The following is a 57671-nucleotide window of genomic DNA, read 5'->3' on the forward strand; positions in this document are numbered from 1 at the left end:
TGGCTACGATCGTAACCCGAGTCGATAATACAGATGGTGCGGTTGCCAGCCATGCTGTCGCTCAGGCTGGTGGCACCCACAAAGGTTTGACCCCAAGGCGTGGTTTCGCTCAGCAGACGGCGTGGCACATCTTCTTCGACGTAATCCACATCGGCGCGCAATTTCAGAGCCTTAACCCCATTATTGTCCAGCTGCGCCGAGTAAGCGTTTGAGCGACCGATACGCTTCATCTGCTTGGCCTTCACGCTGTTCAGTGCTCTGTGCTGAGAGAAGACTTCGTTGGCTCTTGGTTGATACTCATTCAGGTTGTTGGCATCGGCCTGTGCGGCAGCCTGGGCATTCTTAAACTTGACGATATAGCGCTTAGGCAGGGGAGATGCTTGATTGATACGGGCATTATCAGCCTGAAGGTGGAGTCCTTTCGTCGGCGCTGCATTGACGTTTGCTGCAATTGCCAGGGCAAGTGCAGACAAAGACATAGCGACCGCAGTTGTCTTTTTAACTGTCATATTGTCTTCCATTTTAAAAGTTAGAATTAATAATTATTATTGGAGTGCATAGCAGCATGACCGCCACCATATGCGTTACTCGACAGTGAATCTATCTGTTGGTGACACATTTGTAAATAAGGTGTTAACCCGTTGGGAGGGCAAAAAATAATTGTATGCAATCGAATTTTTATGCACAGGCTATTCATTGAATACGATTGTATTATCGTAAAGACAGTGTGTTTTTGAGTATTTATTCGAATTTTCAGACTGTTTATTTTCTTTGGGTGTCGCCTGTAAGCATGCGACGGGAAATTGACCTTAATTTATAAGTTTTTGTAATTATTAATTAATTGATATTCCATAATTGTAATAACATATAGCTAATAGTTATATGTTGTTGCAATTGTAACAATCGTGGTGCTCCATAGCAGTTGGCTTTATAGCCATTTTTAATGGTTAGGTATGCTGTAAGTTTCAGAAGTGTCTGGTGTACCGTCTAGTAGTGGATCGTCTGGTAGTGGATCGTCTGGTAGTGGATCGTCTGGTAGTGGATCGTCTGGTAGTGGATCGTCTGGTAGTGGATCGTCTGGTAGTAGATAGTCTGCTAGCGGATCGTCTGTTAGTGAATAGTCAGTGGACTTTGTCGCCGCGCTAGCATGAGCCGGCTGAGTATAGGTTGAGCCAATAAGGGCGCCTGAACCCTGTTGTCGCGGCAAGTAACGAATAGACGAAAAAGGTCGTTAAAGAAAAGGTACCTAATGAAAAAGGCAGCCAATGAAAAAGGCACCTTGGGGTGCCTTAGTCGGTTTAAGGTTTCTGAGCCTTTAGCTCATCTTCTCCTAGTGCTTAGCCAGGCTCTGGTAGCCGCCGCCATTATAGGTGTTGCTGTAGCCGAGTTTTACCAGGCTCTCCTGGGCGATACCGCTACGACGGCCGCTGCGACAATAGAGCACCACAGATTGATCTTTGGCGATGCCTTGCTTGGTAAACTCTTCGGCAATGATTTCGAAGGGAATATTAATCGCGTTCTCTAGATGCCCCTCGGCAAACTCCTCCGGGGTTCTGACATCAACGACCATGGCCCCTTGCTGTATATGCTCCCAGGCAACCTTAGGGTTTTTCTCTTCGCCATAGCTTGGCGCCGACAGGCCCATGATGGCGACAAATAGCAGCGCCATCAGGCTTATGATTGATTTGGGTAGCATCTTATTGGCTTGTCTCACGTTGGCTCCTTGTGATCTGTGAGTTATTTCATGCGGGCCAATTCCGCTTCAGTCTTGATCCCCATCTTCTTCATTAACATGGCGGCCGGACAGAAGCCGGTAAAGGCGCTTTGAAATAGATTAGCGCCTACAAAAGCCGTTAGCCAGATAAAATTAGGGTGGACAAAGGTCGTGAGCAGCAAAGACAAGATGACCATAAAGCCTGCAAAGGCGAAAATACTACGTTCGACAGACATACTGTATCTCCTTAAGATTGCGGATTAACCGCGGCAAAGTATTCGGGGCGGTGACGCATCACGGCGTAATAGAGCACGGGGATCACCACCAGGGTTAACAGGGTTGAAACCAAGATGCCGAAGATAAGACTGATGGCCAGGCCGTTGAAGATCGGATCATCTAAGATGAATAGGGCTCCTATCATGGCGGCCAGTCCGGTCAGCATGATGGGCTTGGCCCTGACGGCGCCAGAGTGGATCACCGCCTGCTCGAAGGGCACGCCCGCGGCGGTTTCCTGGTTAATAAAGTCCACCAAGAGGATGGAGTTACGCACGATAATCCCCGCCAGGGCGATCATGCCTATCATAGAGGTGGCGGTAAATTGCGCACCCAGCAGGGCATGACCCGGCATCACCCCTATGATGGTGAGCGGAATGGGCGCCATGATGATCAGTGGCACGCTGTAGGAGCGGAACTGACCCACCACAAGGAGGTAGATGGCGATCATACCCACGCCATAGGCGATACCCATGTCTCTGAAGGTCTCATAGGTGATCTTCCACTCCCCGTCCCAGAGCACGGCGATGCTGTCCAGTCCAGAAGGCTGGTTAACATAGTGCTGATCGAAACCCAGACCACCCTCTTGATTGATGCTGCCGGCGATCTCGAACATGCCATAGAGTGGGCTGTCCAGTGGGCCTGCCATGTCGGCCACCACCATGATCATAGGGATCATGTTCTTGCGTATGATAGGCGCGTCTATGGCCCGCTTGTGTATGGTGATCAGCTCGGAGACTGGCACAGAGTTACCCGATGCGTTGGTGAGCCTGAGGTTGAGCACCTGCTCGAGATCCACCTTGGCGCCTTCCTCCAGCTGAAGCTTGATAGGCACAGGCGATTTCTGATTAGGCTTGTGCAGGTAGCTCACCGCCTTGCCGCCCACCGAGGTGGCCACCAGATCGACGATATTGCTGTAGGGTACACCCATCAGGCTGGCCTTGGCGCGGTCGATATTGACCTGCCATTTCTGCTGTGCGGCCGGCAGGTAGATGTCTATATCCACCACATCCTGGGTGTCGTGAAATAGCTGCTGCAGTGCTCTGGCGGCGGTTTCACGCATCTCGGCGTTAGGGCCATAGACCTCGGCCAGAATTGGCGACCACACAGGTGGGCCTGGGGGGACTTCGACTACCTTGACGTTGGCATTGTATTGCTTGGCGGTGGCTTGCAGTGCTTCACGTACTGCTGATGCAATGCTATGGCTGTCTCTGTTGCGATTGCCTTTATCGACTAAATTGACCTGAATGTCGCCGAGCTCCTGACTCTGTCTGAGGAAGTAGTGACGCACCAGGCCGTTAAAGTTCATGGGCGCGGCGGTGCCGGCATAGAGTTGGTAGTTGTCCACCTCTTCGACCTTATCCAGCTCTAGGGCGAGTGCCTTGAGTACGCGCTGGGTCTGCTCAACCGGTGTGCCTTCTGGCATGTCAAGCATCACCTGAAACTCCGACTTATTATCGAAGGGCAGCATCTTGAGCACCACCAACTGACCTACGGGCAGGGAGACGGCGATCATGATCAGCAGGGCGATGGCGGCGCCCAGGCCAATCCTTGCCTTACCGGCCTGCTTGCCTCTGACGAAGGGGGAGATCAGCCTTGTAAACAGCCTCAGCATGCGATCGTCCACGTCATGTTCACTGTCAACGCCTTGGTGTTGATGACCCTTGAGCAGCTTAGTGGCCAACCAGGGGGTGACGATGAAGGCGATGGCCAGGGAGATCAGCATCCCCATGCTGGCGTTGATGGGAATAGGGCTCATGTAGGGGCCCATGAGGCCAGAGACGAAGGCCATCGGCATCAGCGCGGCGATCACGGTAAAGGTCGCCAATATGGTGGGGCCGCCCACCTCGTCGACGGCAACGGGGATCAGCTCGACGAAGGAGCGTTTGCCCAACGCCATGTGCCTGTGGATGTTCTCCACCACTACGATGGCGTCATCCACCAAAATACCGATAGAGAAGATTAAGGCGAACAGGGATATACGGTTGAGCGTAAAGCCCCAGGCCCAGGAGGCGAACAGGGTGATTGCCAGGGTGATGATGATGGCGATGCCCACCACCACAGACTCGCGTAGCCCCATGGTGAGGAAGACCAAGATCACCACGGCCGAGGTGGCAAACACCAGCTTGAGGATCAGGGTGTTGGCCTTGTCGCCCGCCGTCTTACCATAGTTTCGTGAGACGGTGATGTTCACATCGTCGGGTACCAGGATGTTGTCTATCTTGTCCAGACGCTCGAGGATCACATTGGCGATATCCACGGCGTTCTCGCCCGGCTGTTTACCGATGGCGATGGTGACCGCAGGATAGATGGCCGACTTATCGCCGTGCCAGGCGTGCTGAGTCGGGATGTCGCTGTTGAGGCTAATCTTGGCGATGTCGCCTAGGTACACGGGGGCGCTCTGGCCCGATTCGTCCTGATAGACGGCGACGACCAGCTGCTCAACCTCTTGTTTAGATTTTAAAAACTGCCCAGTTTGAACCTTGATCTCCTGATTGTCCTGTACCAGAGATACCGGCATAGAGACATGGTTATTGCTCGACAGGCTACGGTTGATATCGTCGTAGGTGAGGCCATAGAAGCTCATCTTAGCGGGATCGATCCGCACGTTGAGGCTGATCTCATGGCTGCCGACACTGTAGATCTCACGGGTGCCCGGAATGCGTTTCAGCTCACTCTCCAGCCCCTTGGCGATATGGGTCAGCTGCTCGGCGGATTGCGTGTTGTCTTTCGACCATAGGGTCAGGCTGACGATGGGCACGTCGTCTATGCCGCGGGGCTTGATCTGTGGCTCGCCCACGCCTGCCTGGCTGGCGACCTTGTCCTTGTTGGAATAGACCTGATTGTAGAGCTTGACGATCGCCTCGTTACGGGGAACCCCTACCTCGAAAATGGCGATGATCAGCGCGCCGTCCGGCTGGGAGAAGGAGTAGAGAGTGTCTATCCCCTTGATCTGTGAGATCACCTCCTCCATGGGCTGGGTCACCAGGTGCTCGACCTCGCTCGGCGTGGCGCCGGGAAAGGGGATGTAGATATCGGCAAAGGTGACGTCTATCTGTGGCTCTTCCTCCTTGGGGGTTACCATGACGGCGAACAGACCCAGCAGCAGGCCAAGCAGGGCCAGCAAGGGAGTGATGGCACTGAGCTGGAACATGGCCGCCAGGCGCCCGGAAAATCCCAGATGCTTTGGGCTGTACTGATTATCTTGGTGTCGATCTTGCTGATTCATATCTATAGGGCTCCTATTCGATCACCAGATCTATTGTTTCAGCTTCAGCAGCACTTGATAGGCGTCGACGGCGATAGTGTCGCCGTCACTCAGGCCTGACAGCACCTCGAAGCTATCGCCCTGCTTATTGCCTAGGCGCACCTGATTAAGCATGAACTGATTGTTCTGCATCAGGTAGACCGCGCTCAGTTCGTTGCTGTAGATCACCGCAGACTCAGGGACGGTCAGGGTTTCTCGATCGCCGGCGTTGAAGCTGGCCTTAACCCACATGCCGGGCATCAGGTTGGGTTCCTGAGGCGGCAGTTCGATACGCGTCTTATAGCTGTGGCTCTTGGCATCGGCGAAAGAGAAGATGGTCAGGGCGTCCGACTCTAGCTCCTTACCGTTGGTCAGCACTAGCTTCATCTTAGGGTTGGCGCGCAGTGCGTCTATGTAACGCAGGGGCACATGGGTGACGGCGCGCATATGTTCGGTGGCAAAGCCGCTCAGCAGGGGCTGTCCCGGTGATACGGTTTCACCCACTTCCACATGGCGTTTGGTGACCACGCCGGCAAAGGGCGCATTTACCGTGGTGTATTGCAGAGACTCGTTTGCCTGAATGATACGAGCCCTAGCGGCACTGACGGCCTGGGCCGAGGCGCGGGCGTTGGCGATGGCTTGATCCATATCCCCCTGGGAGATGGCGCCTTGGGGGAACAGCTTCTCGTAACGCTTACGCTGTTTTTGCGCCTCTTCGTTTTGGGCCTGGGCGCGGGCAAAGTCGGCCTCGGCGGCCGCTAACTCGGCGCCTTGGGCCTTACTGGTGATCTCCAGTAGTGAGGCGCCCTGGGGCACTATGTCGTTAACATCATAATTGATCTTGATGATGCGGCCCGAGGTTTGCGCCGACACAGTGGCCGACTTCACCGCCTCGAGCTGCGCATCTAAGGTGATCCACTGGGGCTGAGATTGTTTGGCCAGCGTCATGGTGGGGAGCTCGTTGGCACCTGATATCAGGCTGACGAGCGACAGCAGAATGCCGATGGAAAATGCGTGTTGTACTTGCATGGAAGATCACCTCTTAAAACTTCATAAGAAAATTCTAATGGACTTTTTAAGCTTGTGCAATCTTTTATTAGAAAAATGCGATTGAAGGGGCGAAAATCCTTTGCCCCCTTTAAAACTAATCGTTTAAATAGTAGGTCAGGGTCGAAACCACTCTGACTTTCTTGATGCTGGGCGTGTTGCTATCACGATTGCTGATGGTAAATTGCCCCTGAGACGCCTGTTTAATCTTGCCAAGTTGCGAGGCGGAATCCTTGGCAAACTTCTCGGCGGTTTGACGGGCATTTTCCGTCGCCGTCTGCACCATCTGTGGCTTGAGTGTATTCAAGCCGGTGAAGAGGAATTCGGTGCGGCCGTTGTAATCCTGATTGGAGATGGCGATTCCTTCCTTGGCCAGCTCAATAAGGTTACGCTGAGTGCCCAGTAGCAGATCCACCCGCTTAGTGTAGAGGGACACTGTGACCTGCGCCGCGTAGCGGTACTTGACGTTAGGATCGACATAGCCCTGGGCCTGCCTGTCTTCGATGGAGGGGAGGGAGCTGGAGATCTCATCTTGCGTAAAGCCTTGTTTGATGAGGAATGCGATCACCTTATCCGTCTTGCTCTGTACCTCCTGATAGAGGGTGTTGAGATCATTATCGACCTGGGTGAAGCGGATGGGCCAGATGGCTGTATCGGCCTTAACTTCGACTTCGGCGAGGCCCTTGACCGTTACGGTTCTTTCCATGGCGCGCATCTTGATGATGCTGTCGCCCAGACTAGTGCCTAATAGATAGAGACCGGCGCAGATGAAGCCGCCTAAGAGAATACTTGCCAGAGATTTTTGCATGGGTAAGCGTCCGGGTTGCTTTGAGGTAAGGCCAGCATATGCCTGTTTTATTAGGTTTTCCAGCGGAATAGCTTTTAGATTTTATTGCTGGGTTGCCAGAGTTCCACCTTGTTGCCGTCGGGGTCTATAAACCAGCCGAAACGGCCGAACTCTGAGTCCTCGGTTTCTGCGATAAGCTCGGCGCCGCCTTCGGCCACCTGAGAGAGAGCCTCGTTGAGATCATCGACGATCAGGTTAAACATAAATTCTTTGCTAGAGGGGTGCAGATAGTCGGTATCTTTTCCCATGGGGGTCCAGACGCTATAACCACCGGCGGCCATAGGTATCAGGTTATCGAGATAGAATGCTGCGCCGCCCCACGCCTCTACCGGTACCTGTAGGTAGGTCTTGTACCACTGTGCGAGTTGTTTGGGGTTATCACTCTTGAAAAATATGCCGCCTAAACCAATTACCTTTGCCATCGTCCATCTGTCGTCATGGGTGCTTTGTATTAACTGTAGAAAAGTTTTCCGATAACTACAAAAAAGCCGCAGTAGGCTGCGGCTTTTTTTGGGGCAGTGGTACAAGTTAGAACTTGTAGTTGTACTGCATAGAGTAGTAGGTGGCGTTCGAGCGGGTAGTCGCGTGAACCATACCCGTATCTGGACCGATTGGCAGGCCGCCCGTGATGGCGCTGTGCTCGATAAGATCCACATCTTCACCGCGGACGAAGGCGACACCGAAGTCCAGGCTAGCGTGCTTACCCAGATTATAGGTGGCACCGGCGGTGAACCACTGACGGTCAGAGTCAGGGATGGAGATAGAGCTGACTTCGCCAACGACCCCTTGGTCAAACATGTAGCCGGCGCGCAGCGTCCAGTCATGGTTGAGGGTGTAGGTACCGCCGACGCTGAATAGCCAAGAGTCGTCCCAGGCGTAGGTCTTCAGGCTGGCCTCTGGTGCCACGGGAACACCGCCGATGGTGCCGTCGATCACTGTGATCTCTTTAAAATCGCCCCAAGTGGTGAGCTGCGCCGTGTAGTGCAGGGCAAACTTCTCGGTCAGCTGATGGAAACCCGCCACCTGAAAGATGTCCGGCATAGGGATGTTAATTTCGTCGAAGGCTACGTTGGCACCGGCAACAGGGTTATACATGTCGATGTCGCCCGTCGCCTTAAAATCTGGGCTGAAACGGTAGCTCATACCGAATCTGTGATCGGCGTTGATCTCATAGACGGCGCCTATGATGCCGCCAAATGCTACGCCGTCGGCATCAACATCAACAAGATCCTGTTGAACCGGGCCTGTTTGTGTCGGGACCTGGCCGCCACGAGTCAGGGTACCTTTACCATAGATCATATCTACACCGGCGCCGATGCTGAAGTGATCATTGAAGCGGTAAGAGGCGCTCAGGTTAAAGTTGAGCGTGGTCACTTCTGTCTTACCCAGAAGATCAAGCGGGGCAGGCAGGCCGTTTACCAGCTGCTGTGACATAGGTGTTGTGTCTGTACCTGTACCGAAGTTGCTGAACATGGCAACACCATAGGCAAACTTGTCGTTTACCGGGCTGACATAGTAAAAGTTAGGAATGATCTTGGCCTCAGCCGCATCCTCTACGTGACCGTAGTGGATCTGACCAAGAGCTGAATCTATGTAGACATCTTTTACGCTGACTTCGACGTCGGCGTAGGTCAGGCCCATAGAAAGTTGCTTCTCATCAAACAGGGCCATAGCCGCTGGGTTGCGAGACAGCACCGAGGCGTTGTCTGCAATCACGGCATCACCGGCAAATGCGCGGCCGACACCAGTGGCTGATTGGCTGTTGAGTTGGAAACCGGCGGCCATCGCCTGGGAGCTGGCGAGTGTGACGGCTACTGCGAGTATAGTCTTGTTGAAACGCTTCATAGTTTGTTCTCGTTATTGTCGGGCAGGCTGTATGCATGCGCTCGTGCTTTAGTTGCGGCGGCCAGACCCATTTTATAATTCCCGTGCATAGTAGGGATGAGGTGTTACCTCAACAACTCCGACCAGATACAACTTTTTGTTGACTTTGTGTTAAATGAACTGTCGGTTTCATGTTGGCGACTTGGCTCTTGTTTGAAGAGCTGGTTGATGGCGCTATGTCACGTAGATTCTTGGTTTGGTTAAGGTTTTGCTAAAGGTTAACGGGATGTGAATTGGCAAATTGTAAGTAAAATTTTTGCAGTATAAAAAAAGCGTACACCTGTACGCTTTTTTGATCTTCCGCTCATTTTTGCGTCAGCGGAGTGAACGCCTAGCCTCAGAGTTTTTGGCTAAATTGCTCGAACTGTTCGCGGGTGCTGCTCGCGGGCTTAGATATCAGGCTTACCAGGGTACCGGCCAGGGTGGCGAAGAGGAAACCAGGTAAGATCTCGTACAGGTCAAAGATGCCGCCCGTGCTCTGTTTCCACAGTACAACAGTGATGGCACCAACGACGATAGTGGCAACCGCGCCGTTGCGGCTGTAGCCGCGCCAGAAGAGCGACAAAATCACCACAGGGCCAAATGCCGCGCCGAAGCCGGCCCAGGCATAGCTCACCAGGCTCAGTACGCTGCTCTCAGGATTTAGGGCGATGAGGCCTGAGATAACCGCTATGGTCAGTACCCCAATACGACCTATCATCATCAGCTCCTTGCTGCTGGCCTCGGGTCTGAGCCACTTCTTGTAGAAGTCTTCGGTGATCACGCTAGAGCACACCAGCAGCTGTGAGTCTATGGTACTCATGATGGCGGAAAGAATCGCCGCGATCAGCAGGCCACCAATCCAAGGGTTAAAGGCGGCGTGGGCCAGATGAATAAAGACAGTCTCTGGGTTGTCTAACGGTTGCTCGGCAAAGTAGAGGGTACCTGCGAGGCCGGTTGCCAGGGCGCCGAAGAGCGCCACTATCATCCAGCTCATGGCGATGCGGCGTGACACCTTAAGATCGTCGGCGCTGCCGATGGCCATGAAGCGTGACAAAATGTGGGGCTGACCAAAATAACCTAGGCCCCAGGCGAGCAGGGATGCCAAGCCTATCACAGTGGTGTTGTCGCTCAGCAGCGACAACATGGCAGGGTCCAGGCTATGGATGCCATTTTGGGTCTCTGGTTGACTGAAGATGGCCACCGGCACGATAAGCAGGGCGATAAGCATCAGGCAGCCCTGGAAGAAATCAGTCCAGCTCACCGCAAAGAAGCCGCCGACGAAGGTGTAGGTAACTATGATCCCCGAGCCGATAAGCAGAGCCAGGTTGTAGTCAAGGCCGAATACCTTCTCGAACAGTATGGCGCCGCCGACCATGCCCGATGAGGTATAGAAGGTGAAGAAGACGAGAATGGTGACTGCCGAGACCAGCTTGAGCACAGACTGCTTATCTTCGAAGCGCTTTTCGAAGAAGTCCGGCAGGGTGAGGGCGTTGTCGGTAAACTGGGTGTAGATCCGCAGGCGTTTAGCCACGAACAGCCAGTTGAGCCAGGCACCGAACACCAGGCCTATGCCGATCCAGGCTTCTCCCAGGCCGCCGAGGTAGACGGCGCCAGGTAGCCCAAGCAGCAGCCAGCCGGACATGTCCGAGGCACCTACGCTGAGCGCGGTGACGGCCGGTCCCATGGAGCGGCCACCTAAAATATAATCGTCGACAGAGTCGGTTGCTTTATAAGCCCAAAGGCCAATGCCCATCATCAAGATGAGGTAGCCGAAAAAAGTAATTAATATCGGTAATTCAATATTCATGCTTGCGCCATATTATTCTCACGCCAATGCCATATCGGCTGGGGTGCTAACCCAGACTAAAGCGGTTTTGGCATGTCTGTTTTAAGTGAACTTGCTATGCTAGCAGATGTTTGAGCTCTAGCTCAAACTTGCTCTGAAATGTGATCAAGATCTAGGCCGTATCGGTCGATTAATTGGCAAATAATACGGAAATGTTGAGGACTTGTTGGTCACTTAGAGGAGTTTATGCCCGTATCATGTTAGCGACGACCAAATTTTAGCTATCCAAATAAAAGGGAGCTAACCTAGGTTAGCTCCCGACTCGAGATTATCTGCCACTTCCCTTCATGGGGTGTTTGATAGACAGCCCTTAAATGAAAGACTCTTTTACTTCGTCTCTCACATAGTCCAGATCCGTGGCGTGCTCACCGACTAGGAGGACATAGGCGTTATCGGCCTTAAAGCCCATTCCCTGATAACGATTATCGGCGAAGGCCTCCTCTAGCACCATGCGCTCTTCAAGCGGCACGATAAACAGGGTGACCTTGCCCTGCCTGCCCTGCATCACCAGATGGATGCTCTTCACTCCCTGGAAGTCACAGTAGGTGCTATAAAGCACACGACCGGGCTGCTCGGTAAAGTGGGCATGGTTGAGACTGGTCAGCGAGGCCAGCTGAGTATTGACCTCATCGACGCTGATGTTCTGCTCACTCTTCATCGCCATCTCTTCATGATAGACATGGGCCAGGGCGTGTTGCCCTAAGTCGACCGGGGCGAGACGCAGCAGGGTGAAGCTTATGCTTGCGATGAAGGCGATAGAGGCCACCAGGGCCAAGGTAAAGCCCGTCTTGCGGCGCTCAACCTGATGCTGATGTAGCTGCTGATTAAGCAGTAGCTTGGCCTCGAGATCCTCTGGCACCTCAACCTTCAAGGCGGCCTCGAGTTTCTTGTCTAATAGCTTAAGGTCGTTTACGAAGGCTGTGCGCTCACTCGATTCGTGCATCGACCCAAGAAACTCTTCGTCCTGGCGATGTGGGTTTTCATAGGCCTCGCGGCGGAATTTTAGCTCATCCATTGGAGCGCCCCCTGGTTTGCGTGTCATCGAGAATCTCTTTTAGCTGATTTCTGGCGCGAAATAAGCGAGTCATTACGGTATTACGATTCAGATCTAAGATGCCGGCGATCTCTTCGCCGCTGAAGCCGCCGATCACCTGTAGGATCAAGGGTTCGCGATACTCGACTTCGAGTTTAGCTATCTGACGCCTGAGCATATGCTGCTCCATGTTCTCCTCGCTGGAAGAAGAGATATGGTCGGCGATATCGGCCTGCTCCACATCCGAGTAGTCGAACTGCTTACGCTCGAAGCGGCGGGCATTCTCACGCCGTAATATGGTGATCAGCCAAGCCTTGGCTGCCTTGTCGTCCTTTAAAGACTCCAAAGAGCGCCAGGCCCGTAAGAAGGTTTCCTGGGTGATATCTTCGGCGATATGCTTATCCCCGCACAGCCAATAAGCGTAGCGGAACAGATCGCCATGAAGTGCCCTGACAAGGCTATCGTATCGTCGTTGTTTATTCAGCATGTCTCTATTGACCGACTTTTTCGGTTTTTTATTTCGTATCACGCTAAACATTTTTTACTCGCAGCATAGAAAGGAGAGAAGGCGCGTCAATTGTTTCGACTAAGTTACCGCCATTGGCGCGCCTGAGGCAAGTTTGTTAGAGGGGATTTAAGGGGCTTAGGGCCGATTGTGTGCGTTGGGGCGCCGCTTTGGGGGCATTTTTCACCGCGCGAATCACTTTTTCGACGTCAAGCCCCTTTCCGTCTGGACTATATCCCTGACGCTGTATGGCTTGGATCGCCAGGTCGAGTTCCTTGCTAAGGGCGGCGATATCGGTCAGGGTGACTGATCTACCCGACCGTTGGCTCATGTGACGCTGCAGGGCAACCAGTGCCTCGCCCGTCTTGCCCTCACGGCAGGCGGTTTCAAATTGGCGCATGGCATCAGAAACCTTAGGCGTGTTGATTGGCTCTTGAGTCGTTTCGCTTCTCGCCGCCCCATGACGGTAGCCTTGGTAGTGGCGGTACCAGAGCAAGATTGTCGCCAGCCAGAGCAGGGCGAACAGGCCGCTGATGCTTGGCCAGTAGCCAGATTGCTGCCCTTGAACGCTGACGACGCTTGTCTGGGAGCGCTCCTGGCTTGCTGCTGGGGCAACGCTGATGCTGCGTGCTGGCAGTGTGGCAAATTCCTGTTTCTGAGTGCGGCTGTTCCACCAGGGGATGCGGATCTCGGGTAGGGTATACTCACCCGCTTGAGTGGGCACTATTGCCATGGTCTGGTTGAGCTGGGCGACCACCTGTTTATCGCGTACATAGGTCTTGCGCTGGGGATTTTCAGGATAGAGCTTAAAGGCATCGGGCAAAGTCAGCTTGATGGCTGGCAGGCTGGTATCATCTGCATTTGAGGCGATCAGGCGGATGTTGCGTGTAATAGGCACGCCCACCTGAAACTGGGCATCCTCACGCCAATCCTCTCTTAAGACTACAAGATCGCTCACCAGCCAGTCGCCCTGGTAAGACTTAGGGATAGGCAAGACCTCTATCTCACTCGGCGCGGCCTTGGCCTGCATGGGACGACTCTCGTTGAAGGAGAACATGCCTCCGCGACGGGTGGACTCCACCAGGACATCGCCGGAGAAGCTGGCGCCGGAGAGTGACAGCGTACCCGGCTTGTCGGCGATCAGGCTATAGGTGCGTTCGATCACCCGGTAGCGTCGACCGTCGATGATCTCTGTGCCATCGACATCGTCTCCCAATTGCTTGAGCTGCGCCCCCTCGACATTGGGTGCGCTGATCACGCCGCGCTGGAGCTCGACACCAAGATAGAGCTTGACCTTATAGGTGATCAACTGGCCCACATAGGCGGTCTCGGTCGAGACGCTGCTGCGGATAAACAGGTTTTTCATCTGTTGGGGCTGGCTGCCGGCGGCGGCTACCTTGAGCTCGATAGGTTCTGAACTTATGCCATCTATGGTCAAGGCGGGAATGAGCACTGTGCCTGTTTTTTTCGGCGCCAGCAGGATCTGCCAGCGGGTCTCCTTGCTGGCGTCGAAGTTCATGATCTGAGTGCTGCGACTGACACTAGTGCGCCCGACAATAAAGTCTTTCAACAGGGCGCTGGTGTCTAGGCTGGCGTTGTTTACGTCGTCATCGGCCTTGATGCTGAGCACCAGATATTCTCCCTGGATGGCGGGGTTTCTGTCTACCGAGGTTTCTACCTTGGTTAAGGCATAGGCTGGTGCTGACAGGATGAGTGTCAAACAGGCTAAGGTCAAAAAGCGTCGTATTACCACTGTTGATTGTCCTTTATGGTCGCCCCCTGACGGCGGCGTTTCTGATATTCCAGTTGCATCTTGTTTCGCAGCAAGACCTGGGGGTCGTCGACCACCCCGGTTAGGGCTCGTTGCATCTCGGGGGGAAGTTCTTCCGGCGCAATGGCGCTGCTCGCGGCCGCTACAGGCTCGCCTTGCTCATCTGCATCGCCGGGTTTGCCCTGGGTCATATTCGCGGCCTGGGCCTGGGCTTGAGTGCTCTCTTGTTCGGCTTGCGCTTGTCCCATCTGCTGGCTGGCGTCTGATAGACCCTTGTTAGCATCGGCCTGGCTGTTAGCCTCTTTGCCCGGATCGGCGCTCATCTGGGCGTCATTATCAGTGCCTGCCTGCTGGTCTTGCGACTGACTATCCTGGTTAGCGCCTTGTTGGTCTGAGCCTTGTCCATTGTCTCGTTGATCATTCTGGCCTTGAGCCTGCTCTTTAGATTGCTGGCTTTGAGACCTTTGGCTTTTAGAACCCTGGTCTTGAGACTGCTGGCCTTCAGAGCCCTGACCCGATTGTTGATCGCCCTGGCCTTGCTGCTGGCCTTGATTTTGCCCGGCGCCGTCTTGTTGGGACTGCTCTTGCTTATTTGAGTCCTGCTCCGACTGTTTCTGATCCGATTGGCCTTGACCTTGGCTAGCTGGCTCTTGCTGTTTTAACTGCTCAGCCAACTCGAGGTTGTGTTTGGCCTGAGTCAGCTCAGGGTCTTTCTTTAGCGCCTGCTGATAACGCTCGATGGCCTTGTCGAGTTCATTGAGCTGCATCAGGCTGTTGCCCTGATTAAACAGGCCATTAGCCGAATCATCCTGCTCGAAAAGCTCGAGCGCCTCTTGATAGTCGCCATTCTTGTACAGGGATGAGGCCTTCCACTGGGGCGAGGTAAACTGCTCGGCCGCGCCTTGATAGTCTTGTGCCTGGTAGGCCTGCATCGCCCTCTGATCGTTCGTGCTGAAGGGATGTTGCCAGCTGGCAGCCTGGGCCTCTGGGCTTGGGGAGAGGACCATCAGGCAGGCCAGCGCGGCGAAGGCGTGTCTGAAATTCAGCAACGCCGGCAGCAGCAAGAGTAGGGCCAGATAAGGGCCGATATCTTGCCAGGCTTCCCCCTGGAGATCCGATGCCTTGGCATCGCTCTCCCGGCTGAGGCTCTGGGTCAGGGCCTTTAGGTCTTGACCATCGGCGCGGTAGGCAACTACTTTGCCACCGCTGTTGCCAATCACACTGTTTAGCAGAGTAAGATCGGTCTGGCTAACCACCACCTGATTGCTTATGTCTCGCATCAACTGGCCGTCCGGCAGGCTAATGGCGGCGCCCTGGTTTGTCCCCATGGCGATGATAGAGAGGCGGTAATTTGTATCGTCTAATATCGCTTTAGCTTCGCTGATTTGGTCCGGATTCACGCCATCGGCCAACAAGATGATATCGCCCTTGAGGTGGCCGCCCTGAACGAGTAACTGCTTAGCCTGCTTTAGGGCTGCAGGTAGGTTGGAGCCAAGTGCTGGCATGATCTCCGGCGATAGGGTTGGCAGCAGGTTCAGCAGGGTGGCGCTATCTCGCGTTAACGGGCTGATGGTAAAGGCATCGCCGGCGTAGGCCACCAGGCCCGTCTCGCCTTCCTTGAGGGTCTTGATGAGATCCGTCGCCTTAAACTTGGCCTGAGTCAGCCTGTTGGGTGTCAGATCGGTTGCGTACATGGAGAGTGACATATCCATCACGATCACCCGGCCCAGGTTAGACTCGAACACCGGAAGCGTCTGTTTGGTGAGCGCAGGGCCGGAGAGGGCCAAGACGCTAACTAGCCAGATAAAGGCGATGAAGCCCAAGTGTTGTTTCTTGTTGGTCGCCTGACCGCTCACCAACACCTTTGCCAGGTGCGGCGCGATATAACGGTTCCAGCTAGAGGCCTGATGGTGCTGGCGTCTTTGCAGCCAAAGCAATAACGCCAGGGGAATGAGGGCCAGCAGCCATTCGGGACGGAGAAAATGGATCATGAGGCGCTCCGTGGTAGACGTTGAACTAAGGCCTGTACGGCAGAGAAGCCGCTTAACATCATGAGCACACTGACAAGCAGGGCGATGGCCAAGGGATAGTAAAAGAGCTCGGCCTGTGGTCGATAGCTGAGTTGGTCGCTGTCGGTTGGCTCTAGCTTGTCTATCTCCTGATAGATCTGCTCCAGTTCATCTGAATTACGTGCCCTGAAGTAACGCCCCTTGGTTTTTGGGGCCAGCAGGGTGAGCTGAGCCTCGTCGAGATCCATCGACGGATTGACGCGCTCCTTGCCAAACAGGGTGCGGCGCTCCATCACCTCGGCGCCCACCCCTATGGTGTAGATGGTCACGCCTCGCTTGGCGGCGATATCGGCGGCCTGCTCGGGCGTGATGCTCCCTGAGTTATTTGAGCCGTCGGTAAGCAGGATAAGCACGCGGTTGCTTTGCTCAGCCTTGTCGAAACGTTTGACCGCCAGCGCGATGGCTTCGCCGATGGCGGTCTGTTTGCCCACCAGGCCGATTTGCGCCTCGGTCAGAAACTGGGCCACCGAGCGTCTGTCCTGGGTGAGCGGCGCCTGCAGATAGGCGTGATCGGCAAACAGAATCAGCCCCAGCTTATCGCCCTTGCGGCGTTCGATAAACTCGCTCATCACCTGCTGGACCATGGTGAAACGGTCGACCGTCTTACCATTAAGCACCATATCTTCTATCTGCATACTGCCCGACAGATCTACCGCCAGCATGAGGTCACGCCCCTTGCTGGGCAGTTCTATGGCGTCGCCAACCCAGAGGGGACGGGCAACGGCGAATATCAGCAAAGTCCAGAAAAGCCAATGGGGCCAGCGGCTGCGGCGAGGGGAGTTATCCAGTCCTGTCGTTGGCGCCTCAGCGACGCCGGGCATTTGTAGATGACCGCCGCTGGTCTGCTTGGTTTGTTTGCTGCCGCTTGGTTTGCCGAGAGAAAAGATAAGTGGTAGCGGCAGCAAAATAAGCAGCCAGGGCCAGGCTAGTGTGAACATGACACCTCCTTGCCAGCCTTGAGCGGCAGGGCCTTCTGCAGCCAGGCTTTGGCAGCATCTAGCAATTGCATGGCCTCACTGGGCGAGAGATTGCCCGCTTGGAAACGCCTTTCCAGCAGATCCGGTAGTTTAGGATCCATGGCTGGCACCTGAGCGCCTAGCCAGGCATACCAGGCATCACCTTGCAAGGAGGCGATCTGCTCCCGGGGCAGATAACTCATGGCGCTGCGTTTTAGCAGGCTGTTGACCGTCAGCGGCAGCTGAGGATCCTCAGGCGTCACTTGAGAGAGTAGTGTTAGCGCCTCGCGTTTGGCCGCCAGCTGCTTGCCTCTGCGTTTTATATAGATGAACAGAGTAGCCATCAGCATAAGCAGTAGCAGTGTCAGCAGATAGTAGCCATAGGCTAGAGGCCAGACGCCGATCGGGGCTGGGGTGATGATATCCTGCAGGTTGGCGAGCGCAGGTTGACTTGCCGCTTGCATCTACCTCAGGGCTCCAATTTGTTGGTTTAACGGCTGGGCCGCATCGATGCGTCTTGGCCGCGCGTTGATCTGATTCATCATGGTGATAAATCCCTGTTGCTGTGTTTGTTGCTGAGCCAGCCAGGCATCATAGCTACGTCTGTCTAATACCAGCTCCTTATCGCCATCCCTGACCGGGAATTGGAACTGTGGCGGCAGCTTAAGGGTGCCTTGCCTGAGGGGGTCAGTGATCAGAAAGGCACCGATATCGCAGTGGCGTTTAAGCTCGCTCAGCGGCCCCAGACATTGGGGGCTGAAATGGCTGCCGTCGCTGATGATCCAGATAAGCGAACCGGGTTTGGCGATTCGCCTCAGGCGCTGACAGGCCTTGAAGATATGCTCCGGCTGTTTCACCGGTTGGTCGAGCTGAGTCAGTTGCTGCTGGTGCACTTGCTTTATAGCCGAGATCAGTGCCAGCATGCCAGTTTGTCGGCTGCGGGGCTTAAGCTCTAGGTGTTCGTCCTCGCTGGCGATCAGCGCCCCCAGGCGATCGCCGTGGCCAATCGCTGCCCAGCCCAGGGTGGCAGCCAGATGCGCCGCCTGTACCGACTGCAGCATCAAACTCGAGCCGAAATAGAGGCTATGGCTGAGATCCAACAGCAGTAATACCGGGCGCTCGCGCTCCTCGACAAATAGCTTGGTGTGGGCCTTGCCGGTGCGGGCGGTCACTCGCCAGTCTATGGTGCGCACATCGTCACCGCTCTGGTAGTGGCGCACCTCGGCAAACTCCATCCCCCGTCCCTTGATGCTGCTGGCTCTGTGGCCGGCTAATGCGGCACGCGCCTTGGTCTTGCGTTCGGGCAGGGCTCGGGCAAGATTTTGGCAGGCTAACAGCTCTTTCTGAGTAAGCGATACGCCATCGGCAAATAGGGGTAAAGCATTCTGTCCCATTAAGGCACCGCTACCTGACTGAGAATATGGTTGATCACCTGATCGCCGCTGACGCCTTCGGCCTGGGCCTGGTAGCTGAGTAGCAGGCGGTGGCGTAGCACGTTGGGCACCACGGCCTGAATATCTTCTGGCGAGACAAAGTCACGCTCCATCAGCCAGGCGCGTGCGCGGGCGCAGCGTTCGATGGAGATGGTCGCGCGCGGGCTGACGCCATACTCCAGCCAGTTAGCCAGTTGATCGCTGTATTGCTGCGGCTGGCGGGTGGCCATGACGATATTGACGATATATTGCTCCAGCGGCTCGGCGAGATAGATATCCAGTGCGGCCTTACGGGCGGCGAACACCTCTTCCTGAGCGATCGGCTCAACTTTTGGTAGTTCGTGAGTAATGGCTTCGCTGCGGGACAGGCGCATGATCTCAAACTCGGTGGCGGCGCTGGGATAGTCGAGATTCAGGTGCATCAGGAAGCGGTCTAGCTGCGCCTCGGGCAGCGGGTAGGTGCCTTCATTTTCCAGCGGGTTTTGTGTCGCCATCACCAGAAATAGCTTTGGCAGCTTGTAGCTCTGTTTACCCACGGTAACCTGGCCTTCGGCCATGGCTTCCAATAACGCCGATTGTACCTTGGCCGGCGCACGGTTGATCTCATCGGCCAGGATCAGGTTGTGAAAGATAGGGCCTGCCTCAAACTCGAAGGTGGCCGTCTGGGCGCGGTAGATGTCGGTGCCGGTAAGATCCGCCGGGAGCAGGTCTGGAGTAAACTGAATGCGGTGGAAGTCACCCTCTACGCCATCGCTCAGCGCCTTGACCGCACGAGTCTTGGCCAGACCCGGTGGGCCCTCAACCAGTAAGTGACCATCGGCAATCAGTGCGATCAATAAGTTTTCGGTAAGAGTGGGTTGACCCAGGATCACTTTATCCAGGTATTCACGTAATGCATGAAATCGACTTAACGGCATGATGCTACTCGGTATTATCTATTGTGTGAGCTGTAGACAGCGTATCGGGTAAAAAATTCAGTGATAAACGCCTTACCGCAACCTTAGGTGTGTCAGGTGACCTAGGGAGCTTGGCGGCGCCAAATTTCAATCAGCAAAATAAGTTAGCATGCTTAAACAGGGATTTAAACTGGCTTTAATGGCTAATTTGTATTTTATTAAACATTGTTAATCAACATCTTTTTCGATATTTGTCGTTTAAAAACCAAACAGGTGTTTAAAACCTTGAAATAAGAAGTTAGAATCAGATCACACTTTGATGGTCTGACCTGTTGCGAGAGTGTAGCGAGATACCCAGGCAACGGGGTAGGGAAGAATAATAACGGCGTTAGTAGAAGCGTTTCTATCAGACGCGTCACGAGGGCAAAAGATGAGTGAACTACAGCAAGTAAGGAACGCGAAGGGCGATCGCATCGCGATAGTGATGGGGCTTCGAACCCCCTTTGCTAAGCAGGCGAGCGCTTTTCATGGGGTGTCGGCATTGGATATGGGCAAGATGGTGGTGAACGAACTCCTGTCTCGCTCGGAACTCGACCCGAAAGAGATTGAACAGCTCGTTTATGGTCAGGTAGTACAGATGCCTGCGGCGCCCAACATCGCACGCGAGATAGTCCTAGGCACGGGCATGAATGTGTCTACCGATGCCTATAGCGTGACACGTGCCTGTGCCACCAGTTTCCAGTCGACGGTCAATGTGGCCGAGTCCATCATGACGGGCAATATCGAGATAGGGATTGCCGGCGGTGCCGATTCATCGTCTGTACTGCCCATCGGCGTGTCGAAAAAGCTGGCCCATGCCCTGGTGGATCTCAATAAGGCGCGCAGCTTTGGTCAAAAGTTGGCCATCATCCGCCGTCTTGGACTGAAAGATCTGCTCCCCGTGCCTCCTGCGGTTGCCGAATACTCAACCGGCCTTTCCATGGGACAGACCGCAGAGCAGATGGCCAAGACCTATAACATCAGCCGCGCCGATCAAGATGCCTTGGCGCATCGTTCACATACCCTGGCGACGGAGACCTGGGATTCGGGTCATCTGCGTGACGAGGTGATGGTGGCACACGTGCCGCCATACAAATCTTTCATCGACAAAGATAACAACATTCGTGAGAACTCTTCGCTCGATTCTTACGCCAAGCTGCGTCCAGCTTTCGATCGTAAGCACGGCTCTGTGACGGCGGCCAACAGTACGCCGCTTACCGATGGTGCCTCGGCGGTACTCCTGATGAGCGAGAGCCGTGCCAAGGCTCTGGGTTATGAGCCGATCGGCTACATTAAAAGTTACGCCTTTAGCGCCATCGACGTGTGGCAGGATATGTTGATGGGGCCTTCCTACGCGACGCCGCTGGCGCTTAAGCGTGCCGGCATGGAGCTTGAGGATCTTACCCTTATCGAGATGCACGAAGCCTTTGCGGCGCAGACCCTGGCCAATATGCAGATGTTCGCCTCGAAGAAGTTTGCGAAGGCGAAGCTGGGCCGCGACCGCGCCATCGGCGAGATCGATATGGCTAAGTTTAACGTCTTAGGGGGCTCCTTGGCCTATGGTCACCCCTTTGCGGCGACCGGAACGCGTTTGATCACTCAAGTTTGCCGCGAACTCAAACGCCGCGGAGGCGGTACCGGCCTGGCAACGGCCTGTGCGGCGGGTGGTTTAGGTGCAGCTATGATAGTAGAAGTGGAGTGATCTCATGGAAAAAAGTTTTACATTAAATCGTCTCGACAACGGTATCGCCGTGCTGACTATGGATGTGCCTGGCGAGACCATGAATACCCTCAAAGCCGAGTTTGGCCCCGAGATCTGTGAGATGTTGGCCGAGATAAAGAGTGATGCCAGTATTCGTGGCGTAGTGCTGATCTCGGGCAAGCAAGATTCCTTCGTGGCAGGCGCCGATATCTCCATGTTAGATGCCTGTGCGACCGCCGAGGATGCCAGGGAGCTGTCCAAACAGGGCCACGAGGTGTTCTTAGCGCTTGAGTCGCTCTCGATTCCCGTGGTGGCCGCCATCAATGGTGCCTGTCTCGGTGGGGGCCTCGAACTGGCCCTGGCCTGTCATCAGCGCGTCTGTACCGACAGCAAGAAGACCATGCTGGGATTGCCAGAAGTACAACTCGGCCTGCTGCCTGGTGGTGGCGGCACTCAGCGTCTGCCGCGTTTAGTGGGTATTGCCAAGTCATTGGATATGATGCTCACCGGTAAGCAGCTGCGCGCCAAACAGGCGTTGAAGATGGGGCTGGTTGACGACGTGGTGCCTGAATCGATTCTGCTGCAGACGGCGATAGAGATGGCGCTGGCTGGAGCACGTCCGGTGAAAAAGCCTAAGTTGTCGACGGTGGAGAAGCTGCTCGAGGGCACACCTGTTGGTCGTAACATCATCTTCGAACAGGCGCTCAAGCAGGTCAATAAGAAGACTCAGGGTAACTATCCAGCGCCGGAGAAGATCATCGACTGTGTGCGTCAGGGCGTAACCAAAGGCATGGTGAAAGGCCTAGAGGTTGAGGCGCAGCACTTTGGCGATCTCGTGGCCTCAAGTGAGTCGGAGGCCCTGCGTAGCATCTTCTTTGCAACCACAGAGATGAAGAAAGAAACCGGCGCCGGCGATGTAACGCCAAAGGCGGTCAACAAGGTGATGGTGTTGGGCGGTGGCTTGATGGGGGGCGGTATCGCCTCTGTGACCACCACCAAGGCGAAGATCCCAGTGCGGGTGAAGGACATCAGTGAGATAGGTTTAAGTAACGCACTGGCCTATGCCTATAAGCTGCTGGCCAAAGGGGTGAAACGCCGTCACATGACGCCGGCGGTGCGCGATAACCTGATGGCGTTGATGACCACCACCACGGAATATAAAGGGATCAAGGATGCAGACATGGTGGTGGAAGCCGTGTTTGAAGATCTTAACCTCAAGCATCAGATGGTGCAGGATGTCGAGCGTGAATGTGGCGAGCACACGATTTTTGCCTCTAACACTTCATCCTTGCCAATCAAGCAGATCGCCGAGGCCGCCGAGCGTCCTGAGAATGTGATCGGTCTGCATTACTTCTCGCCGGTTGAGAAGATGCCGTTGGTCGAGGTGATTGCCCATGACAAGACCTCGCCGCAAACTATCGCCACCACGGTTGCCTTTGCCCGTAAGCAGGGTAAGACGCCTATCGTGGTGAAAGATGGTGCCGGTTTCTATGTTAACCGGATCCTGGCGCTCTACATGAATGAAGCGGCGAACCTGTTGCTGGAAGGTCAGAGCGTGGATCATCTGGATAAGGCCTTGGTAAAGTTTGGCTTCCCCGTAGGCCCCATGACGCTGCTCGATGAGGTCGGCATAGATGTGGGCGCCAAGATCTCGCCGATTCTGGAGCAGGAGTTGGGTGAGCGCTTTAAGGCGCCCGCAGCCTTTGACAAACTACTTGCCGACGATCGTAAGGGCCGTAAGAATGGTAAGGGCTTCTACCAATATGGTGCTAAGTCGAAGAAGAAGCTGGTGGATGAGAGTGTCTATGGCGTGCTTGGGTTAACACCTGGCACCGATAGCGAGCCAAGAGCATTGGCCGAGCGATGTGTGGTGCAGATGCTCAATGAAGCGGTTCGTTGTCTGGAGGAGGGGATTATTGCATCGCCACGAGACGGTGATATTGGCGCAATCTTTGGTATCGGCTTCCCGCCATTCTTAGGTGGCCCCTTCCGTTACATGGACTCCCTGGGTGCCAAGCACTTAGTTGAGACCTTGAAACGTTATCAAGATCAATTCGGTGAGCGTTTCGCGCCTTGTGATCGTTTAGTCGAGATGGCCGAGTCGGGCAGTAAGTTCTACGAATAGCCCTCCTTTATCATTAACAATGCGGCAACATAATGCCGCATTTTTTTTGCCTGAGGACTATTTCTGCCTATTTTTTGTTCATCTGTTATGTGAATTCGGTTATCATGCCGAGTTCATTTTGGCTGTTTTCAGCCTTCTGACGCCGTTGTAGTGAGGTAGTGTCTGTGGTGATTTATATTCTTGGTGTACTTATGGTGAGTAGTGTGGCGATGGGCAATATGGCTTTTCGTGCCGGACTAGGGGTTAAACGCTGGGCCATGTTAGGACTCATCATAGGGCCGGTCGCCTATCCGCTGTTTAGTACTCATAAGCGATTTGCGCTTAAGCGGGCGCAGGGCAAGCAAAGCGTTGCTATTAAGGTGTAGGGTTACACTCTTAAATCGCTTAGCGAGCCTGTAATGAGCAATGCCTAGCTTACAGGGGGCTTGTAGGATGAAAACTAAGATGAAGATCAAAAAAGGAGCTTATTGTAGCTCCTTTTTTATGTGTCTGGTTTTCTGAAGTGAATTGACGTCAACTAGTTCCACCAACCCTTTGCCGGGATCACTTCTAGGTGATTTAGGCCTTCAGGAAGTTTTACTTTCTTGCGCTCTGGTTTGTGGGTAAGTCCTAGAGCTTTTTTCAGTGAATCTAACATAATCATTCTCCTTAAGACTTAAGCAACGGCCGAGTTGATGAATTTAACGTGAGGGAACCCAGCGACTTCAACAGGTTTGAACTTAACGTGTGGGAACCCAGCGACTTCCATAGGCTTGAACTTAACGTGCGGGAATCCAGCGACTTCCATAGGCTTGAACTTAACGTGCGGGAATCCAGCGACTTCCATCGGCTTGAATTTAACGTGTGGGAATCCAGCGACTTCCATCGGCTTGAATTTAACGTGTGGAAATCCAGCGACTTCAACAGGCTTGAACTTAACGTGTGGGAACCCAGCGACTTCCATCGGCTTGAACTTAACATGCGGGAATCCAGCGACTTCCATCGGCTTGAATTTAACGTGTGGAAATCCAGCGACTTCAACAGGCTTGAACTTAACGTGTGGGAACCCAGCGACTTCCATAGGCTTGAACTTAACGTGTGGGAACCCAGCGACTTCCATAGGCTTGAACTTAACGTGTGGGAACCCAGCGACTTCCATAGGCTTGAACTTAACATGCGGAAAACCAGTTACTTCAATCGAACCATTGTTCAAGTTTTGAAGGTCTGCACTTGGAGACAACTCCAGAGGGTTGATTGATGCAGTTGATAGACCCATTGTAAAAGCTATTGCAGTAACTAGTCCGTTAATCATTGTCTTAATCTCTCAGGGTTGTTGAAGTTATGATGCCAACATTTTGCTGGCGCTTGAGAGATGTACTGCAGGTGTTATGCCAATTTTTATTTTTAGAGCTTTTTTAGTCTATATTGTTCCTCGTTAGCCTGTTTTTCATTTATTTCATGACTAGGCTTTTTTGTGGTGTGACACAGGGGTATAGCTAAAGCTTTCCTGTTTAAGGAGACCGGTAAAACTGGCTTCATTTACAGCCTTACTGTATATAAATCCTTGTATTTCCTCGCACTTTAGCGCTTTCAAAATGCTGAGCTGAGAAGCTTCTTCTACGCCTTCGCCGACCACTGAGAGTCCCATGTTGTGGGCAATGGTGATGATAGAATCGACCATTTTCAGATCTCTGTCAGACTTATCTATATCGTCAACAAAAGCCTTATCTATTTTTAGGGTGTCAATTGGGAAGCGCTTTAAATATGACAGTGACGAATATCCGGTGCCAAAGTCGTCTAACGCAAGGCTGACGCCCATCTTAGAGAGTTGCATCATCACCTTTATCGCCTTTTCTGGCTGTTTTATGACGGTTCCCTCGGTAATTTCAAGCTCAAGGTTGGCTGCAGGCAGCTGAGTAAGACGTAAAATTGACTCTATGCGCTGTTGAAGGTCCGGAAGTGCGAATTGTTGTGATGATAAATTGACGGCGACACGGCCGTCGAATAAATTTTGACGACGCCAATTTTGTGCCGCGAAACAGGCTTTACGCAGAACGACCTCGCCAATCTCGACAATGAGCCCGTTCTCTTCGGCCAACGGGATAAAGTCGCTGGGCGGAATGAGACCATGTTCTGGATGATTTAGCCTTACCAGGGCTTCCATACCGGCCATTTTGCTGGTTCTAAGGTCTATCTTAGGCTGATAGTAGACTTCGAAGAGATCGTCTCTCAAACCTTCGCGGATAAGGTTCTCTACTTCCAGCTGACGGATGGCATTTCGATTGAGCGATTCTGAATAGAATTGATAACGATTGCCGCCGGCAGACTTAGCATGATACATGGCAATGTCGGCTTTACGCAGAAGCGCCTGCTCATTCTGATCGTCTTCTGGGTAGAGCACTATACCTATACTTACGCCGACGACGACTCTGTCTTTCGTCAGTTCGAATGGGCTGGAGAAGGCATCTACTACATGGTTGGCGATGACGGCGCTGGAGCCGATATCCGGGTTGTTATCGACCAGTATGGCAAACTCGTCCCCGCCCAAACGATAAATACTGGTATGGTACGGGACGGTGGATTCTATGCGTCTGGCCACTTTGATCAGGAGCTCGTCACCCACCTGGTGCCCTAATGAGTCATTGATCTTCTTAAAGTTGTCTAAGTCCAGCACCATAAGGGTATGGTGGGTATCTTTCTTTACCAGGTTACCTAGGGTAACCATGAGGCTCGATCGGTTTGGCAAGCTGGTGAGCAGATCGTTGTTGGTCAGCTTACGTAACTCTTCTTCCTGCTGTTTACGACGAGATATATCGGAGAAGACCCCAACATAATGGGAGAGGACACCTTGCTCGTCGTAAATGGCATCGACGGTTAGTTCCATCAGGAAGCTGCTGCCATCGCCCTTGGCGGATTCAACTTCGTTACTCCAGCTACCTTGCTGTTGAAGAATATGACGAATCTGTTCAGAGTAGCTCTCGGGATAAAGGTCAAATTTAAATATCTCGCCGATAAAGTCATTGCGACTCTTCTCACAGAGATCGCAGCAGGCTTCGTTGACTTCAACAAATTTGAACTTGTTGTCCAGGATGAACATGCCTTCGGAGATATTTTCGATGGCGCGTTCGAACAGTCTTAGCTGTTCCTCAGCCTGTTTGAAATTGCTGATGTTTTTGATGGTGCCCGTCATACGCAGGGCTTTATCTTCCTCGTCGCGCTCGACGATTTTCGCCCTGTCCAAGATCCAGATCCATTGATCATCTTTGCCCTTGACTCGGTAGGCAGCCTCGAAGTGATCGGTTTCGCCGTAGAAGTGTTTATTTAGCGCCGTGTTGACACGCTCTTGGTCCATGGGGTGAATATTGCTCTCTTCACCATCTTCTCCCGAGCGCTGCCCATCACGTGGAAATTCGAGAGAGCCCCAGATATTAGAGCGGTAGATCTGGCCAGTTTCTATATCCCAGTCCCACATCTCATCACCGCTTCCCCACAGAGATAGCTTCAGTCGTTCTTCCGACTTGGCTATCTGACGCTGCACCTCTCTTCTTCTTAATGCAGCTTTGACTATGGCTCCTGTGATCAAGAGAGTAATGAGTAGGTAAACGAGTTTAGCTTGAATTGATAGCCACCAAGGAGGAGTGATTTCTATCTGGATACTCTTAACTTCTCCTTTTTTGCCTGTCAGAGGGTCAATAGCTTGGACTTTAAAAGTATAGTCACCTGGAGATAGATTTGTATAGGTTGCTGAATTAATACCCTGAGATTCTAGCCAACTATCTGTTAAACCACTCATTTGATATGAATACTGTAACTGGTCATTCATATTTCCTGGTGAGATAAATTTAAAGGTAAATGGGTAATCTGAATACTTTAGTGTTAAGTTTTTTGAAAAATCTAGGCTTTTACTTAGCACTCCATTTCCAACAGGCTCTGGAACATTGAATATTAAAAGTTGTTCTAAAGATACTTTGGGTGGTAAAAGAGTATTTAATTGGCTCAATATGGCGTTAGCGGATATTTTTGTTACACCGGAAATACCGCCTATATATATATTGTCGTTTATGTGTGCTATTGACTGTGTATTATACTCCCCTTGACTACCATATTCGGATGTCAAAGAAATTGTTTCGCCATTTTCCCTTACTAGTATTATTTCTGCGTTTGAAGAAGCAAATAGATTGCCGTTGTATGATGTAAGTGCATATATAGGTTTGGTTGTTTCAAATAAGGTGGATACTTTGTTGTTAGCAAGGTTTACTTGTGATATCGATTTTCTTGTTCCAAAATATAGTTTTCCACTTTTTGAGTAGATATCTGTTACCATATCCTCAGTGAAAATTGGAGTTATAACCCCGTCAGTTAATTTAAAAAGACCACCTTGTGTCGCTATCCATATCGAGTTATTCAAGTTTTCTATATCAAAAATAGGGTTGCCAGTATCAATGACTAATTCGCTTTGTTTCATCGACTCAAGGTCTACTGAAATTATTTTTCCGTCAAATGTACCCGCGAAAATGCTGTTTTTACTATCTATTGATTTGACGATGAAAAATCGCTCTTGATTAATAACTCTTCTTTCATTTGATGATAAATCTATCGTTAAGAGGCCTTCAGATGTACCTACATATAGCGTGTTGTTCGCAATGACTGCCGATTTAGGACCTTTTATATTAGAATCATAATATGAAATGTTGTTAAGATTTTCATTATATATTCCAATTATCTCAGAATCAGACGCAATAACTAATCTGTTTTCATCTAGAGTATTTATAGACCAAACATTCTCTGTGATATTATATGTGTTAAGTATATTTTTTTGTTTGTTAATTAATGCGAACCCATTATTTTGAGTGGCTAAGTATAAGTTCCTTTCTCCTATGTATAGATCTGGAGCATTTATTGAGTTGCTATTTGTTTTGCCTAGTTGTAAGAAAGCTCCACGCTTACTTTTGAAAATTGATTTTTTATTAAAGAAGTATATCTCATTATTTTTATCTACAATGGATTCAGGAATTGCTGGCGTATTTAATAATGAGTTGTCCTTAATGTTAAACATTCCTTCCGCTGACACTCGGTAGACTTCTTCTTCATAATTCACGATGTCGACTGTATTTGTGTAGAGTAATTCTGCTTCATCTTCAGATATTGAATAAACATTTCCATTGTAAGATCTAATAATAATGGAGGAGTTCGTCGTTATTATTTTTTTTATGCCACTGGCATTAATACTGTATGAGCTGAGCTTTTTTGATAAATTTGTATCTAACTTATGAATAAAGTTATCTGTACCGATTAATATGTTATCTTTGCTTTCATATATAGACCAGATTTGTTCATTTTCGAGGGCATCAACTTTGTTAAATATGTCTAGCTCGCGGTTATATAGGGCTAGCCCTTTATCTGTACCGATTAAAAGTCTACCATTCTTGTCAATATATAAGCTACGAATAAATGAACTTGGAAGGGAGTTATTATCGTTAACTGAAAAATAGTGTTTGAATGCTTTCCCATCGAATCGGTTAAGGCCATTAAGGGTCCCTATCCAAACATAACCATATTGATCTTCGACAATAGAAGTGACCGTACTCTGAGATAGGCCTTCAGGAACATTGTAATAATCAATGTTGAGAAGCGCTCCACTTGATGTTGCATGTTCGACTGCGAAACACTGGCTAGAGAATGAGGCAGCCAGGAGGAAAGATAGTGCAAATCTTATAAGATATTTAGGCATAATTATTAGTTTGATTATTAGCCAATAATGCATAGGCAACAGTTATTTAACCTACTTTATTCAGAAAGAGGGGGATTTGTCAAAAGAACACTGAATTTTCTTGTTTGCAAATTACTTTCATTTTCATTGTCTTTCAGAGCTTTGTACTGTGCTTGGCCGTCTGGGGTTTTGTATTATCTGCTTGATCCAATGGGATTCAGCCTTTTGTAGTGTATCTGATGCAATAGGAGCAATGCGTAAAAATAGTGCCGAAAAGCTACACATTGAAACTGGAAAGATTGGAGCACCTAATAGTTAAATTTGGCGGCTCGTTGTTTAAAGCTCCTCAGATCTGTGATCATATTGTCTGAGGCCAGTTGCTCCTGATTTCTATGTTGTTCCCCCGTGGTAAAGAGGATCAGGCGATCGCCGTGTTTGGTGCGCATCTTCTGCATCATGAATTTAATCAAATCCGAGCGGGTGAGTTCACCAATTTGCTCGACGACCAGTTCTCGCTGGTTAAAGTCGTAGTCTTTGTTTCCTATGCTGGACCAATATCTTTGTCCCCGAGTCTTGAGGTTAGGGTCGTGCTCCATGATTTGGTTGATCAGCCCTTGTTTGGTGAGTTCCCATTGATCATTGGTGATCTGCATGACAGCGTAGTTAAAGTCGGCAATAAACTCGTCAATGGCCTCCAGTAGCTTTAGAGGCCCTGCTGTGGGGGATTGCACATAGAAGATCATGCCTGGGTAACGATTGAGTGGCAGATATCCCGTGCCCACCATGTAACCCAGCTGACGCTTAGTTCTTAGCTCGTGGAAGAAGGTCGAAGACATGGTGTGGTTTAACAGGCTGAATAGGGCCATCTTGAGTGGTGTCGCCTCAGCAGACTGATAGTAGACTATGATGCTGCTGTCTTGATGATTGACGCTAACCTCGCGCATCAGGGTGCCGACATTTTCAAGCTTTATCAGCTCACGTTCCGATTCGCCGCTGGGAGAGGAAACCAGAGAGAGAATATGGTCGAGTCGCTTACCTAAGGCCTTCGCTTCCTCGGTCAGCCAATCGCCATAGACCAGCCCCTCGAGGTGGATCTTCTCATAAAAAGCGCGTACGTGGTTGTGAAGGTCGTCCAGGGTGATATCTTCAAGCTCCTCGGCCATGCGTTGAGGCTCGAAACTACGTTTCTGCAGCGTCACCGTCAGGCTGGTGAATAGCTGTGAGATAGGTTTTGCCCGGCTCTGATTAAACCAGTTACGCAAGATCTGCTTCTTAATCTGCTTAAATCTGTCCTGGGTAAAGTTACGTTCTCTGGCTTTGTTGATCAGCAGCGACAGCAACGCCTCTTGCTTCCCTGTCAATCCCGTTAGGTGCAGGGTGATGCCCCCTTGATGAGGGTAGATGTTGTAGCTGAGCCCGGCGACTTCTGCTGGATAGGTACATTCGGTCAGGTAGTCGAGCAGCATCTCCACATAGAGACGGGTGAGCGCCGCATGTTTTGGGGTGGCGGCCGCCTGATGTGAATCCAGGGACAGGTACATATGTCCCTTTGGCACGTTAAATTCATCATCTTTCTTATGCCAGATGCGATAGCCGGTTTCCTGGCAGACAACGACAGGTACCGGATGGTCACTCTTAACATCTCTGGCTATCGAATCCTCGATAATAAAGGGGTTGGGGTCCGGTAGTTTTAGTGCCTCTCTGACATCAGGGTCACGCCACGGATGAAGCCGTTGTTTATCTATGGGCTTCACCTGATAGGGCGAGTGATACCAGGCTGCCTGTTTTTCCGTGTCTAAGTCTGGCGAGATCAACTGGATACGTAAATTATCCGGGCTCATTAACTCCAGTAATTCGATGACCTGTGTTACGTCCAAACCATCCATGCGGTAGTCGCCATAGATGAGATCAGATACCTCGTAGTGGTGCATATTGATGCTGAGATGACTAGCCAGATCCAGCGGTTTGATCTGTTCCTGATATTTAAAGGCAAGTTTGAGCAGGTTGGCTCGCTCTTGATATCGCCAGGCCTGCATCCCCTGGGTCTTGATCAGTTCCAAGTATTCGAAGCTTGCCTGAATCACGTCGTCGAGTTGTAGCAGGCCTTTCTCGGTGAGCTGAATGCTGATGTTATAGTCTTTAAAGTTATAGCCATTAACCCCGCCACCGGCCGAGAGGTTGATGGCCAGCCCTTGCTCCTTGAGGTGACTCAGCAGGCTACCCTTGCCCTCATAACCCAGTAGATGACTGATAAAGGTCAGCGGCTTACGCTTATAGAAGCGGTCGATGGCGGGTAGGGGAAAAGTGATCGCCACACGGCGCTGCTCTTTTAGCGGCACTATGTTGATCTGCTGGCCAAGCTGAGCTGCTTCATAGATGGCCACATTTGGGTATTGCTTTGCCAGCTTGCGGTTTTCAATCGGTGAAAAATAGCTCTTGGCCAGCGCCGAGAGTTCATCTAGAGGCAAGGGTGCCACCAGACACAGGGTCATCAGGTTGGCACTGTAATGACTCTGATAAAAATCCAGCAGCTCTTGCCTGAGCGTTTTCTCATCGCCGTCCAAGGTCTTGAGGTTACCCACAGAGAATTTCGAAAAGGGATGAGCCGGGTTAACCGTTTCCTTTTGAACCTGATAGGTGCGACGAATATCATCTTTGAGCTTGAGACTAAATTCGGATTCTATGGCATGGCGTTCTCTGTCGACTAATTCAAGATCGAAGCAGGGGGCGATAAAAAACTGGCTGAAGCGATCCAGAGACTCTTCGAACACTTCGGCGTCGATGGAAAAGAAGAAGTTTGTCTGCTCTGTACCTGTCCAGGCGTTGTTGCTGCCGCCATGTTGATTGATAAAGGCGTGATATTCGCCTGAATTGGGATATTTTTCGGTTCCCAGAAACAACATGTGTTCGAGAAAGTGTGCCATGCCTGGGCGTGAAGCGGGATCATCAAAATGGCCGACGTTGACCACCATGGAGGCGGCGGCCTGTTGCGCCTGGTGATCTTCCACTAGTAATATACGCAGACCGTTGTCCAGCTGCAGGTATTGATACTGGCGATGATCATTGGGACTCTTAGTGATCGGCATAGATGTTTGCAATGGTTGGCTCCATCCTTATGCTAGACAAACGTATGATATTCATTGAAGTTTAGACGACTAAAGCGGTAAGCCTACATATTGAGCCTCAAAAAAGACTTTGGCAAATATCTTATCCATTATTCGACTAATTAATAACAGAGTTAAGTTTTGTTGCGCTGCACTTTAACGCTACAATTCATAGTAGAACAAGAATAATCATAGCGAGAGTAGTATGAAGCTATATTTGATGCGACATGGCGAGGCGGGTTATCACGCCCACTCAGATCGAGAACGAGTATTAACTGAAATTGGCCGTTATCAAACTGAATTGATGAGTAATTGGTTGGCCCGTGACGTGACTGAGTTCGATCTCGTGTTGGTGAGTCCCTATCTGCGTGCGCAGCAAACATGGCAGGAAGTGAGCAAGCACTTCTCTGAACCGAGAAAGTGGCTGGTATTAGATGAGCTGACTCCATCGGCGGAGCCGACCCTGGCCGCCGATCTGACTCTGGCCTACGCCGAACAGTATAAGGCGGATAATGTGTTAGTGATTGCCCACATGCCGCTGCTGGGGTATATGGTAAGCGAGTTGGTGCCAGGTATTGAGCCGCCCTTGTTTGCCACCTCAGGCGTGACCTTGATAGATCGACATGGCGAGCGCGGCTCGATCAGCTGGCAGCACACGCCTCATACGGTGAGTTAGTGTTGATATAAAAAAGGACGCCGAGGCGTCCTTTTTTATATCAAATGCTGGGCGACTCATTCCCAGGAGGGAAACTCGCCAACGTCCACTAAGACCAGTAGGGCGGCATCGCCGCCCCATTCCTTGGGCGCCTTGTGGAAGGCTTTGACTTGAGGGTGCTGGGCCAGCCACATGGGAATGTTTTGTTTTAAGATGCCGGTTCCATGACCGTGCATCACGCAGCAGCACTGGCTATGTTGTTTAACACAGGCCTGGATCAAGGCGGCAAGTTCTAGCTTAGCCTCGGTTTGGCGCATGCCGTGCAGATCCAGCAATAGATCCGGCTGATAGTCGCCGCGTCTGAGTCGTTTAAGTTCGTGGCTGTCGATATCTTCTCTCGCCCAACGCATGGCACCTTCCAGGGGAAGTAGCGGCTGATAGGTATCGGAAAAATAGCTGTCGGCGTGCAAATGAGTGGTGGCCATTTCCAGCTCTCGTTTTGGTTTTTGCGGCGCGGCGAAATGACGCTTATCCTGTTTAAGCGGCTTTATCCCTTTGGTTAACGCCGAAAAAAGCGCCAATTCATCATCATTTTCTTTATTCATGGCGCTATTTTATTGAATCCGATGCCATATGAATAGAGTTCAGTTACAATGAGGCGGAACTATCTAGCGGGAGCCAGTTTTGGACAAGATTTTTGTTGATGAAGCCGTGACGGAATTACGTACAATCGGCGATATGTTACGTTGGGCGGTGAGCCGCTTCAACGACGCCAATATCTACTATGGTCATGGTACCGATAACGCTTGGGATGAAGCCATCGCTCTCGTATTCCATGCGCTGCACCTGCCTGAAGAGATTGGTCAGCAGGTGATCCATAGCAATCTTACCAGCAGCGAAAAGCATAAGATTGTCGAACTCATCATTCGCCGGGTACGTGAGCGTCTGCCTGTGCCTTATTTGACCAATCGCGCCTTCTTTGCCGGCCTCGAGTTTTATGTGGACGAGAGAGTATTGGTGCCGCGCTCACCCATCGCCGAGATGATCGCTAATCGTTTCAGCCCCTGGCTCTATAACAAGCCGGTGAACCGTATCTTAGATCTCTGTACCGGTAGTGCCTGTATCGCCATCGCCTGTGCCTATGAATTTGAAGATGCAGAGGTAGATGCTATCGATATCAGCAGTGACGCGCTGGAAGTGGCGCAGATCAATATCGAATCATTAGGTGTGATGGACAGGGTATTCCCTATCCAGTCAGACATGTTTGCCGGTATTCCTAAGGGGCCTCAATATGATCTGATCGTCTCGAACCCACCCTATGTGGACGCGGAAGATATTGGTGACATGCCTGACGAGTACCATCACGAGCCAGAGTTAGGCTTAGCTTCCGGGCGTGATGGCCTTGATCTGACCAAACGTATCCTTGCCAACGCGGCCGACTACCTAACCGAAGATGGACTGTTGGTAGTGGAGGTGGGTAACTCTATGGTGCACCTTATCGAGCAGTTCCCTGAGGTGCCTTTTACCTGGGTTAACTTCGAGCATGGCGGAGACGGCGTGTTTGTGTTGACGCGCGATCAGCTAGTTGAAAATGAATCACTTTTCGCCATCTACAAAGATAGTGAATAATGGTGAGCTCGGCTTAGTCGCATATGACTGAGCCGATTTAGGAATATAGCCAGTGGCAACTTTTGGCTATGGTGAGGCAAATAATCAAGTAGAGGTGAAGTAAGCGAATGTCGGGTAATAGTATCGGTCAAAATTTTGTGGTGACGACTTTTGGTGAGAGCCATGGTAAGGCACTGGGCTGTATTATCGATGGCTGCCCTCCGGGTCTGGCGATTGATGAAGCCGATATGCAGCATGACCTCGACAGGCGCCGTCCGGGCACCTCGCGTTATACCACTGCCAGGCGCGAGCCGGATCAGGTGAAGATCCTCTCAGGTGTATTTGAGGGGCAAACCACAGGCACCTCTATCGGCTTAGTGATCGAAAATACCGATCAGCGTAGCCAGGATTATTCTAACATCAAAGACCAGTTCCGTCCGGGCCACGCCGACTATACCTACCAGCAAAAATATGGCCTGCGAGACTATCGCGGTGGCGGGCGCTCATCGGCGCGGGAAACCGCGATGCGCGTAGCGGCTGGTGCGGTCGCCAAGAAGTATCTTAAGCAGGTGCATGGCATAGAGATCAAGGGGTACCTGTCACAGCTTGGGCCTATCTGCGCCGAGGCCCTGGACTTTGAACAGGTCGAGCAGAATGCTTTCTTCTTTCCCGATGCCGCCAAGCTCGATCTGCTTGACGAGTATATGCGTGAGCTGAAAAAGAGTGGCGACTCCATTGGGGCTAAGGTGTCTGTGGTGGCGACCAATGTTCCAGTGGGACTGGGTGAGCCTGTATTTGACCGACTCGATGCCGATATCGCCCACGCCTTGATGGGGATCAATGCCGTTAAAGGAGTAGAGATCGGCGACGGCTTTGCCGTGGTAAACCAGAAGGGCTCAGAACACAGAGACCTGATGTCGCCCGAGGGGTTCGCCTCGAACCATGCGGGCGGTATTCTCGGTGGGATCTCATCGGGTCAGCCTATCGCCGCGCATATCGCCATGAAACCGACTTCCAGCATCAGCGTGCCGGGAGAGAGTATGACGGTGCAGGGTGAGAGCGCCGAGGTGGTCACTAAGGGACGTCACGACCCCTGTGTGGGCATTCGTGCCGTACCGATCGCCGAGGCCATGTTGGCCATCGTCCTGATGGATCATCTGCTCAGACATAGGGCGCAAAACATGAATGTCGAGAGTATTACTCCCGTAATTGGAATGAAATAAGGCGCAGCGAAGGCGAGATCAGAGGGCACAGGAATGTGCCTTCTTTTATGGAATCCAATGATGCTAAGGGCTTCAGCTAACATAAGAGCTACTTTGATAAGAGTCGCTATGAGAAGTGGCCATAAGACGCCATAAAAAGAAACTATTAAAAGAAGTCGCTCAGAGTCATCTCGAGAGCAGATAATAACCCTGCTAGGAATAGCCCTACACAATGTCGTCCAACGCTCAGTCACCCAATAGTATTCTGCCCAACGGCATGTCGCCGCCTGATCCACAACATCAACTACATTGGATTAGCGCCTGTTACTTTTTCTTCTTCGCGATCCTCGGGGTGCTGGTGCCTTACCTGGGAGTTTTCTTCGAGAATCGGGGATTCGATGCCCAGCAGATAGGCTTTCTGCTCGCCATCTTGATGGCGACGCGCATCATAGCGCCCAATATCTGGGCCATGGTGGCCGATAAGACGGGCATGCGTGGCCAGCTGGTGAAGATGGGGGCGGCTTGTTCGGCGGTTACCTTCATGACCTTCTTCTATCATGGCGGCTTTCTCTATCTGGCCGTCAGTCTTAGTATCTATACCTTCTTCTGGAATGCGATCTTGGCCCAGCTTGAGGTGATCACGCTAGAGACGCTGGGGGAGAATACCGGGGGCTATGGTAAGATCCGTAGCTTCGGTAGCCTGGGCTATCTGGTGTTCGTGGTTAGTGTAGGCTTTGCCATTAGCCAGTTTGGCACAGAGATCTTGCCCTTTGTCGGTCTCGCCTTGTTCCTGGGTTTGCTCGGCTGCTCCCTGTCTCTACCAAGTGCCCGGGTGAAGGTCGATAAGAGCCAGGCGCCCACGCCCCTTAAGTTAGATGCGGGTATCATCTGGTTCTTACTATCGGCCATGTTATTACAGATGAGCGCCGGGCCTTTCTATGGTTTTTTCGTGCTGTATCTGAAACAGGTGGGTTATAGCGAGTCCACTGCCGGCATCTATGTCGCCCTTGGGGTGCTGGCGGAAATCGTCATGTTCATGTTTGCGCCGAGATTATTGGGTCGGTATGGGGTCAGCGCCTTGTTGGTGATCTCTATCGGCTTCACGGCAGTGCGATGGCTACTGATGGCCTTTTGCGCCAGCAGCGTGATCTGGCTCGGGGTCAGTCAGCTGCTGCATGCCTTCACCTTTGGTCTGGTGCATGCGGCCTCGATTCAGTTCGTGCATCAAAGATTCGACGTGCGCCACCGTAGCAAGGGGCAGGCGCTCTATGCCAGCCTGAGTTTTGGTGTCGGTGGCGCGCTCGGCACCTGGCTGTGCGGCTTCATTTGGGGCGATGGCTCCCAGGCCTGGCTGAGCTGGTTGGTGGCCGCCGTTTGCGCGCTGCTGTCCATGCTTGCGGTACTGTTGATACCCAAGGCGCGCGAACGAGTAAAACAATAAGAGATGATAAGGAAATATCCATGAAACAGACATTTCGCCTCGGCGTGATCATCAATCCTCTGGCAGGGCTTGGGGGGAGTGTAGCACTCAAGGGAAGCGATGGCGTGGCAGATGAGGCGATAGCCCGCGGCGCAGAGCCTAAGGCCCACCTGAGAATGGCCCAGGCGCTGGAAGTGATCACCCCTTATCTGGATAAGATCACTGTCGTTACCGCCTCTGGTGCCATGGGCGCCGATTTAGCCGCGCAGATGGGATTTAACCATCAGGTCGTCTATCAGGCGGGTGATACCACCGCGGCCAGCGATACCCAAGCCGCCGCCGAAGCGCTGCAGGCTGCGGGCGTGGACCTCTTGCTGTTTGCGGGAGGTGACGGCACGGCGCGGGATCTGTTTGAGGTGATCGATGAGGCTCAGCCCGTGCTGGGCGTACCGGCCGGGGTGAAGATTCACTCGGGTGTCTATGGCATTACGCCGCACGCCTCGGGTATGGTGGTCAAGCTGCTGCTCGAGGGAGCATTGGTGAGCCTGATGTCGGCCGATGTGATGGATATCGACGAGGTGGCCTTCAGGCAAGGTATGGTAAGGGCACGCCGATTCGGCGAGATGCAGGTGCCCGCCGAGCCACGCTATATTCAGGCGGTTAAGATGGGCGGCAAAGAGGTCGATGAGTTGGTGCTGGCGGATATCGCCGCCGAGGCGATCGAGCAGATAGACGATGGGCTCGCCATCATGGGCTCGGGTAGCACGGTCGCCGCCGTGATGGAGGAACTTGGGCTGGATAACACTCTGCTGGGAGTGGACTTGATTGAAGAGGGGGAGCTACTTGCCTGCGACCTTAGCGCTCAGTCACTGCTCGAGGCGACAGCTAATCGAGAGTGTAAGTTAGTGATCACCCTCATCGGCGGGCAAGGGCATATCCTGGGGCGGGGCAATCAGCAGTTGTCCCCGGCACTCATTCGTCAGGTCGGCAAAGAGAATATTATCATTCTGGCGACAAAAACTAAGTTAAAAGCACTTGAAGGTCGGCCCTTAATTGTGGATAGTGGCGACCCAGAGTTAGACAGCGAATTATGTGGTTATTATAAAGTCGTGACCGGCTACCACGATTATGTGATGTATCAGGTGGCAAATCCTGACTTAATTAGCCCAGATTCAACCGGGCTGCCTGAGTAGCAAGATGACAATTGGAGAGACGATGTTAGAGCAGTATGAGCAAGCATTAGACGAGTGGATCGCCACTAAGGTCGCCGATGGCGACGATGATCAACTCTTTGCCAGTGGTTACCTACAGGGCCATGTGGCCGTGGTTTTGTCTGAGCTAGAGTTAGAAACGCTCCAAGACAGCGAGGCGCTGGAGGCTAAGATGCAGGCTTGTCTGGAGACGGCCAAGTCTGAGCTCGAACCTGCCGATCTTGCTCTGGTCGTCGATGCCTGGAGTGAGCTGCGCGAGAAGATGGCTCAGGTAGCCAATGCCTAGTCATGGCTAACACAAGCAAGGTGATCATCGGGCTGCAAAATCCCAAGAGCCCGACCAACGTGGGCGGCGTGATGCGCGCCGCAGGTTGTTATCGCGCCGATGAGGTACGCTACACGGGTAAACGTTATGCGCTGGCCGCCAAGCACAGGGGCGAGCAGTACAATACCGACACTAAGCGGGTGAGCCAGCATATTCCCCTCAATGGCGTAGAGTCGCTGCTTGACTCTCTCGATGACGATATCAAGGTGATCTGTGTCGATCTGGTGGAGGGCGCCACGCCGCTGCCGGCCTATAGCCATCCCAAGAAGGCCATCTATCTCTTCGGCCCAGAAGATGGCACCCTAGATCAGGGGCTTATCGATCGCGCCGATGAGGTGGTCTATGTCCCGACCGTGGGTTGCATGAATCTGGCCTCCTCGGTCAATGTGCTGCTCTACGACAGACTGGCGAAGGGGGAACACCTCGCAGGCGATGAGCTCATTCGATCCAGCCGTGACACCAACAACCGCGTCAAGGTCAAAGCCTAACTCGTCTGATTGATCACTTGGGCTAAATGACTAGCCCTCGGCACTCATTCCCTACGCTAATCTTCTCGAGCTAATGTATTCAAAATAGTCTATTAAAATTAGCCTCTTCAATTAAGCTTCTACAGCGCCTTACCCTTAATCAGCTTCCTTATCCACATGCGGTTGGGGTTGAGCAGGGTTAGTATATCCTGGGTGGCGGGCAGGAGTTCGCCGCACAGCTGGGCCGCTAAGATCTCTGCCGCCAGCGGGCCCGAGGTGAGGCCCCGCGACCCCAGCCCGCCGAGAATAAACAGTCCCTGATGCACGGGGGCTGGTGTCGTCTGCCAATACTTGGCGCTCTCCTTGGCACGCTTCTTAGTTTGTTGATGGTCGACATAGGCCGCAGATATCGCCTCGAAGTCCGGGGCACAGCCCATCATGGGAGCGTGATCCCGTGTGACCATACGCACGCCTACTCGCGCACTATGGCCCGTGATGTCCACCGCCTTGGTCCAGTCGTCGCCGTAGCTGGTGCGGATCTTGTCTAAATTCTCCACCTGTTCCACCGCGCTGTAGTCGAGATTGCTGGCGTCTTTGACATAGCTGGCTCCTGTGCAGTGCAGCCTGTCGTGGGCGGGGGTCAGGTAGCCGTGGGCGCAGAGCACTGTCTTAAGATCCTTAAGTGGCGCTCTTGCAGGGATATGGCTGACCTGGCCACGAAAACCGCTTATGGGTAAGTGGGCGGTTTGCGCAAAGTCGGTCAGGTGACGGCCATTGGCCAGCACCAAGTTGGCAAAGGGGCCAAATTTAACTTCTTGACCATCTTGATCCTGACCATCTTGAACGGTGCTCAGATACCATTGCTGGTTCTCGAAGCGAATTGCCGTAACTCGGCATTGGTAGTGGCTGGTCTGCATGCCTAACTGCTCGGCCTGGTTGATGGCGGCGCGGGTAAAGGCCTGGGGCGATACCCAACCCGCGAGCGGATAGTAGATCCCCTGGTGCTCAATGGTGAGATTGGCGAGCGCCGAGGCCTGGGGCGCATCGACGGGCCGTGCTATCGAGTCTGCCCAGGGCTGGGCATTGATTATCTTGGCGAGGCGCTTATGGCTGCGTTCATCGTGGCCTGTCTGGAGCACGCCGCAAAAATCATGGGGGATCTCATGGCCAGCCTCAACGAGTTGGTTGATTCTTTGGCGGCTAAAGAGGTATCCCTGCAGAAAATAGTGACTCAGGCTGCCATGCTCGGGCGTTAATAGCGGATAGATAGCCCCCTGTTTGTTGCCCGAGGCCTGCTCGCCGGGCGCCTTATCCATACAGAAGAAGCTAACTTGTCTGCCGCGCTCGGCTAGAGAGAGTGCCAGGTTCGCGCTGGCGACCCCGCCACCTATGATGGCGATTTCCCCCTCATTACCTTGTGTTAAGGGATTGAAGGCAAACTTATCTAACTGTTGGCGCCTAAGTGCGCGCCGCTCATCCATGGCGATATCCAGCGACGCTATACTTGGTTTTTCGACCAGAGTCACGTGCTGGTCATCTTTTGCAGATAAGTTAAGGCGATAGCAGGTAAATCCTGCCTTGATGATTAACTTGGTCAGTAAGTTTGTGTTGGCGTTATCTGAAGCCTTGTCTAGATTTACATCGCTACTCTCGAGAAGGAGAAGGTCGGCGTTATCTTGACTGAGGCGCGCCATCTGCCAGATAAGCGCCTCATCCACGACATCTGTATCGGCCAGCCAGCCTTGGATGGTGTGGTTTGGTGAATTGGGTGGGACTAAAGCCTTGAGTTGGGTAAGCGGATCGCCTAGATGGATGTCGATGATCAGCCGGGCCTCTGCCAGCTTGAGCCTGTGACAGCCCGACACCCGCGCGTCGCAAATCGCCTTAATCTGTTCTTTGGCTGGTGATGCCAGGGTCTCACTCTCGGCAAGGGCCTTAAGCCAGCTTGCCTGATGCTGGGCAAACAGGTGTAGATGAAGATGCTGCTTTTGAAGGTGTGGCTTTTGAAGGTGTTGCTTTGAACCGGCTTGTGTTAGCAGCTCAGCTAAGAGCGCAGCTGGCCACTTGGCGTCACAGCTTGGGAGTAGGGCGACAATTTGGTGAGTGTTTTGACTCGGTATCGCCGATAAATGGCTGAAAATTGTGTCGAATGTAGGCATTTTGTCACTATTTTGTGCGTTATCCGGGTGTTCGGTGGCCAATGAATTTACTCTCAAGTGGATATTAGGCATTATTTTACCTGCCTTTATGGAAAGCTGACCACTTAAATGCAGTAAAAGCGATACTATTGGCGCAGCTAAATTGGTACTAGACGTACGGAATGGATAGTAAATAATGAAAAGAGTCGTGATCACCGGCCTTGGCATAGTGTCAAGTATCGGTAACAACAAGCAAGAAGTCACCGAGTCACTCAAAGCGGGTCGCAGTGGTATTACCCACTCAGATCAGTTTGAAGAAATGAAGCTTCGTAGCCATGTTTGGGGCGACATTAAGTTAGACCCTAAAGAACATATCGACCGTAAAGCATTACGTTTTATGGGTGATGCTGCTGCATACGCTTACATTGCCATGGAGCAAGCGATAGCCGATGCCGGCCTCACCGAAGAACAATATTCAAACCACCGTGTCGGTATCATCGCCGGTACTGGCGGCGCATCATCGGCTAACCAGGTTCAGGCAGCCGATACCCTGCGTGAGAAAGGTGTGAAACGCGTTGGTCCTTACATCGTACCACGCATCATGTCGAGCACGGCCAGTGCTTGTTTGGCCACGCCATTTAAGATCAAGGGGATGAACTACTCGATCAGTTCGGCTTGTGCCACCAGTGCTCACTGTATCGGCCATGCGGTCGAATTAATTCAGATGGGTAAGCAAGACATGGTCTTCGCCGGTGGTGCCGAAGAGGTGGATTGGACCCTAACCATGGGCTTCGACGCCATGGGCGCACTGTCGACTAAGTATAACGACTGCCCTGAAAAGGCTTCTCGTACCTATGATGCCGACCGTGACGGTTTCGTTATCTCTGGTGGCGGCGGAATCGTGGTTGTCGAAGAGCTTGAGCACGCGCTGGCTCGTGGCGCTAAGATCTATGCCGAAGTGATCGGTTACGGCGCTTCTTCAGATGGTTATGACATGGTTGCACCATCGGGTGAAGGCGCGGTGCGTTGCATGCAGATGGCCCTCGAAGATGTGGATACGCCAATCGACTACATCAACACCCATGGTACTTCAACCCCTGTTGGTGACATGCGTGAGCTGGAAGCCTTGGCGGAAACCTTCGGTGACAATCTGCCTGCTATCGCTTCGACCAAGTCGTTGACCGGTCACGCACTGGGCGCCGCGGGTGTACATGAGGCGATCTACAGCCTGATCATGATGGAGAGCAGCTTCATCGCGCCAAGCATCAATATAGATACTCTCGACGAGAAGGCTCAAGGCATGCCTATCGTGACCGAGTATCGTGATGCTGAGCTCAACACTATCATGAGCAACAGCTTCGGCTTCGGTGGCACAAACGCTACCTTGGTGATGCGCAAGTACAAGTAATTGCTGAGCTGTTTTTGACAGTTATTAAAAAAGGGAAGCAAATGCTTCCCTTTTTCGTGCCTAGCTTCAGTTGGTCACCTTACTGCTAGAGAGTTCAACGCGCCCCCTCTGGTGGGCGCGTTGTCGATTATTGTGCGTTAAACTGCTGGCCAGTGACGCCCTTAGCGTCATCACCCATGAGGTAGAGATAGGTCGCCATGATCTCTTCTGGTGCCTTGAGATCCTGTGGGTTCTCGGCAGGGTAGGCATTGGCGCGCATCTTAGTGCGGGTGGCACCAGGGTTGATGCTGTTGACTCTCAGGTTACTGTCTTCATATTCGTGAGCCAGAGACTGCATCATGCCTTCGGTGGCAAACTTAGAGATGGCATACTCGCCCCAGAAGGCGCGTCCCTGACGGCCAACGCTGCTGGAGGTGAACAGTATAGAGGCCGATGGCGCTTTCTTCATCACCGGCAGCAGTGCCTTAGTCATCATGATCTCGGCAATCAGGTTAACCTGTAATACTTCCTTAACCGAATCCATCGAGATATGTTCGAAGGGACCGAGCACCCCTAGCAGGCTGGCGTTGTGTAGCAGGCCGTCGAGGTGACCAAACTGCTGTTCTATGGTTTCAGCCATGTCCTGGTAGTTTTGCTCTGTGGCACCTTTGAGATCTAGGGGCACGATAGCTGGCGTTGGGTAGCCGGCCTGTTCTATCTCGTCATAGACGGCTTCCAGCTTCTTGACAGTCTTGCCCAGTAAGATCACCGTGGCACCATGTTCGGCGTAGGCCAGGGCAGCGGCGCGGCCAATACCGTCTCCGGCCCCTGTGACCAGTATCGTTTTATCTTTAAGTAAATCTTTTGCTGCCTGATATTCCAACATGAGTCAATTTTTCCTGTAAGCGGAATTCCCCGCCATTTCTATGATTTATTCGAGCCTGATACGTATGTTTTAAACAAATGATTGATTAATGACCATCGTTCTGTTGTTTGTGTGTGACAAAATTGTAGCTAACTCAATAATTTTGCGTTAACTTGAGTAGCAATAAGGACTGTAAAAGTCCTATTGGTCACGCAAGGAAGACTATTGTGACCAATTTTTGGGGAAAACAAAATTATTACAACAAGATTTGGGGAAAAAAGATGAAAAGACTCTTTTTGGGTGTCGCAATTGCATCCGCATTGGGAATGGCTGGTTGTAGCGAAGATAGTGTAGATCAACTCGCAGAGAAGACCGAGCCGTTGATCCCTCTGTCACACATGGTATTCGATCCTGAAAACAAGAAGGTACCATTACCCAACGATCTACTCTTTAGCGGCACTACTGACGGTACCCTAACCATGCCGGGCGAGAAAGCCGACGGCACAAGTGATTACACCGACCCTCAGATGGCGTTAGGCGCGCTTGATGGTTGGTCGACCACCTCTCCAATTTCGATTAACGTTGAACCTGCGACCGATCATGACGGTACTATGCTGACTCTGGCAGCGGCTTCTGTGGCGCAGCCTGGCGCGGTGCGTATGTTCGAAGCCACTGTGGGCGGCCCACTGTCATCGGATCCCGAGTGTCAGTCTGCGCCATCGGTTTCAGCCTGTAAGATAGGTGACGAGCTGCAATTTGGTGTCGACTTTGTCGCCAGCGCCTCGGGTAACACTATCGCTATCGTGCCGCTCAAGCCACTCAAGGCGGGCCAATCTTATGTGTATGCCACCACAGACCTGATTCAAGACTCGGCTGGCCGTCCTATTGCGCCGTCGACCACCTATGCCACGCTGAAACTCGATATCGAGACCAAGCCGCTGCAGACCCCAGATCAGCTAATGTTGCAAACGCTGGTAAACAGCTATGAAAAGGGAATGTCGGCCGCCCACGGCGTAGATAGCTCGACCATCAGCTATTCTGGCCTGTTTACGACTCAGGCGGTCAGCGATGTCTATGAGACGACTAAGCTGTTGATGCTGCAAGAGGGCACGCCTTTTGCCCCTTCTATTACTGTCCCTCAGCCGCACCCGCTGGGGATCACTGTTGCTCAGGCGGCTGGCTTAACGCCTGCCGATGGTGTGGCCTATGTGGTTTCGAGCCTGGCCGATGTCTATGTGGCCGAGTTGACCCTGCCAACCTTTGGCAGCTGTAACTCTGTGATGTGTAACGGCATCAACGGTAACTGGCATGCGCTGGGTGACAGCCCTGTGGGCGTGCTGCTGGCTCTACAATCGGGTACCTTGAGTCAACAAAATTACGGCGCTCAGGCCGTGGCACAGGGTATCGACCCTGCTGCAGGCTTAGCCGATCCTGCCCTGTTGGCGGGCAAGACCTGGCTTCTCGATGATGGCACGCCGGCCGATAAGGCCAAGCACCTGACTAAGTTCAACCCTATCCCGGCACCGACTGGCGCAGAGAAAGTCCCTGTGTTGATCTCTATGCCTAACGCCGAGCGTCTGGCGCAGTTCTACGCCGCTCAAGGCCTTCCATTTACGCCGCCTACAGCGGGCTGGCCGACCACCATCGCCATGCATGGCCTTGGCGGCGGTAAAGAGATGTCACTGGCCTATGCCGGTAGTTATGCCGCCATGGGCGTTGCGACAATCGCCATCGATATGCCGCTTCATGGTGCTCGCTCATTCGACGCCAACGGTGATGGCATCTATGAGGTATCGGCTTCGGATCCTGCATTTGGCGCCGTAATAGGTAACCCAGATGCGTTCCAAAACGGCAACCCCTTGGTGTTTGTTAACCTGGAGAGCACACTGGCGGTACGTGATAACTTCAGACAGGCAACTGTGGATCATCTAGCGCTTCGCGCTTCCCTAACAGGGCTCGCTGGTGGCCTGGCTGCAGCGCAGATGCCGCAGATGTTCGATATCACCAAGATCAGCGCACAGGGTCTGAGCCTTGGCGCCATCGTCGGCACCGACTTTGCTACCTATGCTAACTCTGGCCTGAGCCATCCGGCTAACGGCGCAGACCTTAGCTATGTGCATAAGCTCAATGCGGTTTCTCTGGTTGCGCCAACAGGGGGCTTATCGGGCACCTTCATTGGCTCTGAGACCTTCGGTCCGCTGTTGTTTGAAAACGTGACCGCCAGCGATACCTTTAAGGCCCTGGTGGATGAGGCTAACGTTGCCGGTTATGAGCCAGGTACGCCTGAGTATGAGGCCCTGGTTCAGGCCGTCTATGCCGAGTTTATCCCAACCTTCGCCTTTGCGGTGCAGACGGCGGTAGATGGCGCAGATCCTATCAACCATGCGGCGGCGCTTAAGTCTACAGGTCTGCCAGTACACCTGATCGAAGTCGTCGGTGACGGTAGTAACTTAGGGGATCAGGTATTACCTAATCGCGTAGAGAAGTTCCCTGTGGCGGGTACCGAGCCGCTAATTGCCGGCCTGGGTCTCGAGTGTGTCGATAGTACAACAGTGGGGGCCGGGGCGGTTCGCTTTAGTAAGGGTCATCACAGCTCGCTGATCAGCCCAAGTGAGGTGCCAGGCGTGACCGATGGTAGCGCAGCTGCTGCCACAGTCGAGATGCAGCAGCAGGTTGCAGCGTTTGCCTTAACCGCGGGTAAGGGCGAGGCCAGTATACTGGTACAAGACGACTCTGTTATCCAGCCTTGTGCGGCGCCTGCCAACTAATTTTGATATGAGTTAGTTAGATAAAAACCCAGCCTGGCTGGGTTTTTTTATGGCTGGATTTGTTATTGCCTTCAGGGCTGCTAGAATAGCGGCCAGATTTTAAAGGCCTGATCACGGAGCTGAATTTTGGAATTTTTGTATGAGTATGGACTCTTTCTGGCAAAAGCCGTCACCATAGTGGTGGCTATCGTTGCCGTCGTTGTGCTGGTGCTGGCATCTGCGGTAAAGCAGAAGGCCGATAAGGGGGAGCTTAAGCTGACCAATGTGTCTGAGGAACTTAAGGATCTCAAGCATGACTTAAAGGAAGAGCTGCTAAGCAAGAAGCAGTTTAAGGCCTACGAGAAAAGCCTCAAGGCAGAGGCTAAGGCGAAGGAGAAAGCAGAGAAGGCCGATGGTGAAGCCGCGCCTACGCCGCGGGTGTTTGTTATCGACTTCAAGGGCAGCATAGATGCCCATGAGGTGGCGTCACTGCGTGAAGAGATCAGCGCCATCCTGGCGATTGCCGAGCAGGGCGATGAGGTGGTGGTCAATGTCGAGAGTGGCGGTGGCATGGTGCATGGTTATGGCTTGGCGGCGAGCCAGCTAGACAGGCTGCGCAGCGCCGAGATCCCATTGACCATTTGTGTCGACAAGGTGGCCGCGAGTGGCGGCTATATGATGGCCTGTGTGGCCAACACCATCTATGCCGCGCCTTTTGCCATCGTAGGTTCTATCGGTGTGGTTGCGCAGATCCCGAACTTCAATCGTCTGCTGAAGAAGCATGATATCGATTATGAGCAACACACCGCAGGTGACTTCAAGCGCACCCTGACCCTATTTGGTGAAAACACCGAAGAAGGAAGACAGAAGTTCCAGGAAGAGCTGGAAGAGACCCACGTGCTGTTTAAGGCCTTCATCAGCAAGTATCGTCCTACGCTGGATATTGCCAAGGTGGCGACAGGTGAGCACTGGTATGGTCAGCAGGCGCTGGATCTCGGTCTGGTCGATGGCCTCTCTACCAGTGACGATGTGGTGATGAAGCTCGCCGAGGAGAAGACTGTGATTAAGGTTCGCTATCAGCTGAAGAAGAAGATCGCCGACAAGCTGGCACATAGCGCCTCGCTGGCGGTCAATGCCGTGTTCGATCGTTTGGCCGAAAAGAATCAACCCCTTAATTAAGGAGTGTGATTTTCACCGGATAAAAACCCGCCCGTGGCGGGTTTTTACATATTTATAACTTTTTAACCCCCTTGGGCTTTTACTCAACTCCAAAATCTTATACAAAATACTATTACCCTTGGATGTTGTGATGATGAGATGACGAGTAATACCCGCTATCAGGCGACGCTAAAGGTCGGCGACCAATCTTATCCCGCATATGAACTCAGATGCCTGATCCATTTCGTAGCCGGGCGTTACGGAGAGTCTCATGCGCTGCGACTGTGCCAGGAGATCGGCCTGGGGCTTAACGAATTGGCCAGGCTAAATTTTGTCTACGTCTGGCAGGTGGACTATGCCATGGCCTTTCTGGGGAATTTAGACGATGATCCTCAAATCGGTGCTCGTCTCGGTGAGACCTATCGGGTGGAGGAGCTCGCGCTTATCTGGCCCTATCTGGCCAAGTGTCAAACGCTCGGTGAATGCCTGGAGTTTGTGATTGCTCATCCTGAGCTGGTGGGGAGCGTCTCGGATACCCTGGTGAGTCACGGCGAGCAACGCCTCTGTTTTCGCTGGCTCAATACGGCGAAGATCTCGGCGCCTTATTTTAGTCTTCAGTTTCAAAACAGCGTCTGCTCCATGTTGGCCCTGGCGCGTCAGCTGACGGGACAGACTGTGACACTTGAACAACTGCAGCTAGCCACCCCGGCCCATGAGAGTGAGTTCTTGGCGACGTTTTGTCAGGCCAAGGTAAGCTTCGAGAGTGAGTTCTTCGAATGGGCCATCTCCCATGAGGCGCTTGCGCTGCCCATTTTGTATGACTTCTCCCAGCTAGCGCTGGATGAGCAGGCCCAGCATGACACCTCCTTGATCGAAAAGGTGCTGGCCATCTTAAACCAGGATTTTCCAAAAACGCCTAAGCTCGAGTCGATGGCGCTGAAACTCAACATGAGCGATCGCACCCTGAGGCGGCACCTGGCCAATGCCGGTACCAGCTATCAGAAGCTGGTGGACCAGGTGCGTTGCCAGACAGCTATCGGCCTCATTGTCCGAGGGGACAAGAGTATAGTGGATATCGCCGATATCATGGGGTTCGGCGATGTGAGCCATTTTCGTCAGAGCTTCAAACACTGGCTTGGCCTGCCGCCAGGCCAGTTCATTCGCAAGATCTAGCCGGCATGCTGGCAGTTGCCCAGGCTGGGCGACAGGCCATCTATCCAGCTTTGCAGCACGGTCAGTGCCTCTACATGGCTAAGGCTTCGGCCTATGGGGGGCATACGATCCTTGGGGGCATCGAGCATCTGACGATAGAGCAAGATAGAGTGCTCGCCATCGCCGGGGATGATGTCGTAGGAGAGGCCTTTCTCTCCGCCATCCCAGCCTGGTGGCTGCTTACAGATCCCATATTGGTAGCTGGTGTGGTCCACATAGAAACCCAGGCGTAGCCCTGAGATGCTGGCAAAGCCTTCGGCTCTGTGGCAGTGGGCGCAGTTGATATCCAGGTAGCCCTTGGCCCTAGCGGTCAGTTCGCTGCTCTCATCTGTGATTGCCGGTGCCGAATCTGGAGCGCGGCCCTGTGGGAGACCTTTTAATTTCCCTTGAGAGCGCCAATACTCGAGCTGATTTACCGGCTGGTTATCGACTAGCACCTCATGGTTAAGCAGATAGGGTTTGAGGCCTATGGGGTAGATCTGGGCACCATTGTCGCCGGCGCGTTGATGGCACACCTTGCACTCTGCCCTGCTGGGTACATGGTAGGTAAACTCCAGCTGTTCGCCCTGACGCGTCAGGCTGTGGGCCTGATTGGCCCCAGCGACTGTGAGCCTTGCCTCGCCGTCTTGCCAGAGATAGGGCAGCGCCGTCCAGCCGCTTTCACGGTGGATAAGCAGGCGGGTCTCGACCAGGGTCTCGTTGGCTTCTCCCATGAGCTGGGTGTCGCTTGACAGGGAGAAGGTCTTGACTAGTACAGTGCCGATGGGCAGGTCGAAGGTATCGCTCGGGTGATAATCAATCTGGCTTCCCGCGGGGAGGAAGATGAAACGGTATTTATGGGCGTAGTCGGTAAATAGCTGGCTGGAGAGTTCATATCTGAAACCTGGACCATTAGGTTCCCTAGTCGGTTTATCTGGCTGCAGAAACAGCCGGTATTGGGACAAGAGCTGACAGTCTTGTTCCATTAACGCCTGCCAGTTGATCTCTCCCGCCTGGCTGTCACAGAGATCCGTTGATGGATCTGTGCTGCCCGTCGGCGGCGTCACAGGCGTGCCAGGTTGGTCTGTGTCTGTGCCTGTTTGATTGGTCGAGGAGTCATCGCTACCGCCGCAGGCCGCAAGGCTTAGCAACAGGAAGGCTAAGATGACCGGGTTCAAAAGCGGGAGCAAACCTTTTACTGGGCTGGTTAACATAGTCTGGGCTCGTGATAAAAAGGGCCGCCTGATGGCGGCCCTTGGGTTGGGGTTATTGAGAGCAGGTGGCCAACGGCAGTCGTTTGATCCACTCGGCAATCAAGGCAGTGCCTTCGGTGTGAGACAGGCTGCGACCTATTTCTGGCATGCGATCGCCAGGTGCCGTGCTATCCATGCGGAAGTGCAGGATAGAGGTCTCGCTCGAGCCTGGTACCACATCGTAGCTCAGTGAGCCGCCACCATAGGCGATAGGCGACTTACAGGTACCGTGAGAGTAACCGCTGTCTTCCTCGTAGGCTCGCCAGTACTCTAGCTTTAGGCCAGTGTTAGAGGCGTTGCCTTCTGGGCGGTGACAGTGGGCGCAGTTGATATCCAGGTAGCCCTTGGCGGTCTGCATTAGCTCGGCATCAGTCATGGCCGCCACCTTAGCCTCGTCACCATCGTGGAAGGCGGGTACTGTGGGGATGCTTGCCGTGTCTGGCACGCCTTGTAAGATACCGCTAGCTTGCCATTTCATCAGCTGGTTCATGGTGCCATCGCTGTAGGCGTAGTCCTTGTTCAGATGACGCGCCTTAGGGCCAATGGGCACGAATACCGCGGCGCTGGCATCGTCACTCTTGAACTGGTGACACTGCTTACACTGGTTCATGCTGGGGACCACATAGTCGAAGTCCAAGGTCTTGCCGTTGTGGACGACTTGCTTGGCCTGGATGGCGCCGGCCTTGGCCAGTACGGCATCTGTCTGCTCTGCGTTAAACACATAGGGAAGGGCCGACCAGCCGGTGGCGCGTTTAATTAGCAGTCGAGTCTCCACCAGGGTCTCGTTGGCCACGCCGCGCTTGCTGGTGTCGCTTGGCAGGGCGAAGGTCTTAGTGATCACAGTGCCGACCGGGAAGTCCATGCTCTCGTTGGCCGAGTAGTTGGCTACCTTGCCCTCTGGTACAAAGACGAAGCGGTACTTACTGGCATAGTCGGTAAACAGCTGAGTGTTGAGATCGTAAGGGATACCGCCTGAGTTCGCCCCAGTGCTTGGATCTTTGGTATCGGCAAACAGCTGATAGTCAGAGAGGTTAGGGCAGTTGGCACCCAACAGGGCATCCCAATTTACGCCTGGAGTTGTGGTGCTACACAGGCTCAGGTCGCCATCGCCCACCAGACCGCCTTCACCTTCGCCAATGGTGCCACCACCACCGACCAGGTTGCCGCCGTCACAGCCTTCGACATCATCATCCACGCCGCAGCCGAAGATCTGATCGCCAAAGGTTACCGTATGCACAGGCAAACTGACCTGAGCACAGTTCATGATCTTATCCTGAGTCTTCTCATAGAGGACATCGGCGATACTGATATCTGTGTTGCTATTGGCGTAGAGACGGCCAAAGGAGACATCGCCGTTGTCTTGGGCACAGATGTTGTCGCTACCATCCTCGGCAAACGGCATCTCCTTTAGCCCCAGATAGGCGGCGGTGCCGTTGTTGGAGAGCATTTCGCCCAAGCCATCGTAGAGGATCCCCGGGAAGGCGCCGTGGCTCAGCAAGTAGGCCTTGATGATATCTTCAATCAGGTAACCGTTAGGCTTCTTACCATAGTCAGTGATGACGTTATCATGCAGATAGATGTTACGCGGTGTCGGGCGCCAGCCATCTTCTATGGGTTGGCCCGGCTGGCCATAGTTGCCCACAAAACTGGCCATATCCGGCTCGGCGATGAAGAAGCTAGAGACGGTCACCCCTAAAGTGTCGTGGCCGGTGATCTCGTTGTTGAAGATCTCTACATCACTGGTAGAGAGGATGATCACCCCTGTGCCCGGCGGCACGATATGCACCCCGGCAGGGTTAGACGAGGCGTTGGCGAAGTTAGGAGTATTGTTGTTATAGACCTTGTTGTTGAAGATCCTCACGCTGGAGCCATATCTGTGGTTGTTGATAGGCAGGTCGAATACCAGGATGCCGCCGGTGTTGCCCATGGCTTCGTTGTCGTAGACGTCGGCATATTTAGAGTTTTCAATTTCGATACCGGCGACGTTTTCCTTGGCGATGTTGCGGCGAACCACTATGTACTCAGACTGGCCCACATAGATACCGGCATCGGCGCTGCCGCGTACATAGGTGTCTTCGATGAGGATGTTTTCACACTCAACCGGGTAGAGACCGTAGGCGCCGTTGTCTTCATCCAGCGCGCCTTCCCATACGGTGGCGAGGCGTCTCAAGATGATGCCGTTAGTGTTTTTCAACTTGATGCCGTTGTTCTTGGCCTCATTGACCGAAAGATCCTGGATGGTGATGTTAACGGCGTTCTGCACGAAGATGCCATCACCAGTGATCGACTCGGAGAAGTCCAGCACCGTCTCTTCCATGCCGTGGCCCATGATGGTGATATTCTTGGCATAGGCACCGTCACCGTCCACATCGCCGTCAAACAGCAGGGTCGACTCTATCTTAAAATGCCCCTTAGGAAGCACTATCACGTCATTGCTCTGGGCGTTGATCAGGGCTTCCTGAATGCGGGTGGTCAGGTTTTCACCATCTTCGATGATGATGGCGCCGACAGGAAAGCTGGGATCGGGATCCGTCGGTGTGGTGGTTACAGGTGGTGTTTCTACTTGAGGTGTATCTTCATCGTCTGAGGAACAGGCGGTGATGGAGAGGGCCACTGCACTGGCCACTAGACTTGGGAGCAGCCATGAAGGCATCTTGTTGAACATAGTATCTCCTACTTATTGTTATTATTCCCACTTTAGATTGCACTGACGTACTAGATATGCAATGTGAGATCTGGCCAACAATTTATTAACATCCGTAATAATCAGTGGCTTAGTACATTTATTAAACAGGTGTTTGAGATAAAATTGAGGGAAAACAGTAATGTGTAGAATTTATCAAACAGCAAAATGTGCCGGACTTAACTGGTAGGAGGAGTTGATTTTATCGTTTAGGCCTGTTAGGGGCCTACAGCGTTAGCCTTAATGTCGTTACATGGGCCGTGGACAAGAGGTTACTTGCGTCGAGTCAGAGGTTGAAACACCAGGGCAAGTCAGCTTAGACACGGGTCTGGGATAGATTAGTGCTCAGTGCGGAGTAAAGAGTACGGCGAAAGCCAAGTGCGCAGACCAAGGCAACGGCTAGCACTTGGCGTTAGTACAAATCATTCGGGGAAGCAGGTCTGCACCTAGGGACAATCCGCCCAGGTGCCTGCCCCAAGTGATCCTATTCACTCTCTTGCAGCGTATCGATAAGCCAGGGGCGGATAAAGTCGACGATCTGCGGCTGTGCCAGCTCGTTAGGGTGTATGCCGTCGGCTTGCATCAGCTCGGGATGAATGGCTATCTCTGTCATGAAGAAGGGCACTAAGGTTACACCATGTTCGCTAGATAGCTCTTGGTAGACCTGGGTAAATTGCTTGGCGTAACGCGGGCCATAATTGGGCGGCACCATTACCTCGCTGAGCAGCACCTCGGCCCCCGCGTCCTTGGCCAGTTGGATCATTTTTGTAAGATTATTTTTCAACTGCTTAGGTGAGAATCCGCGCAGGCCATCGTTGCCGCCGAGCTCGATAAAGACTAGCTTGGCCTTGGTCGAGTCAAGCAGGGCGGGCAGTCGACGCAGGCCACCGGCAGAGGTCTCGCCACTCACGGAGCCATTGATGATGGTGGTTTCTGGGGCTTGCTGCTGCAGCAGATGTACCCAGCCTTTGTCTTGTTCCATGCCGTAGCTTGCGCTTAGGCTATCACCTAAGATCAATATCGGGTTAGCATGGGCCTGGGGGATCAAGAATAAGGCAAGCAGGCAAGCGGCTTGCACCAACCGGCTAAAGCGACGAAGCGAGAAGGAATTTATGTTAGAAAATAGTGCTATCAAGGTCAGTGATCTCTATAAATCGGTAACTACCCAAGAGGGAGAGCTTACTATCCTCAATGGCATCAATCTGGATGTCAAGTCGGGGGAGAGTGTGGCGATTCTTGGTCCCTCTGGCTCGGGTAAGTCTACCCTGCTCGGACTGCTGGCGGCGCTCGATTCGCCCACCAGGGGGGAGATAGTCCTCGACGGCGTGACCCTCAATGGTCTGGACGAGGAAGGCAAGGCCGCCCTACGTAAACAGAAAGTCAGCTTCATCTTTCAGTCTTTCATGCTTGTCGACACCCTAAATGCCCTGGAGAACGTCATGTTGCCGGCCGAGCTTTCCGGTGTCAACGACGCCAAGCAGAAGGCGCAGCAGATGCTAGAGCGTGTGGGATTAAGCCATAGACTCAACCATTTTCCCAACCAGCTATCGGGCGGTGAGCAGCAGCGTGTCGCCATCGCCAGGGCCTTTATCTGCGAGCCTAAGGTGCTGTTTGCCGATGAACCTACGGGTAACTTGGATGGCGCCAACAGCGACCGGGTGGCCGACATGCTGTTTGAGCTAAACCGTGAGAGTGACACTACCCTGGTGCTGGTGACCCATGATCTCCAGCTGGCCAATCGTTGCCAGCGTCGGCTGAATATGCAGGCGGGTCAGTTAAGTGAGGTAGTTAGTGCCAGCGACAACAGCGGCGAGCAAGTGATGGCCCGTTCGAGCGCGGCGGAGGCGAGTTAATGGAGTCTCGCATCGCATGGAAGTTGTTTAAACGAGAGCTACTACAGGGGCAATTGCTACTCATTATATTGGCGATCACCCTGGCGGTACTGTCGGTAAGTGGCCTTGCGCAGGTCAGTGAGCGCCTGCAACTGGCCATTAACGGCCAGGCCTCTAAATTTATTGCCGCCGATCGCATCATTAACTCGCCGGTTCCCCTGGATGAGAAGATATTAGTCAAGGCCGATGCGCTGGGGCTCAGGCATGTTGCCAGCATGCAATTTAACTCCATGGCTTATTCTGGTGACGCCTTTCAGTTGGTGACCGTCAGGGCCGTTGGCGACGGTTATCCCTTGAAAGGGGTGATAGAGCTGAGCGATGGCCCGACCGATAAGCTGCCCAAGGCGGATCAGATCTGGTACGAGACCCGCCTGGGTGGGATCTTGGGTTACCCCAAACAGCTTGAGCTTGGCAATGCCAACTTTAGCCTGAGCGCCGAGATAGCCAGACTGCCCGATGCGGGCTTTAACCCTTTTGCGTCATCGCCCGTGGTGCTGATGCGTCTGCAAGATGTGCCCAAGACAGGGGTGATCCAACCGGGCAGCCGGGTGAGCTATATCCATCAGTTTGCCGGCGAGGCTGATCAGCTTAAGGCTTTCGAGGCAGAAGTTAAGCCGCTGCTCAACAACAGCCAACGCTGGATCGATGTGCAGTCGGGGGACTCGCCCATCGCCGGTGCGGTCAAGCGGGCCGAGCGCTTTCTGCTGCTGGCCAGCCTGTTGGGAATAGCGCTCGCCTGCGCCGCCATAGGGATTGCTGCCCAGCGCTACTGTCAGCGTCATTTCGACGTGGTGGCCATGCTCAAGACCTTCGGCGCCTCGAGTCGGCAGATCCGTATTCTCTTCGGTTTGCATCTGCTGTTGGTGACCCTTGCGGGTATCGTCTTGGGGCTTATTGGTGGCTTCCTGCTCGATACGCTGATCAGCGCCTATCTGCCGGCGTCGATTTCGGCCTATTCGCCGCCGTTGTTTAGGCCTATCGCCTTAGGTGTCGCCACCGGGCTTATCTCGGCTTTCATGTTCTCTGCCTATCCGCTGATGAGGCTGCTGGCTATTCCGCCCCTCAGGGTGTTGCAGCGTCAGCTAGAGGGGATCCAGCTGGGGATGTGGCTGCACCTGGTACTTAGTCTGTCTGCGATGGCACTGTTGGGTTATCTTTACTCACAGAGTCTGGTGCTCACCCTGACGGTGGTTGCTGCGGTCATGCTGCTCGGCGTCTTACTGAGTCTGTTTGGTTTCTTGTTGATCCGCGCCGGTCACAGTGTGGGTATGAAGACCACCAACCCTATGCAGCTGGCCCTTGCGGGGCTGAGACGTCGTGCCAGGCAAAATGCGGTGCAGCTGGTGGGTTTTAGCAGCGCCCTGGTGTTGCTGCTAACCATAATAGCGCTCAGACAAGATCTGCTCGATGAGTGGCATAAACAGTTGCCCGAGCAGTCGCCTAACTATTTCCTGGTGAACATTGCTCCCGAGGAGCAGGCGCCGCTGGAGGCCTACTTTAACGACAATAGCGTCAAGGCGACCGATATCTATCCTGTGATCCGCGGCCGACTGGTGGCGATCAATGGCGAGCAGCTGATCTCTGCCGAGCAGGCGGAGCGGGGAGTTGATGGCCGGGTGGGGATCTCCCGCGAGCTGAATCTGACCTGGCGTACTTCACTGCCGCCTAATAACGAGCTGGTGTCCGGTCACTTCAACCAAAAGGCCGATGAGGTGTCGGTGGAGTCGGGCGTCGCCGAGCGTCTCGGGATCGGGCTGGGAGATGAGCTGAGCTATGTGATCGACAATCAGCCGTTGACCGTCAAGGTGGCCAGCATTCGCGCCGTGCACTGGGAGACGATGCAGCCAAACTTCTTCATGATCTTCCACCCCGACGCCTTGGCCCCCTTTGCTTATACTTCAATGGCTAGCTTCTATCTGGATGACAGCAAGCGGCCTCTGGTGATCGAGTTGATCAAACGTTTCCCCACGGTTTCTATCATAGATGTCGGCGCCATGGTGAAGCAGCTTAGACAGATCATCAACCAGGTCTCACTGTCGCTGACACTGGTGTTGGTGTTGGTATTGCTGGCCAGCAGTCTGGTGATGATCGCCCAGACCGAGGCGGGGATGGCGACGCGGCAGCGAGAGCTGGCGGTGCTGCGCACCTTCGGTGCCTCGGGGTGGTTGCTGCGTATGGCCACGGCGCTGGAGTTTGCTCTGCTTGGCTTGATAGCAGGTTTGCTTGCCGCCATAGTGGCCGAGTTCACCATCTATCTGCTGAAGACTCAGGTGTTTGAACTAGTGGTTTATATGCATTGGAATTGGTGGCTGTTGGCGCCCCTTGCCGGCGCGGCCATCGTCGCCCTGCTGGGCACCTGGCGCTGTCGTCAGCTGCTACGTAAGTCCTGTCGACAACTGCTGCAGGGCTAGCGGAAACATATAGAGAAATGAGCGGCGTGAGTAAGTACTAGCGCGCCGCTGGCTTAAATTTGCGTGGCAGCTTGAAGGTCTGGTGTTTTACTGATTGCCAAAAAGATTTGCCAGGGCGTTGTCCAGATGGGTATAGCGAAAGCTAAAACCTGCCTGGGTCAAACGCTCAGGATAGACATATTGCCCTTCGAGCAATAGCTGAGACATCTCTCCAAGGGCCAGGCTTAAAATTGAGGCTGGCATCGGCAGTAGAGTGGGGCGACTCAGCGCTGTGCCCAGTGAGTTGGTAAATTCGCGATTACTGACCGGGTTGGGGGCGGTGGCATTATAGATCCCTTGGCACTCTTCATTATTTAACAGAAACAGTATGATGGCGATGAGATCTTCTCTGTGGATCCAGCTCATTCCCTGTTGGCCTGAGCCTACCACGCCACCGGCGCCCAGCTTAAAGGGCAGTAACATCTTCTTCAGCGCACCACCATTTAGGCCCAGTACTAGGCCGATGCGAATGACGCAGACCCGGGTTATTCCCTGGCATTCGAGCGCCAATTCTTCCCACTTTGCACAGACGCTATGGGGAAATTTCTCTTCTTTTCCCGTGTCTTTGAAGTGGGCGAGATCGAAGCTCTCATCCAGGTGCACCTGTTTGTCATGATCGCCATAGATGCCGATGGCCGAGCCGCTGATGAAGACCTTAGGCGGCGTCTCGCTCGCCTCGAAGAGTTTGGCTAACCGTGCGGTAATATCCCAGCGACTGTCACAGATCTTCTGCTTATGCTCAAGACTCCAACGTTTGTCGGCAATGGGCTCGCCCGCGAGATTGATGACGGCATCGAAGCCATCGAGGCTGCTCAGTGCCCCCAGATTACCCAGTAACTTATGCTGATTACCCAGTG

Annotated in this window: 44 protein-coding genes (2 of these 44 cut by a window edge); 17 read left to right on the top strand and 27 right to left on the bottom strand. The window is 53.0% G+C overall.

All coding sequences use genetic code 11. The annotated features are described in order from the left end of the window. Window positions 1-509, bottom strand: partial view of a S8 family serine peptidase gene (locus GNT65_RS10320; protein WP_160795898.1) — the 5' portion only. Its footprint begins 1903 nt before the window's first position; only the first 509 of its 2412 coding nucleotides appear in the window; its start codon is at window positions 507-509; the stop codon falls past the left edge of the window. Window positions 510-978: 469 nt separating this feature from the next. Here GNT65_RS10320 and GNT65_RS10325 point away from each other — a divergent pair, with 469 nt between their 5' ends. Then, window positions 979-1146 carry a hypothetical protein gene (locus GNT65_RS10325; protein WP_160795900.1) on the top strand — a complete coding sequence of 56 codons (168 nt, stop codon included), beginning with the start codon at window positions 979-981 and terminating at the stop codon, window positions 1144-1146. 184 nt (window positions 1147-1330) lie between these two features. Here the strand turns inward: GNT65_RS10325 and GNT65_RS10330 are convergent, their stop codons facing one another. The 16 genes from GNT65_RS10330 to GNT65_RS10405 all read right to left on the bottom strand — a co-directional run bounded on the left by GNT65_RS10330 (window position 1331) and on the right by GNT65_RS10405 (window position 19524). Continuing rightward, the gene (locus GNT65_RS10330) at window positions 1331-1645 is read right to left on the bottom strand and encodes a rhodanese-like domain-containing protein (RefSeq protein ID WP_420853516.1); all 315 of its coding nucleotides are present in this window, start codon (window positions 1643-1645) and stop codon (window positions 1331-1333) included. 92 nt (window positions 1646-1737) lie between these two features. Continuing rightward, window positions 1738-1950, bottom strand: a complete 213-nt coding sequence (locus tag GNT65_RS10335; protein ID WP_160795902.1) for a YgaP family membrane protein — start codon at window positions 1948-1950, stop codon at window positions 1738-1740. A gap of 11 nt (window positions 1951-1961) precedes the next feature. Further along, on the bottom strand, window positions 1962-5216 hold the full coding sequence (locus GNT65_RS10340; protein ID WP_160795904.1) for an efflux RND transporter permease subunit: 3255 nt from the start codon (window positions 5214-5216) through the stop codon (window positions 1962-1964). Window positions 5217-5246: 30 nt separating this feature from the next. Beyond that, the gene (locus tag GNT65_RS10345; RefSeq protein WP_160795906.1) at window positions 5247-6263 is read right to left on the bottom strand and encodes an efflux RND transporter periplasmic adaptor subunit; all 1017 of its coding nucleotides are present in this window, start codon (window positions 6261-6263) and stop codon (window positions 5247-5249) included. 115 nt (window positions 6264-6378) lie between these two features. Then, window positions 6379-7089: an SIMPL domain-containing protein gene (locus GNT65_RS10350; RefSeq protein WP_160795908.1), complete on the bottom strand. Its 711-nt coding sequence runs from the start codon at window positions 7087-7089 to the stop codon at window positions 6379-6381. Window positions 7090-7163: 74 nt separating this feature from the next. Further along, window positions 7164-7550, bottom strand: a complete 387-nt coding sequence (locus GNT65_RS10355) for a VOC family protein (RefSeq protein WP_160795910.1) — start codon at window positions 7548-7550, stop codon at window positions 7164-7166. 106 nt (window positions 7551-7656) lie between these two features. Continuing rightward, window positions 7657-8973, bottom strand: coding sequence for an OmpP1/FadL family transporter (locus GNT65_RS10360; protein WP_160795912.1), 1317 nt, complete (start codon window positions 8971-8973; stop codon window positions 7657-7659). Window positions 8974-9349: 376 nt separating this feature from the next. Further along, a complete protein-coding gene (gene putP, locus GNT65_RS10365; protein WP_160795914.1) occupies window positions 9350-10801 on the bottom strand; it encodes a sodium/proline symporter PutP in 1452 nt (483 codons plus the stop codon). Between the two features lie 349 nt (window positions 10802-11150). Then, window positions 11151-11855, bottom strand: coding sequence for a DUF3379 domain-containing protein (locus GNT65_RS10370; RefSeq protein ID WP_160795916.1), 705 nt, complete (start codon window positions 11853-11855; stop codon window positions 11151-11153). Next, window positions 11848-12411 carry a sigma-70 family RNA polymerase sigma factor gene (locus GNT65_RS10375; RefSeq protein WP_160795918.1) on the bottom strand — a complete coding sequence of 188 codons (564 nt, stop codon included), beginning with the start codon at window positions 12409-12411 and terminating at the stop codon, window positions 11848-11850. Before GNT65_RS10375 ends, GNT65_RS10370 begins: the two co-directional genes overlap by 8 nt. Before the next feature lie 85 nt (window positions 12412-12496). Continuing rightward, window positions 12497-14131 carry a BatD family protein gene (locus GNT65_RS10380; RefSeq protein WP_160795920.1) on the bottom strand — a complete coding sequence of 545 codons (1635 nt, stop codon included), beginning with the start codon at window positions 14129-14131 and terminating at the stop codon, window positions 12497-12499. Next, entirely contained in the window at window positions 14125-16140 is a 2016-nt protein-coding gene (locus tag GNT65_RS10385; protein WP_160795922.1) for a VWA domain-containing protein, read from the bottom strand. The genes GNT65_RS10380 and GNT65_RS10385 overlap by 7 nt, the downstream gene beginning before the upstream one ends. Then, the gene (locus GNT65_RS10390) at window positions 16137-17156 is read right to left on the bottom strand and encodes a vWA domain-containing protein (RefSeq protein WP_160795924.1); all 1020 of its coding nucleotides are present in this window, start codon (window positions 17154-17156) and stop codon (window positions 16137-16139) included. The genes GNT65_RS10385 and GNT65_RS10390 overlap by 4 nt, the downstream gene beginning before the upstream one ends. Then, window positions 17144-17638 carry a DUF4381 domain-containing protein gene (locus GNT65_RS10395; protein WP_160795926.1) on the bottom strand — a complete coding sequence of 165 codons (495 nt, stop codon included), beginning with the start codon at window positions 17636-17638 and terminating at the stop codon, window positions 17144-17146. Before GNT65_RS10395 ends, GNT65_RS10390 begins: the two co-directional genes overlap by 13 nt. Further along, complete coding sequence (locus tag GNT65_RS10400; protein WP_160795928.1) at window positions 17639-18568, bottom strand: DUF58 domain-containing protein; 930 nt, start codon at window positions 18566-18568, stop codon at window positions 17639-17641. Next, a complete protein-coding gene (locus tag GNT65_RS10405) occupies window positions 18568-19524 on the bottom strand; it encodes an AAA family ATPase (protein ID WP_160795930.1) in 957 nt (318 codons plus the stop codon). The genes GNT65_RS10400 and GNT65_RS10405 overlap by 1 nt, the downstream gene beginning before the upstream one ends. Before the next feature lie 409 nt (window positions 19525-19933). Between GNT65_RS10405 and fadI the strand changes: the two genes are divergently transcribed. The 3 genes from fadI to GNT65_RS10420 all read left to right on the top strand — a co-directional run bounded on the left by fadI (window position 19934) and on the right by GNT65_RS10420 (window position 23734). Beyond that, window positions 19934-21244 carry an acetyl-CoA C-acyltransferase FadI gene (gene fadI, locus GNT65_RS10410; protein ID WP_160795932.1) on the top strand — a complete coding sequence of 437 codons (1311 nt, stop codon included), beginning with the start codon at window positions 19934-19936 and terminating at the stop codon, window positions 21242-21244. A 4-nt stretch (window positions 21245-21248) separates the two neighbouring features. Continuing rightward, entirely contained in the window at window positions 21249-23369 is a 2121-nt protein-coding gene (gene fadJ, locus GNT65_RS10415) for a fatty acid oxidation complex subunit alpha FadJ (protein WP_160795934.1), read from the top strand. 191 nt (window positions 23370-23560) lie between these two features. Further along, window positions 23561-23734: a hypothetical protein gene (locus GNT65_RS10420; protein ID WP_181006236.1), complete on the top strand. Its 174-nt coding sequence runs from the start codon at window positions 23561-23563 to the stop codon at window positions 23732-23734. 290 nt (window positions 23735-24024) lie between these two features. Here GNT65_RS10420 and GNT65_RS10425 read toward each other — a convergent pair whose 3' ends face one another. From GNT65_RS10425 to GNT65_RS10435, 3 genes are all read right to left on the bottom strand, one after another. After that, a complete protein-coding gene (locus GNT65_RS10425; protein WP_160795938.1) occupies window positions 24025-24660 on the bottom strand; it encodes a hypothetical protein in 636 nt (211 codons plus the stop codon). Between the two features lie 150 nt (window positions 24661-24810). After that, complete coding sequence (locus GNT65_RS10430; RefSeq protein WP_160795940.1) at window positions 24811-29079, bottom strand: EAL domain-containing protein; 4269 nt, start codon at window positions 29077-29079, stop codon at window positions 24811-24813. Between the two features lie 287 nt (window positions 29080-29366). Further along, a complete protein-coding gene (locus GNT65_RS10435) occupies window positions 29367-32156 on the bottom strand; it encodes an insulinase family protein (RefSeq protein WP_160795942.1) in 2790 nt (929 codons plus the stop codon). 211 nt (window positions 32157-32367) lie between these two features. Here GNT65_RS10435 and sixA point away from each other — a divergent pair, with 211 nt between their 5' ends. Further along, window positions 32368-32838, top strand: coding sequence for a phosphohistidine phosphatase SixA (gene sixA, locus GNT65_RS10440; protein ID WP_160795944.1), 471 nt, complete (start codon window positions 32368-32370; stop codon window positions 32836-32838). Between the two features lie 56 nt (window positions 32839-32894). Here sixA and smrB read toward each other — a convergent pair whose 3' ends face one another. Continuing rightward, entirely contained in the window at window positions 32895-33422 is a 528-nt protein-coding gene (gene smrB / locus GNT65_RS10445; protein ID WP_160795946.1) for an endonuclease SmrB, read from the bottom strand. Window positions 33423-33501: 79 nt separating this feature from the next. Here smrB and prmB point away from each other — a divergent pair, with 79 nt between their 5' ends. The 6 genes from prmB (at window position 33502) to GNT65_RS10475 (ending at window position 39071) form a co-directional block, all read left to right on the top strand. Beyond that, entirely contained in the window at window positions 33502-34446 is a 945-nt protein-coding gene (prmB, locus tag GNT65_RS10450) for a 50S ribosomal protein L3 N(5)-glutamine methyltransferase (protein ID WP_160795948.1), read from the top strand. 107 nt (window positions 34447-34553) lie between these two features. Beyond that, complete coding sequence (aroC, locus tag GNT65_RS10455; RefSeq protein WP_160795950.1) at window positions 34554-35648, top strand: chorismate synthase; 1095 nt, start codon at window positions 34554-34556, stop codon at window positions 35646-35648. A gap of 256 nt (window positions 35649-35904) precedes the next feature. Further along, window positions 35905-37068 carry an MFS transporter gene (locus GNT65_RS10460; RefSeq protein ID WP_160796104.1) on the top strand — a complete coding sequence of 388 codons (1164 nt, stop codon included), beginning with the start codon at window positions 35905-35907 and terminating at the stop codon, window positions 37066-37068. Window positions 37069-37088: 20 nt separating this feature from the next. Further along, window positions 37089-38240: an ATP-NAD kinase family protein gene (locus GNT65_RS10465; RefSeq protein ID WP_160795952.1), complete on the top strand. Its 1152-nt coding sequence runs from the start codon at window positions 37089-37091 to the stop codon at window positions 38238-38240. 22 nt (window positions 38241-38262) lie between these two features. Continuing rightward, window positions 38263-38544: a YfcL family protein gene (locus GNT65_RS10470; RefSeq protein ID WP_160795954.1), complete on the top strand. Its 282-nt coding sequence runs from the start codon at window positions 38263-38265 to the stop codon at window positions 38542-38544. Window positions 38545-38546: 2 nt separating this feature from the next. Beyond that, window positions 38547-39071, top strand: coding sequence for an RNA methyltransferase (locus GNT65_RS10475; RefSeq protein ID WP_160795956.1), 525 nt, complete (start codon window positions 38547-38549; stop codon window positions 39069-39071). A 119-nt stretch (window positions 39072-39190) separates the two neighbouring features. Here GNT65_RS10475 and mnmC1 read toward each other — a convergent pair whose 3' ends face one another. Then, on the bottom strand, window positions 39191-41209 hold the full coding sequence (mnmC1, locus tag GNT65_RS10480) for an FAD-dependent 5-carboxymethylaminomethyl-2-thiouridine(34) oxidoreductase MnmC1 (RefSeq protein WP_244952153.1): 2019 nt from the start codon (window positions 41207-41209) through the stop codon (window positions 39191-39193). Window positions 41210-41384: 175 nt separating this feature from the next. Between mnmC1 and fabB the strand changes: the two genes are divergently transcribed. Further along, the gene (gene fabB / locus GNT65_RS10485; RefSeq protein WP_160795960.1) at window positions 41385-42596 is read left to right on the top strand and encodes a beta-ketoacyl-ACP synthase I; all 1212 of its coding nucleotides are present in this window, start codon (window positions 41385-41387) and stop codon (window positions 42594-42596) included. A 127-nt stretch (window positions 42597-42723) separates the two neighbouring features. Here the strand turns inward: fabB and GNT65_RS10490 are convergent, their stop codons facing one another. Then, window positions 42724-43461: a YciK family oxidoreductase gene (locus GNT65_RS10490; RefSeq protein WP_160795962.1), complete on the bottom strand. Its 738-nt coding sequence runs from the start codon at window positions 43459-43461 to the stop codon at window positions 42724-42726. A 260-nt stretch (window positions 43462-43721) separates the two neighbouring features. Here GNT65_RS10490 and GNT65_RS10495 point away from each other — a divergent pair, with 260 nt between their 5' ends. The 3 genes from GNT65_RS10495 (at window position 43722) to GNT65_RS10505 (ending at window position 48518) form a co-directional block, all read left to right on the top strand. Then, on the top strand, window positions 43722-46208 hold the full coding sequence (locus tag GNT65_RS10495; RefSeq protein ID WP_160795964.1) for a VolA/Pla-1 family phospholipase: 2487 nt from the start codon (window positions 43722-43724) through the stop codon (window positions 46206-46208). 126 nt (window positions 46209-46334) lie between these two features. Further along, window positions 46335-47366 (top strand): protease SohB, encoded by a 1032-nt coding sequence (sohB, locus tag GNT65_RS10500; RefSeq protein WP_160795966.1) that lies wholly within the window; start codon window positions 46335-46337, stop codon window positions 47364-47366. A gap of 138 nt (window positions 47367-47504) precedes the next feature. Continuing rightward, window positions 47505-48518, top strand: coding sequence for an AraC family transcriptional regulator (locus tag GNT65_RS10505; RefSeq protein WP_160795968.1), 1014 nt, complete (start codon window positions 47505-47507; stop codon window positions 48516-48518). Here GNT65_RS10505 and GNT65_RS10510 read toward each other — a convergent pair. From GNT65_RS10510 to GNT65_RS10520, 3 genes are all read right to left on the bottom strand, one after another. Further along, window positions 48515-49750 (bottom strand): SO2930 family diheme c-type cytochrome, encoded by a 1236-nt coding sequence (locus GNT65_RS10510; protein ID WP_160795970.1) that lies wholly within the window; start codon window positions 49748-49750, stop codon window positions 48515-48517. The genes GNT65_RS10505 and GNT65_RS10510 overlap by 4 nt on opposite strands. A 52-nt stretch (window positions 49751-49802) precedes the next feature. Further along, entirely contained in the window at window positions 49803-52454 is a 2652-nt protein-coding gene (locus GNT65_RS10515; protein ID WP_160795972.1) for a parallel beta-helix domain-containing protein, read from the bottom strand. A 502-nt stretch (window positions 52455-52956) separates the two neighbouring features. Next, window positions 52957-53550 (bottom strand): GDSL-type esterase/lipase family protein, encoded by a 594-nt coding sequence (locus GNT65_RS10520; protein ID WP_160795974.1) that lies wholly within the window; start codon window positions 53548-53550, stop codon window positions 52957-52959. A 34-nt stretch (window positions 53551-53584) separates the two neighbouring features. On the opposite strand from GNT65_RS10520, the gene GNT65_RS10525 reads away from it, so the two are divergent. Further along, window positions 53585-54325 (top strand): ABC transporter ATP-binding protein, encoded by a 741-nt coding sequence (locus tag GNT65_RS10525; protein WP_160795976.1) that lies wholly within the window; start codon window positions 53585-53587, stop codon window positions 54323-54325. Further along, window positions 54325-56775, top strand: coding sequence for an ABC transporter permease (locus tag GNT65_RS10530; RefSeq protein ID WP_160795978.1), 2451 nt, complete (start codon window positions 54325-54327; stop codon window positions 56773-56775). The genes GNT65_RS10525 and GNT65_RS10530 overlap by 1 nt, the downstream gene beginning before the upstream one ends. A gap of 87 nt (window positions 56776-56862) precedes the next feature. Here the strand turns inward: GNT65_RS10530 and GNT65_RS10535 are convergent, their stop codons facing one another. Further along, window positions 56863-57671: the 3' portion of a TIGR01777 family oxidoreductase gene (locus tag GNT65_RS10535; protein ID WP_160795980.1), read on the bottom strand. 115 nt of this gene lie beyond the right edge of the window; the window shows 809 of its 924 coding nt (coding positions 116-924); the start codon falls outside the window, past its right edge; it ends in the stop codon at window positions 56863-56865.

Source organism: Shewanella insulae, assembly GCF_009831655.1.
GTDB lineage: Bacteria > Pseudomonadota > Gammaproteobacteria > Enterobacterales > Shewanellaceae > Shewanella > Shewanella insulae.

What these genes read in the sequence shown, in the direction of transcription:
- GNT65_RS10330 (WP_420853516.1), bottom strand. Translation starts at nt 1,645, where the DNA reads ATGGGCCTGTCGGCGCCAAGCTATGGCGAAGAGAAAAACCCTAAGGTT.
- GNT65_RS10335 (WP_160795902.1), bottom strand. Translation starts at nt 1,950, where the DNA reads ATGTCTGTCGAACGTAGTATTTTCGCCTTTGCAGGCTTTATGGTCATC.
- GNT65_RS10340 (WP_160795904.1), bottom strand. Translation starts at nt 5,216, where the DNA reads ATGAATCAGCAAGATCGACACCAAGATAATCAGTACAGCCCAAAGCAT.
- GNT65_RS10345 (WP_160795906.1), bottom strand. Translation starts at nt 6,263, where the DNA reads ATGCAAGTACAACACGCATTTTCCATCGGCATTCTGCTGTCGCTCGTC.
- GNT65_RS10350 (WP_160795908.1), bottom strand. Translation starts at nt 7,089, where the DNA reads ATGCAAAAATCTCTGGCAAGTATTCTCTTAGGCGGCTTCATCTGCGCC.
- GNT65_RS10355 (WP_160795910.1), bottom strand. Translation starts at nt 7,550, where the DNA reads ATGGCAAAGGTAATTGGTTTAGGCGGCATATTTTTCAAGAGTGATAAC.
- GNT65_RS10360 (WP_160795912.1), bottom strand. Translation starts at nt 8,973, where the DNA reads ATGAAGCGTTTCAACAAGACTATACTCGCAGTAGCCGTCACACTCGCC.
- putP (WP_160795914.1), bottom strand. Translation starts at nt 10,801, where the DNA reads ATGAATATTGAATTACCGATATTAATTACTTTTTTCGGCTACCTCATC.
- GNT65_RS10370 (WP_160795916.1), bottom strand. Translation starts at nt 11,855, where the DNA reads ATGGATGAGCTAAAATTCCGCCGCGAGGCCTATGAAAACCCACATCGC.
- GNT65_RS10375 (WP_160795918.1), bottom strand. Translation starts at nt 12,411, where the DNA reads ATGTTTAGCGTGATACGAAATAAAAAACCGAAAAAGTCGGTCAATAGA.
- GNT65_RS10385 (WP_160795922.1), bottom strand. Translation starts at nt 16,140, where the DNA reads ATGATCCATTTTCTCCGTCCCGAATGGCTGCTGGCCCTCATTCCCCTG.
- GNT65_RS10390 (WP_160795924.1), bottom strand. Translation starts at nt 17,156, where the DNA reads ATGTTCACACTAGCCTGGCCCTGGCTGCTTATTTTGCTGCCGCTACCA.
- GNT65_RS10395 (WP_160795926.1), bottom strand. Translation starts at nt 17,638, where the DNA reads ATGCAAGCGGCAAGTCAACCTGCGCTCGCCAACCTGCAGGATATCATC.
- GNT65_RS10400 (WP_160795928.1), bottom strand. Translation starts at nt 18,568, where the DNA reads ATGGGACAGAATGCTTTACCCCTATTTGCCGATGGCGTATCGCTTACT.
- GNT65_RS10405 (WP_160795930.1), bottom strand. Translation starts at nt 19,524, where the DNA reads ATGCCGTTAAGTCGATTTCATGCATTACGTGAATACCTGGATAAAGTG.
- fadI (WP_160795932.1), top strand. Translation starts at nt 19,934, where the DNA reads ATGAGTGAACTACAGCAAGTAAGGAACGCGAAGGGCGATCGCATCGCG.
- fadJ (WP_160795934.1), top strand. Translation starts at nt 21,249, where the DNA reads ATGGAAAAAAGTTTTACATTAAATCGTCTCGACAACGGTATCGCCGTG.
- GNT65_RS10420 (WP_181006236.1), top strand. Translation starts at nt 23,561, where the DNA reads ATGGTGAGTAGTGTGGCGATGGGCAATATGGCTTTTCGTGCCGGACTA.
- GNT65_RS10425 (WP_160795938.1), bottom strand. Translation starts at nt 24,660, where the DNA reads ATGATTAACGGACTAGTTACTGCAATAGCTTTTACAATGGGTCTATCA.
- GNT65_RS10430 (WP_160795940.1), bottom strand. Translation starts at nt 29,079, where the DNA reads ATGCCTAAATATCTTATAAGATTTGCACTATCTTTCCTCCTGGCTGCC.
- sixA (WP_160795944.1), top strand. Translation starts at nt 32,368, where the DNA reads ATGAAGCTATATTTGATGCGACATGGCGAGGCGGGTTATCACGCCCAC.
- smrB (WP_160795946.1), bottom strand. Translation starts at nt 33,422, where the DNA reads ATGAATAAAGAAAATGATGATGAATTGGCGCTTTTTTCGGCGTTAACC.
- aroC (WP_160795950.1), top strand. Translation starts at nt 34,554, where the DNA reads ATGTCGGGTAATAGTATCGGTCAAAATTTTGTGGTGACGACTTTTGGT.
- GNT65_RS10460 (WP_160796104.1), top strand. Translation starts at nt 35,905, where the DNA reads ATGTCGCCGCCTGATCCACAACATCAACTACATTGGATTAGCGCCTGT.
- GNT65_RS10465 (WP_160795952.1), top strand. Translation starts at nt 37,089, where the DNA reads ATGAAACAGACATTTCGCCTCGGCGTGATCATCAATCCTCTGGCAGGG.
- GNT65_RS10470 (WP_160795954.1), top strand. Translation starts at nt 38,263, where the DNA reads ATGTTAGAGCAGTATGAGCAAGCATTAGACGAGTGGATCGCCACTAAG.
- GNT65_RS10475 (WP_160795956.1), top strand. Translation starts at nt 38,547, where the DNA reads ATGGCTAACACAAGCAAGGTGATCATCGGGCTGCAAAATCCCAAGAGC.
- mnmC1 (WP_244952153.1), bottom strand. Translation starts at nt 41,209, where the DNA reads ATGCCTACATTCGACACAATTTTCAGCCATTTATCGGCGATACCGAGT.
- fabB (WP_160795960.1), top strand. Translation starts at nt 41,385, where the DNA reads ATGAAAAGAGTCGTGATCACCGGCCTTGGCATAGTGTCAAGTATCGGT.
- GNT65_RS10490 (WP_160795962.1), bottom strand. Translation starts at nt 43,461, where the DNA reads ATGTTGGAATATCAGGCAGCAAAAGATTTACTTAAAGATAAAACGATA.
- GNT65_RS10495 (WP_160795964.1), top strand. Translation starts at nt 43,722, where the DNA reads ATGAAAAGACTCTTTTTGGGTGTCGCAATTGCATCCGCATTGGGAATG.
- GNT65_RS10505 (WP_160795968.1), top strand. Translation starts at nt 47,505, where the DNA reads ATGACGAGTAATACCCGCTATCAGGCGACGCTAAAGGTCGGCGACCAA.
- GNT65_RS10510 (WP_160795970.1), bottom strand. Translation starts at nt 49,750, where the DNA reads ATGTTAACCAGCCCAGTAAAAGGTTTGCTCCCGCTTTTGAACCCGGTC.
- GNT65_RS10515 (WP_160795972.1), bottom strand. Translation starts at nt 52,454, where the DNA reads ATGTTCAACAAGATGCCTTCATGGCTGCTCCCAAGTCTAGTGGCCAGT.
- GNT65_RS10525 (WP_160795976.1), top strand. Translation starts at nt 53,585, where the DNA reads ATGTTAGAAAATAGTGCTATCAAGGTCAGTGATCTCTATAAATCGGTA.
- GNT65_RS10530 (WP_160795978.1), top strand. Translation starts at nt 54,325, where the DNA reads ATGGAGTCTCGCATCGCATGGAAGTTGTTTAAACGAGAGCTACTACAG.